The 57,671-nt window shown below is 69.8% G+C and carries 46 protein-coding genes and 1 pseudogene (1 of these 47 only partly in view); 26 read left to right on the plus strand and 21 right to left on the minus strand.

Annotated features, from left to right (window positions below; all coding sequences use genetic code 11):
• Together ACZ3IC_RS01255 and ACZ3IC_RS01260 are read right to left on the minus strand one after the other, a co-directional pair.
• A partial coding sequence (locus ACZ3IC_RS01255; protein WP_467411392.1) for a tectonin domain-containing protein occupies positions 1-369 on the minus strand: 369 nt, incomplete at its 3' end.
• A gap of 514 nt (positions 370-883) precedes the next feature.
• Positions 884-2,650 carry a dolichyl-phosphate-mannose--protein mannosyltransferase gene (locus tag ACZ3IC_RS01260; RefSeq protein ID WP_467411394.1) on the minus strand — a complete coding sequence of 589 codons (1,767 nt, stop codon included), beginning with the start codon at positions 2,648-2,650 and terminating at the stop codon, positions 884-886.
• A 53-nt stretch (positions 2,651-2,703) separates the two neighbouring features.
• Between ACZ3IC_RS01260 and rsmI the strand changes: the two genes are divergently transcribed.
• From rsmI to ACZ3IC_RS01290, 6 genes are all read left to right on the plus strand, one after another.
• Positions 2,704-3,600, plus strand: coding sequence for a 16S rRNA (cytidine(1402)-2'-O)-methyltransferase (rsmI, locus tag ACZ3IC_RS01265; RefSeq protein WP_467411395.1), 897 nt, complete (start codon positions 2,704-2,706; stop codon positions 3,598-3,600).
• A gap of 158 nt (positions 3,601-3,758) precedes the next feature.
• Entirely contained in the window at positions 3,759-4,148 is a 390-nt protein-coding gene (locus ACZ3IC_RS01270) for a hypothetical protein (RefSeq protein WP_467411397.1), read from the plus strand.
• 33 nt (positions 4,149-4,181) lie between these two features.
• Positions 4,182-5,048, plus strand: a complete 867-nt coding sequence (locus ACZ3IC_RS01275) for a TatD family hydrolase (RefSeq protein WP_467411399.1) — start codon at positions 4,182-4,184, stop codon at positions 5,046-5,048.
• A gap of 131 nt (positions 5,049-5,179) precedes the next feature.
• Positions 5,180-5,752 carry a ubiquitin-like domain-containing protein gene (locus ACZ3IC_RS01280; protein ID WP_467411401.1) on the plus strand — a complete coding sequence of 191 codons (573 nt, stop codon included), beginning with the start codon at positions 5,180-5,182 and terminating at the stop codon, positions 5,750-5,752.
• Positions 5,753-5,934: 182 nt separating this feature from the next.
• Complete coding sequence (rsmA, locus tag ACZ3IC_RS01285; protein WP_467411404.1) at positions 5,935-6,840, plus strand: 16S rRNA (adenine(1518)-N(6)/adenine(1519)-N(6))-dimethyltransferase RsmA; 906 nt, start codon at positions 5,935-5,937, stop codon at positions 6,838-6,840.
• A complete protein-coding gene (locus tag ACZ3IC_RS01290) occupies positions 6,837-7,730 on the plus strand; it encodes a 4-(cytidine 5'-diphospho)-2-C-methyl-D-erythritol kinase (RefSeq protein WP_467411405.1) in 894 nt (297 codons plus the stop codon). The genes rsmA and ACZ3IC_RS01290 overlap by 4 nt, the downstream gene beginning before the upstream one ends.
• Before the next feature lie 93 nt (positions 7,731-7,823).
• On the opposite strand, the gene ACZ3IC_RS01295 is transcribed toward ACZ3IC_RS01290, so the two are convergent.
• Positions 7,824-8,465 carry a lipoprotein gene (locus tag ACZ3IC_RS01295; protein ID WP_467411407.1) on the minus strand — a complete coding sequence of 214 codons (642 nt, stop codon included), beginning with the start codon at positions 8,463-8,465 and terminating at the stop codon, positions 7,824-7,826.
• Positions 8,466-8,646: 181 nt separating this feature from the next.
• Between ACZ3IC_RS01295 and ACZ3IC_RS01300 the strand changes: the two genes are divergently transcribed.
• The 4 genes from ACZ3IC_RS01300 (at position 8,647) to ACZ3IC_RS01315 (ending at position 15,845) form a co-directional block, all read left to right on the plus strand.
• Entirely contained in the window at positions 8,647-10,464 is a 1,818-nt protein-coding gene (locus ACZ3IC_RS01300; protein ID WP_467411409.1) for an ABC-F family ATP-binding cassette domain-containing protein, read from the plus strand.
• A gap of 563 nt (positions 10,465-11,027) precedes the next feature.
• Positions 11,028-12,875, plus strand: a complete 1,848-nt coding sequence (locus ACZ3IC_RS01305; protein ID WP_467411411.1) for an outer membrane protein assembly factor BamB family protein — start codon at positions 11,028-11,030, stop codon at positions 12,873-12,875.
• A 129-nt stretch (positions 12,876-13,004) separates the two neighbouring features.
• A complete protein-coding gene (locus tag ACZ3IC_RS01310) occupies positions 13,005-14,930 on the plus strand; it encodes an outer membrane protein assembly factor BamB family protein (protein ID WP_467411412.1) in 1,926 nt (641 codons plus the stop codon).
• A 216-nt stretch (positions 14,931-15,146) separates the two neighbouring features.
• On the plus strand, positions 15,147-15,845 hold the full coding sequence (locus ACZ3IC_RS01315) for a helix-turn-helix transcriptional regulator (protein WP_467411414.1): 699 nt from the start codon (positions 15,147-15,149) through the stop codon (positions 15,843-15,845).
• Between the two features lie 55 nt (positions 15,846-15,900).
• Here the strand turns inward: ACZ3IC_RS01315 and ACZ3IC_RS01320 are convergent.
• Positions 15,901-16,097 (minus strand): annotated as a pseudogene (locus ACZ3IC_RS01320) (hypothetical protein); the annotation flags it as partial.
• 184 nt (positions 16,098-16,281) lie between these two features.
• Here ACZ3IC_RS01320 and galT point away from each other — a divergent pair.
• The 4 genes from galT (at position 16,282) to ACZ3IC_RS01340 (ending at position 20,585) form a co-directional block, all read left to right on the plus strand.
• Positions 16,282-17,325: a galactose-1-phosphate uridylyltransferase gene (gene galT / locus ACZ3IC_RS01325; RefSeq protein WP_467411416.1), complete on the plus strand. Its 1,044-nt coding sequence runs from the start codon at positions 16,282-16,284 to the stop codon at positions 17,323-17,325.
• On the plus strand, positions 17,322-18,302 hold the full coding sequence (gene galE, locus ACZ3IC_RS01330) for a UDP-glucose 4-epimerase GalE (protein WP_467411418.1): 981 nt from the start codon (positions 17,322-17,324) through the stop codon (positions 18,300-18,302). The genes galT and galE overlap by 4 nt, the downstream gene beginning before the upstream one ends.
• Complete coding sequence (gene galK, locus ACZ3IC_RS01335; protein WP_467411419.1) at positions 18,299-19,465, plus strand: galactokinase; 1,167 nt, start codon at positions 18,299-18,301, stop codon at positions 19,463-19,465. The genes galE and galK overlap by 4 nt, the downstream gene beginning before the upstream one ends.
• A gap of 328 nt (positions 19,466-19,793) precedes the next feature.
• Positions 19,794-20,585: a LuxR C-terminal-related transcriptional regulator gene (locus tag ACZ3IC_RS01340; protein ID WP_467412078.1), complete on the plus strand. Its 792-nt coding sequence runs from the start codon at positions 19,794-19,796 to the stop codon at positions 20,583-20,585.
• Here ACZ3IC_RS01340 and ACZ3IC_RS01345 read toward each other — a convergent pair.
• Positions 20,544-21,041 carry a MarR family winged helix-turn-helix transcriptional regulator gene (locus ACZ3IC_RS01345; protein WP_467411422.1) on the minus strand — a complete coding sequence of 166 codons (498 nt, stop codon included), beginning with the start codon at positions 21,039-21,041 and terminating at the stop codon, positions 20,544-20,546. The genes ACZ3IC_RS01340 and ACZ3IC_RS01345 overlap by 42 nt on opposite strands.
• An 88-nt stretch (positions 21,042-21,129) precedes the next feature.
• Between ACZ3IC_RS01345 and ACZ3IC_RS01350 the strand changes: the two genes are divergently transcribed.
• Positions 21,130-21,927 (plus strand): trans-aconitate 2-methyltransferase, encoded by a 798-nt coding sequence (locus ACZ3IC_RS01350; RefSeq protein ID WP_467411423.1) that lies wholly within the window; start codon positions 21,130-21,132, stop codon positions 21,925-21,927.
• 109 nt (positions 21,928-22,036) lie between these two features.
• Here ACZ3IC_RS01350 and ACZ3IC_RS01355 read toward each other — a convergent pair whose 3' ends face one another.
• Complete coding sequence (locus ACZ3IC_RS01355; RefSeq protein ID WP_467412079.1) at positions 22,037-22,639, minus strand: Uma2 family endonuclease; 603 nt, start codon at positions 22,637-22,639, stop codon at positions 22,037-22,039.
• A gap of 215 nt (positions 22,640-22,854) precedes the next feature.
• On the opposite strand from ACZ3IC_RS01355, the gene ACZ3IC_RS01360 reads away from it, so the two are divergent.
• A complete protein-coding gene (locus tag ACZ3IC_RS01360; protein WP_467411425.1) occupies positions 22,855-23,154 on the plus strand; it encodes a helix-turn-helix domain-containing protein in 300 nt (99 codons plus the stop codon).
• Positions 23,155-23,262: 108 nt separating this feature from the next.
• Here the strand turns inward: ACZ3IC_RS01360 and ACZ3IC_RS01365 are convergent, their stop codons facing one another.
• Complete coding sequence (locus ACZ3IC_RS01365) at positions 23,263-23,949, minus strand: TetR family transcriptional regulator (protein WP_467411427.1); 687 nt, start codon at positions 23,947-23,949, stop codon at positions 23,263-23,265.
• Positions 23,946-24,947, minus strand: a complete 1,002-nt coding sequence (locus ACZ3IC_RS01370; protein WP_467411429.1) for an acyl-CoA desaturase — start codon at positions 24,945-24,947, stop codon at positions 23,946-23,948. Before ACZ3IC_RS01370 ends, ACZ3IC_RS01365 begins: the two co-directional genes overlap by 4 nt.
• A gap of 339 nt (positions 24,948-25,286) precedes the next feature.
• Here ACZ3IC_RS01370 and ppc point away from each other — a divergent pair, with 339 nt between their 5' ends.
• Positions 25,287-28,016, plus strand: coding sequence for a phosphoenolpyruvate carboxylase (gene ppc, locus ACZ3IC_RS01375; protein WP_467411431.1), 2,730 nt, complete (start codon positions 25,287-25,289; stop codon positions 28,014-28,016).
• Positions 28,017-28,102: 86 nt separating this feature from the next.
• Here ppc and ACZ3IC_RS01380 read toward each other — a convergent pair whose 3' ends face one another.
• The 6 genes from ACZ3IC_RS01380 to ACZ3IC_RS01405 form a co-directional block, all read right to left on the minus strand.
• Entirely contained in the window at positions 28,103-28,573 is a 471-nt protein-coding gene (locus ACZ3IC_RS01380; protein ID WP_467411433.1) for a hypothetical protein, read from the minus strand.
• 75 nt (positions 28,574-28,648) lie between these two features.
• Positions 28,649-29,242 carry an aminoacyl-tRNA hydrolase gene (gene pth, locus ACZ3IC_RS01385; RefSeq protein WP_114244947.1) on the minus strand — a complete coding sequence of 198 codons (594 nt, stop codon included), beginning with the start codon at positions 29,240-29,242 and terminating at the stop codon, positions 28,649-28,651.
• Between the two features lie 116 nt (positions 29,243-29,358).
• On the minus strand, positions 29,359-29,943 hold the full coding sequence (locus ACZ3IC_RS01390) for a 50S ribosomal protein L25/general stress protein Ctc (RefSeq protein ID WP_467411435.1): 585 nt from the start codon (positions 29,941-29,943) through the stop codon (positions 29,359-29,361).
• Positions 29,944-30,136: 193 nt separating this feature from the next.
• A complete protein-coding gene (locus ACZ3IC_RS01395; RefSeq protein WP_467411437.1) occupies positions 30,137-31,111 on the minus strand; it encodes a ribose-phosphate diphosphokinase in 975 nt (324 codons plus the stop codon).
• A 120-nt stretch (positions 31,112-31,231) separates the two neighbouring features.
• Positions 31,232-32,680: a bifunctional UDP-N-acetylglucosamine diphosphorylase/glucosamine-1-phosphate N-acetyltransferase GlmU gene (gene glmU, locus ACZ3IC_RS01400; protein ID WP_467411439.1), complete on the minus strand. Its 1,449-nt coding sequence runs from the start codon at positions 32,678-32,680 to the stop codon at positions 31,232-31,234.
• A gap of 209 nt (positions 32,681-32,889) precedes the next feature.
• Positions 32,890-33,033 (minus strand): hypothetical protein, encoded by a 144-nt coding sequence (locus ACZ3IC_RS01405; RefSeq protein ID WP_467411441.1) that lies wholly within the window; start codon positions 33,031-33,033, stop codon positions 32,890-32,892.
• Positions 33,034-33,187: 154 nt separating this feature from the next.
• On the opposite strand from ACZ3IC_RS01405, the gene ACZ3IC_RS01410 reads away from it, so the two are divergent.
• Complete coding sequence (locus ACZ3IC_RS01410; protein WP_467411442.1) at positions 33,188-34,501, plus strand: sensor histidine kinase; 1,314 nt, start codon at positions 33,188-33,190, stop codon at positions 34,499-34,501.
• Between the two features lie 146 nt (positions 34,502-34,647).
• Here ACZ3IC_RS01410 and ACZ3IC_RS01415 read toward each other — a convergent pair whose 3' ends face one another.
• A complete protein-coding gene (locus ACZ3IC_RS01415) occupies positions 34,648-35,181 on the minus strand; it encodes an SUKH-3 domain-containing protein (RefSeq protein ID WP_467411443.1) in 534 nt (177 codons plus the stop codon).
• A 10-nt stretch (positions 35,182-35,191) separates the two neighbouring features.
• Positions 35,192-35,716, minus strand: a complete 525-nt coding sequence (locus tag ACZ3IC_RS01420) for a YwqJ-related putative deaminase (protein ID WP_467411445.1) — start codon at positions 35,714-35,716, stop codon at positions 35,192-35,194.
• Between the two features lie 302 nt (positions 35,717-36,018).
• Here ACZ3IC_RS01420 and ACZ3IC_RS01425 point away from each other — a divergent pair, with 302 nt between their 5' ends.
• The 3 genes from ACZ3IC_RS01425 (at position 36,019) to ACZ3IC_RS01435 (ending at position 40,856) form a co-directional block, all read left to right on the plus strand.
• Positions 36,019-36,996: an SMI1/KNR4 family protein gene (locus tag ACZ3IC_RS01425; protein WP_467411447.1), complete on the plus strand. Its 978-nt coding sequence runs from the start codon at positions 36,019-36,021 to the stop codon at positions 36,994-36,996.
• A gap of 5 nt (positions 36,997-37,001) precedes the next feature.
• Entirely contained in the window at positions 37,002-39,782 is a 2,781-nt protein-coding gene (locus tag ACZ3IC_RS01430) for an SUKH-4 family immunity protein (protein WP_467411450.1), read from the plus strand.
• Between the two features lie 180 nt (positions 39,783-39,962).
• A complete protein-coding gene (locus tag ACZ3IC_RS01435; protein ID WP_467411451.1) occupies positions 39,963-40,856 on the plus strand; it encodes a cellulose-binding protein in 894 nt (297 codons plus the stop codon).
• A gap of 235 nt (positions 40,857-41,091) precedes the next feature.
• On the opposite strand, the gene ACZ3IC_RS01440 is transcribed toward ACZ3IC_RS01435, so the two are convergent.
• Both ACZ3IC_RS01440 and ACZ3IC_RS01445 read right to left on the minus strand, forming a co-directional pair.
• Positions 41,092-41,238: a DUF397 domain-containing protein gene (locus tag ACZ3IC_RS01440; protein ID WP_467411453.1), complete on the minus strand. Its 147-nt coding sequence runs from the start codon at positions 41,236-41,238 to the stop codon at positions 41,092-41,094.
• Positions 41,195-42,109: a helix-turn-helix domain-containing protein gene (locus ACZ3IC_RS01445; protein ID WP_467412082.1), complete on the minus strand. Its 915-nt coding sequence runs from the start codon at positions 42,107-42,109 to the stop codon at positions 41,195-41,197. Before ACZ3IC_RS01445 ends, ACZ3IC_RS01440 begins: the two co-directional genes overlap by 44 nt.
• A gap of 293 nt (positions 42,110-42,402) precedes the next feature.
• Here ACZ3IC_RS01445 and ACZ3IC_RS01450 point away from each other — a divergent pair, with 293 nt between their 5' ends.
• Positions 42,403-42,807: an ATP-binding protein gene (locus ACZ3IC_RS01450; protein WP_467411454.1), complete on the plus strand. Its 405-nt coding sequence runs from the start codon at positions 42,403-42,405 to the stop codon at positions 42,805-42,807.
• Positions 42,808-43,132: 325 nt separating this feature from the next.
• Here ACZ3IC_RS01450 and ACZ3IC_RS01455 read toward each other — a convergent pair whose 3' ends face one another.
• Positions 43,133-44,083, minus strand: coding sequence for a LysR family transcriptional regulator (locus ACZ3IC_RS01455; RefSeq protein WP_467411457.1), 951 nt, complete (start codon positions 44,081-44,083; stop codon positions 43,133-43,135).
• A gap of 241 nt (positions 44,084-44,324) precedes the next feature.
• Between ACZ3IC_RS01455 and dnaE the strand changes: the two genes are divergently transcribed.
• Entirely contained in the window at positions 44,325-47,921 is a 3,597-nt protein-coding gene (gene dnaE, locus ACZ3IC_RS01460; RefSeq protein WP_467411458.1) for a DNA polymerase III subunit alpha, read from the plus strand.
• A 17-nt stretch (positions 47,922-47,938) separates the two neighbouring features.
• Here the strand turns inward: dnaE and ACZ3IC_RS01465 are convergent, their stop codons facing one another.
• Together ACZ3IC_RS01465 and ACZ3IC_RS01470 are read right to left on the minus strand one after the other, a co-directional pair.
• Positions 47,939-49,558, minus strand: a complete 1,620-nt coding sequence (locus ACZ3IC_RS01465) for a sodium/solute symporter (RefSeq protein WP_467411461.1) — start codon at positions 49,556-49,558, stop codon at positions 47,939-47,941.
• Entirely contained in the window at positions 49,555-50,019 is a 465-nt protein-coding gene (locus ACZ3IC_RS01470) for a DUF485 domain-containing protein (RefSeq protein ID WP_467411462.1), read from the minus strand. Before ACZ3IC_RS01470 ends, ACZ3IC_RS01465 begins: the two co-directional genes overlap by 4 nt.
• 723 nt (positions 50,020-50,742) lie before the next feature.
• On the opposite strand from ACZ3IC_RS01470, the gene ACZ3IC_RS01475 reads away from it, so the two are divergent.
• From ACZ3IC_RS01475 to mfd, 3 genes are all read left to right on the plus strand, one after another.
• A complete protein-coding gene (locus ACZ3IC_RS01475) occupies positions 50,743-51,531 on the plus strand; it encodes an ABC transporter ATP-binding protein (RefSeq protein ID WP_467411465.1) in 789 nt (262 codons plus the stop codon).
• The gene (locus ACZ3IC_RS01480) at positions 51,528-54,122 is read left to right on the plus strand and encodes an ABC transporter permease (RefSeq protein ID WP_467411467.1); all 2,595 of its coding nucleotides are present in this window, start codon (positions 51,528-51,530) and stop codon (positions 54,120-54,122) included. Before ACZ3IC_RS01475 ends, ACZ3IC_RS01480 begins: the two co-directional genes overlap by 4 nt.
• 412 nt (positions 54,123-54,534) lie before the next feature.
• Positions 54,535-57,671, plus strand: the 5' portion of a protein-coding gene (gene mfd, locus ACZ3IC_RS01485; protein ID WP_467411468.1) for a transcription-repair coupling factor. The gene runs 394 nt beyond the window's last position; only the first 3,137 of its 3,531 coding nucleotides appear in the window; it begins with the start codon at positions 54,535-54,537; the stop codon falls past the right edge of the window.

The raw sequence follows: 57,671 nt of genomic DNA on the forward strand, positions 1-57,671 counted from the left end.
GGGGATGCCTACCCACGGGTTGGAGTCGTGGCCCGTGTACCGGTACATCTGGCCCAGGGAGTTCACACCCCAGACGTGAGTCCTGGACCCGACCGAAATGCGGGTCAGGCCGCCCGAGACGGCGACCCAGTCCGTGGAACCCTGGTCCCCGGTGTACCGGTAGATACCGCCTGCTTCATTGACGTGCCACACGGTGCCGTCGGCTGCTACGCCGATGTCGACGGCCTTGCCGGGGATGCCTACCCACGGGTTGGAGTCGTGGCCCGTGTACCGGTACATCTGGCCCAGGGAGTTCACACCCCAGACGTGAGTCCTGGACCCGACCGAGATCGAAGTGAGACCACCGGAGACGTTCTTCCAGTCAGCCATGTTCCTGTCCCCTTACCTCGAACGTTGCGAGGGGAATCTTGCTGCTCAGAGGGGCTACCCAAACGACCTGATATGCCGATTGACTGCAGAGATAATCCAAAAATCGCCGTTTAGTTATCTTCGCCCCCTCTGACTGCTAGGCGGGTGGTCCATTCGCCCCACCGCGAGGAGGCTGAATCTGCTGTAACCCACAAGGGAACAAGAGTGGCGCCCGGACTCTGCTCTGCCAGATGATCCAAACGAAGCGGCCTAGAACAGATCCGCCCGGAAGGGCGATAGAAGGAGCGGCCAAGCCGCACATTCTTTGGGTGTGTCATCAGCCTGCCGGCGGAGTGTCAGGAGGGACGGGCCCCGGGGGTGTCAGGCGGTGTCACGGGGCAGTGTCAGGCAGGTCGCCGCGTCGAGGGCCGGGCCGTCTGTGGGCCGCCGAGGGCGGCCAACGGTCACCGATGATGGCCAATAACCACCAAGAGGCCGCAATCATCGACTGCGGCCTCCTGGTGCTCCGGCCCAGCTAGATCCAGGTGTCCAGCCACATCCGGTTCCGCCAGGACTCGTCGGGAATGGGCGTTCCCGTGTAGATGGGCCAGAAATAGATGAAGTTCCAGATGATCAGCAACACCAGCACGCCCGCCGCGATCGCCCCCAGCATCCGCCGTCGTTCCCCCGAGGGATCGCCGGTCACCAGGCCGAGTTCCTGTTTGGGCCCGGTCTGCGCCGCCGGACCCAGCATCGCGCCGATCATCATCGTCACCGCCAGACACAGGAACGGCACGAACACGACCGCGTAGAACAGGAAGATCGTCCGCTCCTGGTAGAAGAACCAGGGCAGCCAGCCCGCCGCCACACCGCAGGCGATCGCCCCCGCCCGCCAGTCACGCCGGAAGAACCAGCGCCACAGCACGTACACCAGGGCGAAGCACGCCGCCCACCACAGCAGCGGCGTCCCGATGGCGAGCACCTCGCGGGAGCATTTGCCGGTCTCCGACGCCGCACAGCCCGGCTGCTCCTCCCAGAAGTACGAGACGGGCCGCCCGAGCACGATCCAGCTCCAGGGATTGGACTCGTAGGTGTGGCCGGACGTCAGACTCACATGGAATTCGTAGACCTGGTACTCGTAATGCCACAGGCTGCGCAGCCAGTCCGGCAACCACGTCCAGTTGCCGCCGCTGCCGTCGGTTTCCGCCCAGTTCCGGTAGTAGCCCTTGTCGGTGACGATCCAGCCGGTCCAGGAGGCGATATACGTGAGGATCGCGACCGGGACCGTCGAGACGAACGCCGGCAGCAGATCCCGTTTGATTACCGCCCTGTACGGCCGAACCGCACCCGCGGTGCGTCGCGCGCCCACGTCCCAGAGCACCGTCATCACACCGAAGGCGGCCAGGATGTACAGGCCGTTCCACTTGGTGGCGAAGGCCAGCCCCAGCATCAGGCCGGCGGTGAGCCGCCAGGGGCGCCAGCCCAGCCGCAGATTTTCCGCGACTCCGGCATCCGGGCGCAGTACCCCCTCCTCGTCGACCGGCAGCGCGGCGGCGAGTCTGCGCCGCGCCCAGTCGCGGTCGATCAGCAGGGCGCCGAACGCCGCCAGCACGAAGAACATCAGCACCGTGTCGAGCAGCGCGGCGCGGCTCATCACGAAGTGCAGACCGTCGACGGCGAGCAGTGTGCCGGCCAGGCACCCCAGGAACGTCGAGCGGAACATCCGCCGCCCGATCCGGCACAGCATCAGCACCGACAGCGTGCCGAGCACCGCCACCATGAACCGCCAGCCGAACGGTGTGAGACCGAAGAGCCACTCACCGATCCCGATGATCCACTTGCCGACCGGTGGGTGCACCACATAGCCCGGATCCGTCGGAACCTGCACCTTCGACGGATCTTCGAGGATCTGCTTGTCGATGTCCTTGGGCCAGTCCCCCTCGTACCCCTGGTTGATCAGCGCCCAGGCATCCTTGGCGTAGTACGTCTCGTCGAATATCAGCGCGTGCGGGCTGTCCAGGTTCCAGAACCGCAGCACCCCGGCGATCAGCGCCACCAGCAGCGGACCGCCCCAGGCGGACCACCGCACCAGGCGCTCGGCCATGAGCGGGGAGATCCCGAGCACCGCCCACAACTGGGCGCCGGGCCGGGTGTACGGCGGAACCAGCCGTTCACGCAGCCCGATGCCGGGCCGGGGCGAATGGCCGAAGCGGCGCAGCCGCTGCTGCCAGGAGGCCGGTTCTTCGCCGTGCGGTTCTTCGGCGTCTTGGCCCTGCGGGGCCCCGGGCGCGGTACTCGTCACCGCGCCATCGTAGGGAACGCATCTGTGCGAGCGCTGCCGCCCGTGCTGGGAGGATGACTCATGTGACTGGAACGACTGGAACGCTGGTACTCGCAGGAACCCCCATCGGCGATGTGGCGGACGCCCCGCCACGCCTCGCCGCCGAACTGGAGACGGCCGATGTCGTCGCCGCCGAGGACACCCGACGGCTGCGCCGTCTCACCCAGGCGCTCGGCATCCACACCACGGGGCGGGTCGTCTCCTACTTCGAGGGCAACGAGTCGGCCCGTACGCCCGAACTCGTCGAGGCGCTGACCGGCGGCGCCCGTGTTTTGCTGGTCACGGACGCCGGGATGCCGTCCGTCTCCGACCCGGGCTACCGGCTCGTGGCCGCAGCCGTGGAGAAGGACATCAAGGTCACCGCGGTCCCCGGACCGTCCGCGGTGCTCACCGCTCTGGCCCTGTCCGCGCTGCCCGTCGACCGCTTCTGCTTCGAGGGCTTCCTGCCGCGCAAGGCGGGCGAACGGCTCGGCAGACTGCGCGAGGTCGCCGATGAGCGCCGCACCATGGTCTTCTTCGAGGCCCCGCACCGGCTCGACGACACCCTCGCCGCGATGGCCGAGGTCTTCGGCGCCGACCGCCGGGCGGCCGTGTGCCGGGAGCTGACCAAGACGTACGAGGAGGTGAAGCGCGGTCCGCTGGGCGAATTGGCGGTCTGGGCGGCCGAAGGGGTACGCGGCGAGATCACCGTCGTCGTCGAGGGTGCCGCCGACTCCGGTCCTGGGGAACTGGACGCCGAGGAGCTGGTACGCAGGGTGCGCGTGCGCGAGGAGGCGGGGGAGCGGCGCAAGGAAGCCATCGCCGCTGTCGCCGCGGATGCGGGGCTGCCCAAGCGTGAAGTCTTCGACGCGGTCGTCGCGGCAAAGAATGCGGCGCGAACCGGTCCGGCGGAGGGCAAAGGACTACCGTAAAAGGCAAAATACGAGCCGTTTAAGGGGCTTTTCTCTCATGAGAAGGCCAAAGTCGCTCCAATATTCGACAGGGCCTGATGCGCTCCCGCCGGTAAGGGCGTCCACTTGACCAGGGACGCATTCTGCGGAGTGCTTTTCCGGCGGACTGAGGAGCGGGCATGAGCGAGATCGCAGCAACCACCGCGCATGAGGCATATGCATTCGCCTGCATGAGGTGCGGACACGGTTGGGAGCAGGCCTACGAAATAGAGCACCACGTCGACGGTTCCAACAACGACTTCGTCATCTACAAGGCGGACGGGGAACGGGTGCCCTCACCCCTTTCCAGGCCGACCTGCGCGAACTGCGAGGGGCACGTGGTCCGGATCATGCGGGCCGGCCGGGTCTCGACCGTCCAGCGGCTGCTCCACACCCCCCGGCCGAAGCGGCCGGCGATCGAGGACATCGACGCCCGGGAGGGCGAGGCCGTGGCCACCACCGTCGCACCCACGGGGGTGGGGCACCACTGGCACCTGTCCGACCTGCTGCACCCCTTCCACCGCAAGTAAGGCGCCCGGCGCGGTCCTCGTACGATCGTCGTCATGAGTCGTACCGAAGCCCCGCCGCTGCCCGAACCCCTCCGGGTACCGGTCGCCGATTCGCACACCCACCTCGACATGCAGGACGCAACTGTCGAGGAGAGCCTGGCCAGGGCCGCGGCGGTCAATGTGACCACCGTGATCCAGGTGGGCTGCGACGTGGCCGGTTCGCGCTGGGCCGCCGAGACGGCCGCCGCGCACGCGAACGTGCACGCGGCGGTCGCCCTCCACCCCAACGAGGCGCCGCGCATCGTGCACGGTGATCCGGACGGCTGGTCGCGGCAGGGGGCGCGTGAGGGGGGTGGCCGGGCGGCGCTGCACGAGGCCCTCGCGGAGATCGACGCCCTGGCCGCACTCGACCACGTACGCGGAGTCGGCGAGAGCGGTCTCGACTGTTTCCGTACCGGCCCCGAGGGCATGGCCGCGCAGGAGGAGTCCTTCCGGGCCCACATCGAGATCGCCAAACGACACGGCAAGGCGCTGGTCATCCACGACCGCGAGGCGCACGCGGATGTGCTGCGCATCCTCGCCGACGAGGGCGCCCCCGAGCGGACCGTCTTCCACTGCTACTCCGGCGACGCCGACATGGCCCGGATCTGTGCGGACGCCGGGTACTTCATGTCCTTCGCGGGCAATGTCACCTTCAAGAACGCCCAGCCGCTGCGCGACGCACTGGCCGTCGCGCCGATGGAACTGGTCCTGATCGAGACGGACGCACCGTTCCTCACCCCAGCCCCGTACCGCGGACGGCCCAATGCGCCGTATCTCATTCCGGTCACGCTGCGCGCCATGGCGGAGGTGAAGGGCGTGGACGAGGACACCTTGGCGTCGACCATCTCCGAGAACACCGCTCGCGCATTCGACTACTGACCGGTACAAGCCGATGCGGGCCGACTCCGTGGCTACGGTGGGTAGTTGAGCAGTTTTGAAGAGTCATCGATGTTCCGCTATCGTCCCGGGCGCCATCAGGCGAGCCGGCCGATCGGATCCTCTGGAGCGTCGTGATCAATTCGAAGGGCAGTCACCGTGCGGCACGCGGCAGGCGGCGTACAGCGGTGGCGATGCCGCCCGCCCGCGTTCCGGTCGCCGCCCGTGCGTCCGTCCCGCCGGTCGCCGCCCGTGCGTCCATCCCGCCGGCTGCCGCCCGTGCGTCCGTCCCGCTCCATGAGCAGCTGACGCTCGCCGCCTGGGCGGTCCGCGCCCGGACCGTCGTCGATACGCCCCTGCTGCCCGGCCGACCGGTCGGCCCCGGCGCCACCGGGGGCCGGGCGGCGGCGCGCCGGGCCGCTCGGCGGCGCAAGGCCCCCGCCCGCTCCGAGAGCTTGCGCCGCCTCGTCCCGCAGGCCCTGGTCGTCGCGTTCCTGGCCGGTGGCACCACGGCGTTCGTGGTCTGCGACAAGGCGGTGACGCTCGACGTCGACGGCACGCCCCGCACCCTGCACACCTTCGCGGACGGCGTCGGCGAACTCCTCGTCGATGAGGGCGTCACCGTCGCCGCCCACGACACCATCACCCCTGCCCCCGGCAGCTCACTCGCCGACGGCGACGAGGTCGTCGTCCGGCCGCGGAGGTAGCGGGGCGGGCGGGCCGACACGTCGCACGCGGACCCGGACGCCTCCCGGGGAGGCCCCGGCGGCCGGGTGGACCCGCTGGGCGTACCTGCCGGGTGGACCTGCCGGGTGGACCCGCCGGGCGGAGAAGCCGTACGCGCAATGGGCGCGGACCTCCGGCCGCATGGCGGCCGTAGGCTTAGCGGGTGAGCACCACTGAGCCCGATGCCCTCCTGGGCCCCGCAGACATTCGCGAGCTGGCCGCCAAGCTGGGCGTACGCCCGACCAAGCAGCGCGGTCAGAACTTCGTCATCGACGCCAATACGGTCCGCAGGATCGTGCGGACGGCGGAAGTCCGCCCCGACGATGTCGTCGTCGAGGTCGGCCCGGGGCTCGGCTCGTTGACCCTGGCGCTGCTGGAGGCGGCGGACCGGGTCGTCGCCGTCGAGATCGACGACGTGCTGGCGGGCGCCCTGCCGGCCACGGTCGCCGCCCGGATGCCGGGGCGCGCCGACCGGTTCGCCCTGGTGCACTCCGACGCGATGCTGGTCCGGGAACTGCCGGGCCCGGCGCCGACCGCGCTGGTCGCGAACCTTCCGTACAACGTCGCCGTGCCGGTCCTGCTGACCATGCTGGAGCGCTTCCCGTCCATCGAGCGGACTCTTGTCATGGTCCAGGCCGAGGTCGCCGACCGGCTGGCCGCCAGGCCGGGCAACAAGGTCTACGGCGTGCCGTCGGTGAAGGCCAATTGGTACGCGGACGTGAAGCGCGCCGGGTCCATCGGCCGCAATGTCTTCTGGCCCGCCCCGAACGTCGACTCCGGTCTGGTGTCGCTGGTCCGGCGCACCGAGCCGATCACGACGAGCGCGAGCAGGACCGAAGTCTTCGCGGTCGTCGACGCGGCCTTCGCCCAGCGCCGCAAGACGCTGCGGGCGGCCCTGGCCGGCTGGGCGGGCTCCGCGCCCGCCGCGGAAGCGGCCCTGGTCGCGGCCGGAATCTCGCCGCAGGCCCGCGGTGAGGCGCTGACGGTCGAGGAGTTCGCCGCCATTGCCGAGAACAAGCCCTCCGAGAACAAGCCCTCCGGGAACGAGCCTTCAGGGAGTGGCGAGTGAGCGTCACCGTCCGCGTACCCGCCAAGGTCAACGTCCAGCTCGCGGTCGGCGCCCCGCGCCCCGACGGCTTCCATGACCTGGCCAATGTCTTCCTCGCCGTCGGCCTGTACGACGAGGTCACCGTCACCCCCGCCGACGAACTGCGCATCACCTGCTCGGGCCCGGACGCCGCCCAGGTCCCGCTGGACGCGACGAACCTCGCCGCCCGCGCGGCGATCGCACTGGCCGAGCGGCACGGCATCGCACCCGATGTGCACATCCACATCGCCAAGGACATCCCCGTCGCGGGCGGCATGGCGGGCGGCAGTGCCGACGGTGCGGCCGCCCTGCTGGCCTGCGACACTCTCTGGTCCACCGGCGCCACCCGGGAGGAGCTCCTGGCCATCTGCGCGGAGCTGGGCAGCGACGTCCCGTTCAGCCTGGTCGGCGGCGCGGCCCTCGGTGTCGGACGCGGCGAGCGGCTGACGCCGATCGATGTCGGTGGAACCTTCCACTGGGTCTTCGCGGTCGCCGACGGCGGGCTGTCCACCCCGGCCGTCTACGGCGAGTTCGACCGGCTCACGGCCGGTACGGACGTCCCGGACCCCACCGCGTCCGCCGCGCTCCTGGACGCGCTGCGCAGCGGCGACACCACGGCTCTCGCGAGCGCGCTGAGCAACGACCTCCAGCCTGCCGCGCTCTCCCTGCGCCCCTCCCTGGCCGACACCCTCGCCGCGGGCACCGCGGCCGGTGCTGCGGCCGCCCTGGTCTCGGGCTCCGGGCCGACCACCGCGTTCCTGGCGGGGGACGCGGAGTCGGCACGGAAGGTGGCCGAGGCGCTCGTCACCTCGGGGACGTGCAGGAACGCACGGGCCGCGGTGTCGCCGGCCCCGGGCGCCACAGTCCTGTGAACCGGGTCGGCCGGGCGGCCCCGTTGCCCGCCCTGCCGAGCCGCACCGTCGCCCGCCCGGCTCCGTGTCCGCCCGAGCCGCACCGTCGCCCGGTCAGCCCAGCCGTACGCTCTTCTTCGCCAGCTCGTACGCCGGGAGCATCGCCTCGTGCTCCTCGGTGTCCATCCCGCCCAGATGGACCACGACCGGCCCCTGCGGGGTGGCGACGGCGAAGGCCCGCTCCTTCTTGGGCTCGTCCAGCAGCTCGCTGTCGACCGTGTAGCCGGCCTCGGCCGCGGCCAGGTCACCCGCCCTGGTTTCGCCGTACGTGACCTTTCCGGCGCCTTGCTCGTCGGCGATGAACGCCTCCAGGACCTGGCGCGGGGTGCGGTCGGACTTCTCGCCCTGCCACACCCGCAGATAGCCGATGTTCCCCGCCGGCTTCGCGTCGATCTCGCAGACCATGGTGACCGGGCCCTGCACGCCCAGCGCGGCACCGAGTTCGGAGTCCGGATCGATGTCGACGGCCTTCGGCTTCCAGGACGCCGCGAGGTCGAAGGCGACGGGCAGCGGGCAGGCCGAGCCGGAGCCGCCGACCGTGCCCCCCTTGGCGGCGGTCCCCCCGGCCGCCCCGGCCTTCTGCGATGTCCTATCTCCGGCCGGCTTCTCGTCCGCGGCCCCCGCGTCCTGCGACGCCGACGAACAACCTGCCAGCACGACCGCCGCCAGCAGCGCCGCCGGAACCGCGCTTCGCAAGCGCTTTCCGGAAGCGCTCCGCACGGTGTCACGCACCATTGAAATACCCATGAAGTCCCCACCGCTGAGATGTTCGAAGATGTTCCGACCGGGGCCCCGCCCCTTGATCGATCGCCGCACGTTACCGCGGCCGCGAGCCGACTACCCTGGGACGTCGATCGATCCCCCAGGCAGGAGTGAAATGGCCGTCAATCTGGTCAATGTCGAGCAGGTCAGCAAGGTGTACGGCACCCGTGCCCTGCTCGATGGCGTGTCCCTCGGTGTGTCCGAGGGGGACCGGATCGGTGTCGTGGGCCGTAACGGCGACGGCAAGACAACCCTCATCCGGATGCTCGCCAGGCTGGAGGAGGCGGACAGCGGCCGCGTCACTCACAGCGGCGGGCTGCGCCTCGGGGTCCTCACCCAGCACGATTCGCTCGACCCGGAGGCGACCATCCGCCACGAGGTGATCGGCGACCTCGCCGACCACGAGTGGGCGGGCAGCGCCAAGATCCGCGATGTGCTCACCGGGCTCTTCGGCGGGCTCGCCCTGCCGGGCTTCGAGCACGGCCTGGACACCGTCATCGCCCCGCTCTCCGGCGGCGAGCGGCGTCGGATCGCGCTGGCCAAGCTGCTCATCGCCGAGCAGGACCTGATCGTTCTCGACGAGCCGACCAACCACCTCGATGTCGAGGGCATCTCCTGGCTGGCCGGCCATCTGCGGGCACGCCGCTCGGCGCTCGTCTGTGTCACCCACGACCGCTGGTTCCTCGACCAGGTCTGTACGCGCATGTGGGACGTCCAGCGCGGCACGGTCCACGAGTACGAGGGCGGCTACAGCGACTACGTCTTCGCACGGGCCGAGCGGGAGCGGATCGCCGCGACCGAGGAGTCCAAGCGGCAGAATCTGATGCGCAAGGAGCTGGCCTGGCTGCGTCGCGGCGCCCCCGCCCGTACCTCCAAGCCGCGCTACCGCATCGAGGCGGCCAATGAACTGATCGCCGATGTGCCGCCGCCGCGCGACACCAGCGAGCTGATGAAGTTCGCCAACGCCCGGCTCGGCAAGACCGTCTTCGACCTGGAGGACGTGACCGTCCAGGCAGGCCCCAAGACACTGCTCACCCACCTCACCTGGCAGCTCGGCCCCGGCGACCGGATCGGCCTGGTCGGGGTCAACGGCGCGGGCAAGACCTCGCTGCTGCGGGCGCTCGCCGAGGCGGCCCGTACGCAGGGCGACGCGCAGCCCGCCGCCGGGAAGGTCGTCGTCGGCAAGACCGTCAGGCTGGCCTACCTCTCCCAGGAGGTCCATGAGCTCAACCCGAACCTGCGGGTGCTCGAAGCGGTTCAGCAGGTACGGGACCGGGTCGACCTCGGCAAGGGCCGGGAGATGACCGCCGGCCAGCTCTGCGAGCAGTTCGGCTTCTCGAAGGAGAAGCAGTGGACCCCGGTCGGCGACCTCTCGGGCGGTGAGCGGCGCCGGCTCCAGATCCTGCGGCTGCTGATGGACGAGCCGAACGTCCTCTTCCTCGACGAGCCCACCAACGACCTCGACATCGAGACCCTGACCCAGCTGGAGGACCTCCTCGACGGCTGGCCCGGATCGATGATCGTGATCTCCCACGACCGGTTCTTCATCGAGCGGACCACGGACCGGGTGATGGCGCTGCTCGGCGACCGCACGCTGCGGATGCTGCCGCGCGGGATCGACGAGTACCTGGAGCGCAGGCAGCGGATGGAGGAGGCGGCGACCCCCTCCGCCGCACCCGTGGCGGCCAAGGAGAAGGCCGCGCCGGCCTCCACCGTCTCCCCGCAGGCCGCACGTGCGGCGAAGAAGGAACTGCAGAAGGTGGAGCGGCAGCTCGACAAGATGTCGACGCGGGAGACCGCGCTGCACGCACAGATCGCGGACAACGCCACGGACTTCGAGAAGGTGGCGAAGCTGGACGCGGAGCTGCGCGAACTGGTCGCGGAGCGCGATGAGTTGGAGATGCGCTGGCTGGAACTGGCCGAGGACGCCTGATCGCTGCGGTGCCTTCGGTGTGACCGGTGTGACCGGTGGGGCCTGTGGGGTGGGTGATGGAAAGAAAGCTCGCCCGGCACAGGTAGAGACGCCGGACCGGTCCGCACGAAGGGGGACGTGCCGATGACCCAGCCGCCCGGTCGGCAACCGCCGCAGGGAGGCTTCGGGGCTCCGTACGATCCGCCGCCGGGGCCGTTCGGCGTTCAGCAGCCCGGTCCGTACGGCTACCAGCCGCAGCTGCAGCCCGGTCCGTGCAACGCGCCCACGCAGCCCGGAGGCCCCGCAGGGACCGGCGGCGGGGGCTTCGGCGGCTGACGGGCCGAGGCGTAACGGGGGCATCACGGGGCGGTTCTCCCTTGGGAACGAGGGGTGGACCGCCCCGGTGTTCGAGGTGTTGCGGGTGGTACAAAGAAGCCCCGCTCGACTGTCGTAACACTGCGGGATTCATGCCCGATTCGCTCCTTTCTGCGGAGTTCGGTGGGTCTTGTTGGCCCCTTCGAGTCCTGCGGAATCGCGGGGGAGAACGGAACGGGCACCGGACCGCACGAAGGGGGGACGTGCTGATGACCCAGCCGCCCAGCCAGCAACCGCCGCAGGGAGGCTTCGGCGCACCGCAGGAGCCGCCGCAGGGGAGTCCTCAGCCGCCGCCCCAGGGTCCGCCGCCGAGCGGTCCGCCGCAGACCCCGCCGCCCGCGCAGCCGCCGACGGCACCGCAGACGCCGCCCGCCCAGCCCGGCTACGGCTACGCGCAGACACCCGGTCAGGCGCCCGGCTACGGCTACCCGCAACAGCCCGGTCCGTACAACCAGCAGCCCGGACCGTACGGTCAGCAGCAGCCCGGCCCGTACAACCAGCAGCCGGGTCCGTACGGTCAGCAGCCCGGTCCGTACGGTCAGCCGTCGCAGCCCGGTTACGGCTACCCGCAGCAGCAGTACCCCGGCGCACCGGCCCCGGGCGGCCCCGGTGGTGGCAGCCCCTTCACGCGCAAGCCCGCGCTGGTCATCGGCGCCGCGGCCGCCGCGCTCCTGGTGATCGGCGGCGGCATATTCATCGCCACGAGCGGTAGCGACGACGACAAGAAGCCCGTCGCGGGGAAGAGCGGCGACGCCAAGCCGAGCAGCTCGCCCTCCGTCAACGAGGGCAACGGCAACGATGACGGCCGCGAGACCAACGACGACCTCAACGCCGGGCGCAAGGAGGGCGAGGCGAAGGTTCTCTGGCTGCAGAAGAACGACATCGACCTGCCGCGCAACGGCTCGGACGTGTACGGCCCCTGGGTCGTCGGTGACACCGTCGTCAAGGGCATGTACCGCTCGGTCTCCGGCTACTCCGTGGCCGACGGTAAACAGAAGTGGACGCTGAAGCTGCCCGCCGACCTGTGCGCGGCGCCCTCGCAGCCCACCACCGACGGCAAGATAGTCATCGGTGTCGAGAACGGCACCACCGACATGGCGGACTGCGCGGACCTCCAGATGATCGACCTCAAGACCGGCAAGGCTGGTTGGAAGAAGTCGATCAAGCAGAACGGCACCTGGGACATGCTGTCGGACATCTCGCTCGCCATCAGCGGCGACACCGTCACGGTCGGGCGCACCGGCAACTCCAACGCCTACCGGGTCAGCGATGGCAAGGACCTGTTCGGCAATCAGCCGGGCAACTGCCAGCCGTTCGCCTTCGCCGGCGGCCCCAAGTTGATCGCCGCCTCCAGCTGCCGCACCGATGACATCGAGAATCCGCAGCATCAGATCCAGGAGCTCGACCCGGTCACCGGGAAGCCCAGGTGGACGTACCAGCCCAAGCGCGGATGGGAGATCGACCGGGTCTACTCGGTGAGCCCGCTGGTGGTCTCCCTGAAGAAGGACAAGGAGTGGAGCATCCTCTCGCTGAAGGAGAACGGCTCGTTCCGCTCCGGACTCGTCAGCGACAAGGGTGACAAGTTCGCGCCGGACTGCGGCAGCGCCTTCGCCATCTTCGGCAAGTCCCTGGACGGTTGCACCGGTGTCGCCGCCGACGCCAACACGTTCTACATGGCGACCTCGCCCGACTCCAGCGGCACCGCCCGTACGAACAAGGTCGTGGCGTTCGACCTGAACACCGGCAAGCCCAAGTGGAAGGCCGCGGCGCCGGCCGGCCGCACGGTGAAGCCGCTGGGCATGGAGGGCGGCAATGTGCTGCTCCACGTGGAGGCCGGGTACGAGCAGGGCGGCGGGATCGCCACCCTCGCACCGACCGGTGGCACCCTGCAGATGCTGCTGAAGCATCCCGCGTCGACGGCCGAGATCGAACGTTCCTTCTTCGACTCGAAGGTCGTGTACACGGGCGGCCGTTCGTTCATCGTGAGCGGACGGGTCAGTGCGCGCAACGACCAGGAAGAGCTGGATACGAAGACCATGATGGTTTTCGGCAACTGACGGCTCACCAAGGCTTTCGACGAACACAGCCGCCGGCTCCCGACGGCTCACGACCGGCAGCGGCCGGAGCACCCCCGACCGCTGCCGGCCCCGACCCACCGACTCCCTTTTCCCAGAGGTACGTACGCCATGACGCAGCCCCCCCAGCCGCCCAACGAGCCGCCCCAGGGCGAATTCGGCGCCCCGCAGGACCCCCCGGCCGGTGGGTTCGGCGCACCGCAGGACCCCCCGCCGGGTGGGTTCGGCGCACCGACCCCGCCGCCCGCCGACCCGTTCGGCAAGCAGCCGGCCACCCCGCCCGCAGGCGGATTCGGCGCCCCGCAGGCCGCGCCCGCAGGTGCCCCGCAGACTCCGTCGCCCGCGGGCCCGCCCCAACATCCGGGTCCGGGTTACGGCTATCCGCAGGGCGGGCCCCCGCAGCCCGGTTACGGTTACCCGCAGGCGCCCGTGCCCGGACAGCCGCAGCAGGGTTATGGATTCCCGCAGGGCCTGCCGCCCGGCCAGCCGCCGCAGCAGGGCTACGGCTACCCGACCGCCTCGATGCAGCAGCCGTACCCGCCGCAGCAGAACGGGAACGGGAACGGGAACGGCGGTAAGAAGTTCACCACCCAGATGCAGATCATCGTTGCCGCGTCGGTCGCCGTGGTGCTGATCGTCGCCGGTGGCGTCTGGTTCTCCTCCAGCGGCGGTGACGACGGCAAGAAGGACCAGGCGTCCCCGTCCAGCGGCGGCACCGCCGAGGGCAAGGGCGGCGGCCAGAGCGGCATTGTCGGTGGCGGCGGCAAGGAGAAGGCACCGGCGGACCCCAAGTCCAAGGTCGCCTTCCAGCTGCCGGAGCCGAAGGTCAACGACGTCACCCAGGTCGACGGTTCCTGGCTGACCGACAAGGCGTACGTGAAGACCGGCGTCAACGAGATCGTCGGCTACGACGTGGTCAAGGGCACCAAGCTGTGGTCCATCCCGTTGGAGGGCCAGCTCTGCGCCGCGTCCCGGCACATGTCCAAGGACTACAAGACGGCCATCGCCTTCGAGGCCGGCAAGCCGACCAAGGCCAAGAGGTACCAGCCGTGCAACCAGGTCGGCGCGATAGACCTGAACACCGGCAAGCTGATGTGGAGCAAGTCGGTGGCCGCCGCCACCAGCGGTGACCAGCCAATCAGGTACAGCGAGATCACGCTCAGCGGCACCACGGTTGCCGCGGCCGGCACCGAGGGCGGCGCGGCGTTCGACCTGAACACCGGAGCCGAGCGCTGGAAGCCCAAGGTCTCCACCGACGGTTGCTACGACGCGGGTTACGCCGGTGGGGAGGCGCTCGCCGTCGTCCGCAAGTGCGGTGCGTACGACGACCCGCAGCTCGTCATCCAGGCGCTGAATCCGACCACCGGAGCCCCGCTCTCCTCGTACAAGATGCCGCCCGGTGTCGATTACGCGAGCATCGTCTCCACCAAGCCGCTGGTCGTCGCCGCCGACGTCGGCGACACCGCCGGTGACGGCAGCGGCATCTCGGACTTCTTCTCGATCGACGCCTCCACCGGCAAGCTGCTCACCAGGATCGCGGTGGACGGCGAGAAGTACGCTGCGCGCTGCGCCTCCACCGAGGTCGAGAACTGCCGTCGGCTGGCCGTCGGCAACAACCGCATCTACGTGCCGACCGAGGACCACGAGGGCACCGGCGACTACGGCGACACCAACGAGATCGTCTCCTTCGACCTCACCACGGGCAAGCCGACCGGTGACCGGGCCGATGCGGGCGAGCGCTACACGATGTTCCCCCTCCGCATGGACGGCGGCAACATCATCGCGTACAAGACGCCCCCGTACGACAAGGGCGGCCAGATCGTCTCCATCGACGGCGCCACCTTCAAGCAGACCCTGCTGATGGAGAACCCGAGCGAGGAGTCCGTCCGCGACGCCGAGAGCAGCTTCTCCGGGGACTACTCCGAGATGCTCTACTCCGCCGGCCGGCTGTACATCTCCCAGACGATGCTCAGCAAGCCGACCGGTAGCTCGCTGGACAACAGGGACTACCTCGCCGTCTCCTTCGGCACCAGCTGATCCCTCACGCGGTACCCGTGCCCCGGCCCTGCCGGTCGATCAATCGACCGGCAGGGCCGATCGTTTTCCGCCTGCCGAGCAGCCCTGAATGGCACATAATCCGACACTCCGGGGATCTTCTGCCGGGTAAGGGGTCCGGAACGTCGAACAAGCGTGTAACTTGCCGGGTCAGAGCGGGCCGGGGGGCCTGGTGCCGGTGCTACGGGGGTGTGCTCGATGGGCGTGCGGCTCATGGTGGTCGATGATCACCGACTGCTCGCCGAGGCGCTCGCCTCGGCGATGAAACTGCGGGGCCACCGGGTGCTTGCGGCGGCCGCACCGACCAGGGGGGCGGCGGAACTGGTGGTCAGCAGGGCACCGGAGGTCTGCCTGTTCGGCACTGCGGCACCTGCCGCACCCGGTGCCTTCGACCCGATCGTACGGATCCGGCGGGAGCGCCCGCAGGTGGCCGTGGTGGTGCTCGGCCCGGTGCCCAGCCCGCGCGGCATCGCGGCGGCCTTCGCGGCGGGTGCCGCGGGATATGTCCGGCACGACGAGCGCATGGAGGGCGTCGAACGGGCGATAGTCAAGGCGCGCGCCGGAGAGGCTGCGGTGGCGCCGCAACTGCTCCAGGGTGCCTTCGCCGAGCTGCTCAATCCGGCCGCGGCGCCGGACGACGAGGGACAGCGGCTGCTCCAGATGCTCACCCCGCGCGAGATCGAGGTCCTGGTGCGGGTCGCCGAGGGCGAGGACACCCGGCTGATCGCGGCAGGGATGCGGATCGCCTCGAGCACCGCGCGTACGCATGTACAGCGTGTGCTGATGAAGCTGGGCGTCGGCTCCCGGCTGGAGGCCGCGGCACTCGCGGCCCGCACGGGTCTGCTGGACCGGGCGGCGCCGCCGCTCGACAAGCAGGGGCCCGACGGCATCGGGTGATCCTGTCGGGCCCCTGTCGAATGCGGTACGTCAGTCGTCGGCCGGGTCCGGTACGTCAGCCGGTTCCTGCGGCCGGGCGCGGCTTCGGCCAGGCCAGGAAGAACAGCCCGAGGGTCGGCATGACCGGGCCCGTCCACAGGTTGATGTGGACGCACTGGGCCTTCCTCAGGTCCGCGTCCAACGGGTTGATCCGGCGATGGTGACGATCACGCCGTAGACCACGAAGAGGCCGCCGTTGATCCGCCGGATGTCGAGTTGATCCGCCGGATGCCGAGGAGACGGGCCGCGGTCGCGGACTCCAGGATCGTGTGGTCGCGCCCGTTCGTGGGGAGCCGAAGCCCTTGGGCCAGGTGGTGCATGCAGGGGCACTCGCGGCGTCATTGACGGACCTGTTGGATTGTGGTTCATTGCGTTTGGTTATGTTTGGAGGAACCTGATGAAGAAGACGGTCACGACGCTCGCCGACGGCCGGGAGTTGCTCTACTACGACAGCCGTGACGATGCCGTACGCGATGCCATCGACCGGCGGCCCCTGGACCCCGTCTCGACCTCGTCCGAGATACGCCGCGATCCGTTCCTCGGTGACAGTGTCGCCATCGCCTCGCACCGCCAGGGCCGCATCTACCACCCGCCGGCCGACGAGTGTCCGCTCTGCCCCTCGCGGGACGGCCGGCAGAGCGAGATCCCCGAGGCGGACTACGACGTCGCCGTCTTCGAGAACCGCTTCCCCTCCCTCGCCGGTGACTCCGGCCGCTGCGAGGTCGTCTGCTTCACCTCCGACCACGACGCGTCGTTCGCCGACCTCACCGAGGACCAAGCAGCCCTGGTCCTGGAGGCATGGACCGACCGCACCGCCGAACTCGCCGATCTCCCGCAGGTCAAGCAGGTGTTCTGCTTCGAGAACCGGGGCGCCGAGATCGGCGTCACGCTCGGTCATCCGCACGGGCAGATCTACGGATATCCCTTCGTCACCCCGCGCACCGAACTGATGCTCCGCTCGATTCAGGCCCACCACACCGAGACGGGCCGCAACCTCTTCGACGATGTCGTGGCCCGCGAGGAGAGGGACGGCTCGCGAATCGTCATCAGCGGGAAGCACTGGGTCGCCTTCGTGCCGTACGCGGCGCACTGGCCGTACGAGGTCCACCTCCATCCCCGCCGCCGCGTCCCCGACCTGCGGGAACTCGACGAGGCCGCACGCGCGGAATTCCCATACGTCTATCTGGAACTCTTGAAGCGATTCGACCGGATCTTCGGCCCCGGCGAGCCGCCGACCCCGTACATCTCAGCCTGGCACCAGGCCCCGTTCCAGGTCCCCGGGCGGGAGGACTTCGGGCTCCATCTGGAGCTTTTCACCATCCGACGCACCTCCGGCAAGCTGAAGTTCCTCGCGGGTTCCGAATCCGGCATGAACGTGTTCATCAACGATGTGCCGCCGGAGACCGCGGCCCAGCGACTGCGAGAGGTAGCGAGCGAGTGAGCAAGTCCCAGAAGAAGTACCTGGTCACGGGTGGCGCGGGTTATGTCGGCAGCGTGGTCGCCCAGCATCTGCTGGAGGCCGGTCACGCGGTCACCGTCCTCGACGACCTCTCGACCGGGTTCCGGGAGGGCGTCCCGGCCGGGGCCGAGTTCATCGAGGGCCGCATCCAGGACGCGGCGAAGTGGCTGGACCCCTCCTACGACGGGGTGCTGCACTTCGCCGCGTACTCACAGGTCGGCGAGTCCGTCACGGACCCGGAGAAGTACTGGGTGAACAACGTCGGCGGCTCCGTCGCCCTGCTCGCCGCGATGCGGAACGCCGGGGTGCGCACCCTGGTCTTCTCCTCCACCGCCGCCACCTACGGCGAACCGGTCACCACCTGCGTCACCGAGTCCGACGCGACCGCGCCCACCAACCCCTACGGCGCCACCAAGCTCGCCGTCGACCACATGATCACCGGCGAGGCGGCCGCGCACGGACTGGCCGCGGTCTCGCTGCGCTACTTCAATGTCGCCGGGGCGTACGGCAGTTGCGGTGAGCGGCACAGTCCCGAGTCGCACCTCATCCCGCTGGTCCTCCAGGTCGCCCTCGGGCAGCGCGAATCGATCTCCGTGTACGGCGACGACTACCCGACCCCCGACGGCACCTGCGTCCGCGACTACATCCATGTCGCCGACCTTGCCGAGGCCCACCTGCTGGCCCTGGACGCGGCCACCGCGGGCGAGCACCTGATCTGCAACCTCGGCAACGGCAACGGCTTCTCGGTGCGCGAGGTCATCGAGACCGTCCGCGAGGTCACCGGCCACCCGATCCCCGAGACCGCGGCCCCGCGCCGCGCCGGTGACCCCGCCGTGCTGGTCGCCTCCGCCGCCACCGCCAGGGAGCGGCTCGGCTGGACGCCGTCGCGCGCCGACCTGACCAAAATCGTCTCCGACGCCTGGACGTTCGCCCGTCGAGAGGAGTCCACCACCCCATGACCGCGAACAGTGAGCCGGCCTCCGCCTTCACGGAGCTGTACGGGAGCGCCCCCGAAGGAGTCTGGGCGGCCCCCGGCCGGGTCAACCTGATCGGCGAGTACACCGACTTCAACGACGGCTTCGTGATGCCGCTCGCGCTTCCGCACACCGCGCGCGCCGCCGTCGCCCGCCGCGCCGACGGCGAGCTGCGGCTCCACTCGGCCGATGTACCGGGCGGTGTCGTCGGACTCCGGGTCGACGAGTTGGGCCCGCACCAGGGGCACGGCTGGGCGGCGTACCCCGCCGGAGTCGTCTGGGCGCTGCGCGAGGCCGGTCACCCGGTCACCGGGGCGGACATCCAGCTGACCTCCACCGTCCCCACCGGAGCCGGGCTCTCCTCCTCCGCGGCCCTCGAAGTCGTCACCGCGCTCGCGCTGAACGACCTCTTCGAACTCGGGCTCTCCGCCCCGGAGCTGGCGGTCATCGGCCGGCGCGCCGAGAACGCGTTCGTCGGCGTGCCGTGCGGGGTCATGGACCAGATGGCCTCCGCCTGCTGCACCGAGGGCCACGCCCTGTATCTCGACACCCGTGACCTCACCCAGCGCCAAATCCCCTTCGACCTGGCCGCCCACGGACTGCGGCTGCTGGTCGTCGACACCCGGGTCACGCACGCACTCGGCGACGGCGCGTACGCCGAACGGCGGGCCGGCTGCGAGGCGGGGGCCGCCGCGCTCGGTCTGCGGACGCTGCGCGAGGTGCCGTACGAGGGTCTCGGCGCGGCCCTGGACGCTCTGGCCGAGGCCGGGGTCGACGAGTCCGTGGTGCGCTACGTACGCCATGTCGTCAGCGAGAACGAGCGGGTGAAGCAGGTCATCGCGCTGCTCGACGCGGGCGATGTGCGTGCCGCGGGCCCGGCCCTCGACGCCGGGCACGTCTCGCTCCGCGACGATCTGCGGGTCTCCTGCCCGGAGCTGGACCTGGCGGTGTCGACGGCGGGCGAGGCCGGGGCGCTCGGTGCGCGGATGACCGGCGGCGGCTTCGGCGGCTCCGCGATCGTGCTGGTGGACGAGGCGCAGACGGAGACGGTCGCCAAGTCCGTGCTGGAGGCGTTCACTTCGGCGGGGTACGCGGCTCCGCGGATCTTCCCCGCGGTTCCTTCGGCGGGCGCCCGACGCCTCGCCTGAGGTTCTCCCGCCCCGGGACGGAACACGGGCCGCACCCGAGGCAACCGACCGGCACCGGCCACCGAACGGCCGGTGCCGGACAGTTCTGCGATTCGCCTTGCGCACCGGCCGCCCGGCCGTACCCTGATGCACAGCACCGGTGGGGGCCGGTGCTGATTCAGGGGTACGAGACAGTCGGGTACGGCGCCCGGGGCGGGTGGCAGTCAACGCACGGCGGCGGCCGTGGGACTGCGAACCAACTCCCCGATCCGGGCGGCCGTACCCGCGCCGTTGCGTCCCTTCGGCGGGCCTGGGGTGGCCCAGCAACAGAGGCAGCATGGGGGTGCCTGTGGTTCGTATCCGGGTTCTCGTGGTGGACGACCACCGCATTTTCGCCGAGTCGCTGGCGGCGGCGCTCGCGGCCGAGCCGGACGTCGATGTGGCGGCGGCGGGCAGTGGCCCCGCCGCGCTGCGGTGTCTGGAACGGGCGGCCGCGGAGGGGCGAGGCTACGACGTGATGCTGATCGATGCCGAACTGGGCATCCTGACCGCGGCGAGGGGGCGCCGGGCACCCGTCCCGGTCACCCGCGGCGGGGAGGGCGGTCCGGTGGACGGCATCTCGCTGGTGGCCGGGGTCCGCTCGGGCCGGCCCTCCGTGCACACGGTGGTGCTCGCCGAGAAGGACGACCCGCTCCGGGCCGCGCTGGCCCTGCAGGCCGGGGCCTCGGGCTGGGTCGCCAAGGACTGCTCGCTGCAACGCTTGCTCACGGTCATCCGGGGGGTGCTGCGCGGCGAGACCCACCTGCCCCCGGCCCTGCTCACGGGCGTGCTGCGGGAGTTGACCGCGGCCCGCAAGCACCGCACCGAGGGTGAGCAGCTGGTCGCGTCGCTGACGCCGCGCGAGCGAGAGGTGCTGCGTTGCATGGTGGCGGGTCTGGGGCGCAAGGCGGTGGCGGAGCGGCTCTTCCTCTCCCCGCACACGGTGCGTACGCATATGCAGAACGTGCTGGGGAAGCTGGGCGTGCACTCGACGCTGGCCGCGGTCGCGCTGGCACGGCGGGCGGGTGTCGGGCCGGTCGATCTCGAACCGGCCCGCCTCCTAGCCGGGGATGTTGTCGAACGGGGCGGTCAACTGGCGTAGCAGTCCGGCCAGTTCGCCGCGCTGGTGAGTGGAGAGTTCGCGCAGGATGGCGCGCTCCTGGGCGAGCAGACCGGCCAGCGACTGGTCGGCTCTGTCGCGCCCCTCGGCGGTGAGCCGGACCAGGACGCCGCGGCGGTCGCTGGGGTCGGGGAGCCGCTCGACGAGGTTCTTCTTGGTGAGCCGGTCGATGCGGTTGGTCATCGTGCCCGAGGTGACCAGGGTCTGGGTGAGCAGCTGGCCGGGGGACAGCTGGTAAGGATCACCTGCGCGGCGCAGTGACGTCAGTACGTCGAACTCCCACGGCTCCAGATTGTGCTCGGCGAAGGCGATCCGGCGGGCCCGGTCCAGATGGCGGGCCAGGCGGGAGACGCGGCTGAGTACCTCGAGTGGTTCCACGTCGAGGTCGGGGCGCTCACGGCGCCATGCAGCAACCAGTCGGTCGACCTCGTCCTCCATGTGGATCAGTGTAGAGGGTCTGTCGACATGAAGTCTCTTGAACTCAAGTGTCTTGACATCAAGATATTTTTCCCGTGATCCTCTCTCTATGACCGCACCCATCTGGGATCCGCAGCAGTACCTGCGCCACGCGGACCACCGCACCCGACCCTTCCGCGACCTCCTGGTCCACATCGCCGAGCCTCCGGCCGCCCCCGCACCCCGTGTCGCCGACCTCGGCTGCGGAGCGGGAAACGTCACCACGCTCCTGGCCGACCGCTGGCCGAAGGCCCGGATCACCGGCTACGACAACTCCCCGCAGATGCTGGACCGGGCGCGGGCGCACGCCGGCCCCCTCCTGGACTTCGCCGAGGCCGACGCCAGGACCTGGACCCCCGCGGAGCCGTACGACCTGATCGTCTCCAACGCCCTGCTCCAGTGGGTCCCGGACCACGCCGCCCGCTTCCCCCTCTGGCTGGACTCGATCACCCCCGGCGGCACGTTCGCCTTCCAGGTCCCCGGCAACTTCGACCAGCCCAGCCATGTCCTGATGCGGGAACTCACCGAGTCCCCGCGCTGGCGCGACCGTCTGGCCGGCGAGCTGCGCCACGCCGACGCGGTGCTCAGCCCTGCCGCCTACCTCGACGCGCTGACGGCCCCCGGCATCACGGCGGACGTCTGGGAGACCACGTATCTGCATCTGCTGCACGGCGAGGACCCGGTACTCGACTGGGTGAAGGGCACCGGCCTGCGCCCCGTCCTGACAGCCCTCGCGGACGACCCCGAGGCCCGCGAAGCGTTCCTCGCCGAATACCGCGACCGGCTCCGCACCGCCTACCCCAAGGGCCCGCACGGCACGGTGTTCCCGTTCCGCCGCATCTTCGCCGTGGCCCGCAAGGAGAACTGATGATCGCCGCTGTCGACCACGTCCAACGTTTCTGGCGGGTGGACGGGGGAGCCGCAGTGGGGTTTTCGCACGGTGCGGCCGGTCGGGCAGAGCCGTCTGTGCCCGGCGGTCAGAGCTGATTGAGCGCGTCCCGCGTGATGTCGATGTCGATCGGGAACGGGACGCCCGTCTTGAGGCGGTCGTGGTGGATTCCGGTCAGGGCGTACGTCTTGGACACCGGGTCCAGCTCGTAGACCCGCACCACCGGGTGCCGGTCGGTGCCGGCCATCTCGACCAGCCAGAAGTTCGGGATACCGGCTGCGGCGTACTTCTGCGGTTTGGCGTCGCGGTCGCGGGCCTCGGAGTCGGGGGAGACGACCTCGACGGCGAGAAGGACGTCCTCGGCCTGGAAACGGGTCTGCTCAAGATCGGTGGCGGCGTCGGCGCGGACGACGGACACGTCGGGTTCGGGGCCGTTGCGCCGGTCCAGTACTACGGTCATCTCGCGCTCGGCCTTCAGGTTGCCCGGGATTGTGCCGCGCAGGCCGTTCATCAGCAGGTCGATCATCTTGGCGTGGAAACGCCGCTGTGGACTCACAAAAACCAGGCTCCCGTCGATCAGCTCCGTGTGCGGCGGGAGATCGGGCAAGGTGAACAGGTCGTCCACCGTGTATCCGTCCTGGGGCGGCACCGGCCAGCGGCTGCTGTGCCCGGCGATCGGCTCGGCGGTCATGATTCCTCCCATGGACGGGATTCTGGGCCTGCTCCCTCACGGTAGCGGTCGGAATCGAGCCGCGTCATCACAAGGAGTGACGCTGGGCCGGTGTCGACCTCGGCCCGGACGAGGAGACCGCCGCCCGCGCGCCGCTGCCCCCAGCGGGAGGCCGGCGCGTCGACGATCAGCAGCCTGCGTTCGCCTTCGATCCGTGGAGATCCAGCATTCTGCTGGTGGCGGGAGACAAACGCGGTCGTTGGAATGAGTGGTACGAGGAAGCGATCCCGCTGGCTGAGCAGCAGGAGCTTTTGGCCGAGGTTCTCGGGTACCGGCTGGCTGAGATCCGACGGGCGCGTGGCCTCACACAGGAGCAGGTCGCCGAGAGGATGGAGGTCACCAAGGGGCGTGTTTCCCAGATCGAACAGGGCAAGATCTCCGGACAGGAAGTACTCGCCCGGTACGCCGCAGCCCTTGGCGGGCAGCTGCATCAGGCGATCTACTTCGACAACGGTGACATCGCCGCCATTGCGTGAGCCCTCGCGGCCGCGATCATCTCGGCCTTGAAGGTCCCACTGAGCTCCGGTTGCCCCGTTCGAACTGATCCGGCCGACCGCTCGGGCCGACCCATGCGCGCCGACCCCTCAGCTCTTGCGGTGCCCCATCAGCCGCGGCTTCGACTCCAGGTTCTCCAGACCGTGCCAGGCCAGGTTCACCAGATGGGCCGCGACCTCCGCCTTCTCCGGCTTGCGGGCGTTGACCCACCACTGGCCGGTCAGGGCGACCATGCCGACCAGTGCCTGCGCGTACAGCGGGGCCAGCTTCGGGTTGAAGCCGCGGGCCTTGAACTCCAGGCCCAGGATGTCCTCCACCTGGGTGGCGATGTCGCTGATGAGGGAGGCGAAGGTGCCCGTCGACTGGGCGACGGGGGAGTCGCGGACCAGGATGCGGAAGCCGTCCGTGTACGTCTCGATGTAGTCGAGCAGGGCGAACGCGGCCTGTTCGAGGAGTTCGCGGGGGTGGCCCGCGGTCAGGGCGCCGGTGACCATGTCGAGGAGCTGACGCATCTCGCGGTCGACCACGACGGCGTACAGGCCTTCCTTGCCGCCGAAGTGCTCATAGACGACCGGTTTGGAGACGCCCGCGCGGGATGCGATCTCCTCGACCGAGGTGCCCTCGAACCCCTTGTCGGCGAAGAGGGTGCGGCCGATGTCCAACAGCTGCTCGCGGCGTTCCTTGCCGGTCATCCTCACCCGGCGGGTGCGCCGGGTGGAGGAGGGACGGGTTTTCTCGCTGCTGGTTCTGGAGTCGGTCGCCACATCGTCAATCATGCCGCGTCGGCGCGCGCGGGGTCGCGCCGGGAGCCGATACGGCGGGAATCGATCCGGGCGGAGTCCGGCCAGCGGACGTCGGCCGCCCAGCCCAGTTTCTCGAACCAGCGGATCAGCCGGGCGCTGGAATCGATCTGGCCCTTCAGCACGCCGTGGCGCGCGCTCGTCGGGTCCGCGTGGTGCAGGTTGTGCCAGGACTCGCCGCAGGACAGGACCGCGAGCCACCACACGTTGCCGGACCGGTCACGGGACTTGAAGGGGCGCTTGCCCACCGCGTGGCAGATCGAGTTGATCGACCAGGTGACGTGGTGCAACAGGGCCACCCGCACCAGAGAGCCCCAGAAGAAGGCGGTCGCAGCGCCCCACCACGACATCGTCACCAGGCCGCCGACCAGCGGGGGCAGCGCCAGGGAAGCGATCGTGAAGGTGGGGAAGTGGCGGGAGATCCCGCGGATCGCCGGGTCCTTGATCAGGTCGGGGGCGTACTTCTGCTGCGAAGTCTGCTCCTCGTCGAACATCCAGCCGATGTGCGCCCACCACAGGCCCTTCATCAGGGCGGGGAAGGTCTCGCCGAAACGCCACGGCGAGTGCGGGTCCCCCTCCCCGTCGGAGAAGCGGTGGTGCTTGCGGTGGTCGGCCACCCAGCGCACCAGCGGGCCCTCCACGGCCAGCGAACCCGCCACGGCCAGGGCGATGCGGAGCGGGCGCTTCGCCTTGAAGGAGCCATGGGTGAAGTAGCGGTGGAAGCCGATGGTGATGCCGTGGCAGCCGATGAAGTACATCGCCACGAGCAGACCCACGTCGAGCCAGCTCACGCCACGGCCCCAGGCCAGCGGCACCGCGGCGACCAGTGCCACGAACGGCACCACGATGAACAGCAGAAGCGCGATCTGCTCGATCGACCGTTTGTTGTCCCCGCCGAGCGTGGCGGGGGGAAGGTCCTGACCGTCGGCCGCCGCCGACTGGGCGTCGTCGATCACGGCGGGGCTGGTGTGCATGGGGAGTCCCCCGGGGATGAGGAGTACGACGGACAGCTCTGGTTACGCACCCGTAACCTACGGCTACGTAAGTATGGCAGCGCCGGAGGCTCGCAGCACGGGAGCGCGACGGGCCCCATCAAGGGGAAACCCGATCGGGGCGCGAGCGACGCCGACGGAGTGGACACCTATCCTGGTGGGGTCGGACAGCGCGGTCCGCACTCTGCATCCCGGGGTGGCATCAGCACCGCTGTCATCGTCGGGCCCCGGAGATCCCGTTTCCGCCCGTCTCCCACCGCCACCCTTGTTGGGAGTCGCTACGCGACGCACCTCCTCATTCACTGCAAGGAGCCGCACACTGTGAGCAGTGCCGACCAGACCCCCGCCGCCAGCCCCGAGCTGCGCGCCGACATCCGCCGCCTCGGTGATCTGCTGGGCGAGACCCTCGTACGCCAGGAGGGCCAGGAGCTCCTCGACCTCGTCGAGCGGGTCCGCGCCCTGACCCGCACCGACGGCGAGGCCGCCGCCGAGCTTCTGGGTGACACGGACCTGGAGACCGCCGCGCAGCTCGTGCGCGCCTTCTCCACCTACTTCCACCTCGCCAACGTCACCGAGCAGGTCCACCGCGCCCACGAGATGCGTGACCGGCGCGCCGCCGAGGGCGGACTCCTTGCCCGTACCGCCGACCGGCTGAAGGACGCGGACCCGGTCCACCTGCGCGAGACCGTCAAGAACCTCAACGTACGGCCCGTCTTCACCGCGCACCCGACCGAGGCCGCGCGGCGCTCCGTGCTGAACAAGCTCCGCCGCATCGCCGAGCTGCTGGAGACGCCCGTCATCGATGCCGACCGGCGCCGCCAGGATCTGCGGCTCGCCGAGAACATCGACCTCATCTGGCAGACCGACGAACTGCGCGTGGTCCGGCCCGAGCCGGCCGACGAGGCCCGCAACGCCATCTACTACCTCGACGAGCTGCACGCCAATGCTGTCGGGGACGTACTCGAAGACCTGGCGGCCGAGCTGGAGCGGGTCGGCGTCGAGCTGCCCGCGGGCACCCGCCCCCTCACCTTCGGTACCTGGATCGGCGGCGACCGCGACGGCAACCCCAACGTGACACCCGACGTCACCCGGGAAGTGCTGATCCTCCAGCACGAGCACGGCATCACCGACGCGCTGGAGCTCGTCGACCACCTGCGCGCACAGCTCTCCAACTCCATCCGCTACACCGGCGCCACCGACGAGCTGCTGACCTCCCTCCAGGCCGACCTGGAGCGCCTCCCCGAGATCAGCCCGCGCTACAAGCGGCTGAACGCCGAGGAGCCCTACCGCCTCAAGGCCACCTGCATCCGGCAGAAGCTCCTCAACACCCGCGAGCGCCTCGCCGGCGGCATCCCGCACCGCCCCGGCTGCGACTACCTCGGCACCGCCGAACTCATCGCCGACCTGGAGCTCATCCAGACCTCGCTGCGCGAGCACCGCGGCGGCCTGTTCGCCGACGGGCGGATGGACCGCACGATCCGTACGCTCGCCGCGTTCGGACTGCAGCTCGCCACCATGGACGTACGCGAGCACGCGGACGCCCACCACCACGCCCTCGGCCAGCTCTTCGACCGGCTCGGCGAGGAGTCCTGGCGCTACGCCGACATGCCGCGCGACTACCGGCAGAAGCTGCTCGCCAAGGAGCTGCGCTCGCGCCGCCCGCTCGCCCCGACCCCGGCCCCGCTGGACGCCGCGGGCGAGAAGACCCTCGGCGTCTTCCACACCATCAAGGAAGCCTTCGAGCGGTTCGGCCCCGAGGTCATCGAGTCCTACATCATCTCGATGTGCCAGGGCGCCGACGACGTCTTCGCCGCCGCCGTCCTGGCCCGTGAGGCCGGCCTGATCGATCTGCACGGCGGCTGGGCCAAGATCGGCATCGTGCCGCTCCTGGAGACCACCGACGAGCTGCGCGCCGCCGACGTCATCCTCGACGAGATGCTCGCCGACCCGTCGTACCGCCGTCTCGTCTCGCTGCGCGGCGATGTGCAGGAGGTCATGCTCGGGTACTCCGACTCCTCCAAGTTCGGCGGCATCACCACCTCGCAGTGGGAGATCCACCGGGCGCAGCGCCGGCTGCGTGACGTGGCGCACCGCTACGGCGTACGGCTGCGGCTCTTCCACGGCCGCGGCGGCACCGTCGGCCGCGGCGGCGGCCCCTCGCACGACGCGATCCTCGCGCAGCCGTGGGGCACCCTCGAAGGCGAGATCAAGGTGACCGAGCAGGGCGAGGTCATCTCCGACAAGTACCTCATCCCGGCGCTCGCCCGGGAGAACCTGGAGCTGACCGTCGCGGCCACCCTCCAGGCCTCCGCGCTGCACACCGCGCCCCGCCAGTCCGACGAGGCCCTGGCCCGCTGGGACGCGGCGATGGACACCGTCTCCGACGCCGCGCACGCCGCGTACCGCAGGCTCGTCGAGGACCCGGACCTGCCCGCGTACTTCTTCGCCTCCACCCCGGTAGACCAGCTCGCCGAGCTGCATCTGGGGTCGCGTCCGTCGCGGCGCCCGGACTCCGGCGCCGGACTGGACGGGCTGCGGGCCATCCCGTGGGTCTTCGGCTGGACCCAGTCACGGCAGATCGTGCCCGGCTGGTACGGCGTCGGCTCCGGGCTCAAGGCGCTGCGCGAGGCCGGTCTGGACACCGTTCTGGACGAGATGCACGAGCAGTGGCACTTCTTCCGGAACTTCATCTCGAACGTGGAGATGACGCTCGCCAAGACCGATCTGCGGATCGCCCGCCACTATGTCGACACGCTCGTCCCGGACGAGCTGAAGCATGTCTTCGCGGACATCGAGGCCGAGCACGCGCTCACCGTTCAGGAGGTTCTGAGGGTCACCGGCGGCTCCGAACTGCTCGGCACCAGCCCGGTGCTCCAGCAGACCTTCGCCATCCGGGACGCCTACCTGGACCCGATCTCCTATCTCCAGGTCTCGCTGCTGGCCCGTCAGCGCGAGGCGGCGGCACGCGGCGAGGAAGCGGACCCGCTGCTCGCCAGGGCCCTGCTGCTCACCGTGAACGGTGTCGCCGCGGGTCTGCGCAACACCGGCTGAGAGCCGGTCGGAGGTCACCCGACAGGCTCTGAGCCCGGAGGTCACCCGACAGGCTCTGAGCCGTCCGGGCGCGGGTGCGGCCCTGCTCAGAGGGCGAAGAACGTCGCCACCAGCAGGGTCCCGCCCGCGATCCCGGTGCCCCAGGCGATCCGGGACAGCCGCAGACCACCGCCGATGACCAGGGCGGCCAGCACCAGCGAACCGCCCAGCGGCACCCAGGCATGCAGGAAGCCGGCAGTCCCGGTGCGTACGACATCGTCCGTGCCGGGCTTCACGACGACGGGGAAGCGGTCGCCCCTCCGCGCCGCGACGGACCTCTCGATCGTCACCCGGGAGCGCGGGGCAGCCTGTTCGGACGGTGCGAACGGTCCGGTGCAGACATCGGCTCCGCAGCCTGTGACGGTCATCGTGCCGTGTTCGCGGCCCTTGGCCAGAACGATGTGGTGCGCCGAGTCCCAGGAGGACTGCACGCCCGCGACGAGCAGCAGCAGGACGACACAGCCCATGGCGGCGTTGCGGGCGTGGACCAGGGCGCGGTGGGAGGAGCTCCGCTTCATGTGGAGCGATCCTTGGGCAGAGCAGCGCTCTTGGTCAACTTGTGGCCGGAACTCGCCGGGGTACTGGCCAGAATGTCAGGAGTTGTACGCGCTCTGCGCGCGTTCCAGACCCTCCGCGAGCAGGCACTCCACCGAGTCGGCGGCCCGGTCCACGAGGTAGGCGAGCTCCTTGCGCTCGGTGGACGAGAAGTCCTTCAGTACGAAGTCCGCGACCTGCATCCGGCCCGGCGGCCGGCCGATCCCGAACCGGACCCGGTGGTAGTCGGCGCCCATCGACTTGGTCATCGACTTGAGCCCGTTGTGCCCGTTGTCGCCGCCGCCCAGCTTCAGCCGCAGCGTCCCGTAGTCGATGTCCAGCTCGTCGTGGATCGCCACGATGTGGTCGGTCGGCACCTTGTAGAAGTCGCGCAGCGCGGTGACGGGACCGCCGGAGAGGTTCATGTACGACATGGGCTTGGCCAGGATCACCCGGCGGTTCTCCGGTCCGGGCGGACCCATGCGGCCCTCGACGACCTGAGCCTGGGCCTTCTGCGCCCGCTTGAACTTCCCGCCGATCCGCTCGGCGAGGAGGTCGGCGACCATGAAACCGACGTTGTGCCGGTTCGCCGCGTACTCGGGACCGGGGTTGCCGAGGCCCACGATGAGCCAGGGTTCGGTGGCGTCGGACATCTGCGCTCGGTCTCCTCGCGTACGGATGGTTCCGGATGGCCGGGTTACAGGGAAACGGGGCGGCGGGCCCTGGATGAGGAACCGCCGCCCCGTCAGTGAAGCAGGGAGGGCGAGGCTCAGCCCTCGGCGCCCTCGGCCTCGGCCTCGGCGGTCGGCTCCTCGGCCTGCGCGGAGACGACCTGGAGCACGACGGCGTCCTCGTCGCCGGCCAGCACGGCGCCCTTGGGCAGCGGGATGTCCTTGGCGAGGATGGAGTCGCCGGCGTCCAGGCCCGCGATGGAGACCGTGACGGACTCGGGGATGTGGGTGGCCTCGGCCTCGACGAGCAGGGTGTTCTGCACGTACTCGAGCAGGTTGCCGCCCGGGGCCAGGTCGCCCTCGACGTGCACGGCGATCTCGACGTTGACCTTCTCGCCGCGCTTGACGGTCAGCAGGTCGACGTGCTCGATGTTGCCCTTGAGGGCGTTGCGCTGCACGGCCTTGGGGATGACCAGGGCGTCCTTGCCGTCGATCTCCAGACCGATCAGGACGTTGGCGGTCTTGAGCGCCATCATCAGGTCGTGGCCCGGCAGGGTGATGTGAACCGGCTCGGCACCGTGGCCGTAGACGACCGCGGGAACCAGGTTGGCGCGGCGGGTGCGGCGGGCGGCGCCCTTGCCGAACTCGGTACGGACCTGGACGGCGAGCTTGACCTCAGCCATGACTGCACTCCTCGTATGGTGACGAAATCTGGACGGTCACCCGGCCCACGACAGGCCTGCTACGAAGAGCGCGTCGATAACGGACCGCCGTACATGAGTACGGCCTCCCTCGCCGAGCAACTCAGTGAGTCTACCCGGCGGGGAGGCCGCACCCAAAGTGGATCTTCCGAGCCGTGCTGCCTACCGCTCTTTTCTACTGCTCTTCGAAGAGGCTGGTGACCGAGCCGTCCTCGAAGACCTCACGCACCGCGCGGGCGATCGTCGGGGCGATCGAGAGCACTGTGATCTTGTCGAGCTCCAGCTCGCCCGGGGTCGGCAGGGTGTCCGTGAAGACGAACTCACTGACCTTGGAGTTCTTCAGACGGTCCGCGGCCGGACCGGAGAGCACACCGTGCGTGGCCGTCACTATGACGTCCTCCGCGCCGTGCGCGAACAGCGCGTCGGCGGCGGCGCAGATGGTGCCGCCGGTGTCGATCATGTCGTCGACCAGGACACAGACTCGGCCGTTGACGTTGCCGACGACCTCGTGGACGGTCACCTGGTTGGCGACGTCCTTGTCACGGCGCTTGTGGACGATCGCCAGCGGGGCGTCCAGGCGGTCGCACCAGCGGTCGGCGACGCGCACGCGGCCGGCGTCCGGGGAGACGATCGTCAGCTTCGAGCGGTCGACCTTGGCGCCGACGTAGTCGGCGAGTATCGGCAGCGCGAAGAGGTGGTCGACCGGGCCGTCGAAGAAGCCCTGGATCTGGTCGGTGTGCAGGTCGACGGTGAGGATGCGGTCGGCACCCGCCGCCTTCATCAGGTCGGCGATCAGGCGGGCCGAGATCGGCTCGCGGCCACGGTGCTTCTTGTCCTGGCGGGCGTAGCCGTAGAACGGCACGATCACCGTGATGGAACGGGCCGAGGCGCGCTTCAGCGCGTCCAGCATGATGAGCTGCTCCATGATCCACTTGTTGATCGGAGCGGTGTGGCTCTGGATCAGGAAGCAGTCGGCGCCGCGGGCGGACTCCTGGAAGCGGACGTAGATCTCACCGTTGGCGAAATCGAAGGCCTTCGTCGGCACGAGGCCGACACCCAGTTGGTGCGCAACCTCCTCGGCCAGCTCGGGGTGGGCGCGGCCGGAGAAGAGCATCAGTTTCTTCTCGCCGGTCGTCTTGATCCCGGTCACAGCACAGTCTCCTCAGACGTGTTCCTGGCGCTGCACGCATGTGTCCCGATGTGCAACGAGCCAGCCGAAATGGGGTGAGCATCTATCACGGTACGCCGTGTGTGGCGCGCCTGTTTCCGGTCAGCTTTCGCCATGGTGCTCCGGGGCGGCGGCCTGAGCGGCCTGCGCGGCGGCGCTCCCCGGACGCTTGCGCGCCACCCAGCCTTCGATATTCCTTTGCTGGCCGCGGGCGACGGCCAGCGAGCCGGGCGGTACATCCTTGGTGATGACCGAGCCGGCCGCGGTGTAGACGCCGTCCCCGACCGTGACAGGCGCCACAAACATATTGTCCGATCCGGTACGGCAGTGGGAGCCGATCGTGGTGTGGTGCTTGGCCACACCGTCGTAGTTCACGAAGACGCTGGCGGCACCGATGTTGGTGTGATCGCCGATCGTCGCGTCGCCGACGTAGCTCAGGTGCGGGACCTTGGTGCCCTCGCCGATCGTGGCGTTCTTCATCTCCACGTACGTACCGGCCTTGGCCTTCGGCCCGAGCTTGGTGCCCGGCCGCAGATAGGCGTACGGGCCGACTGTCGCGCCCTCACCGACCTCGGCCCGGTCCGCGACCGTGTTGTCCACGCGTGCGCCCGCGCGCACGACGGTGTCCGTGAGCCGGGAGTTGGGGCCGACCTCGGCGTCCTCGGCGAGATGCGTGGTGCCGAGCAGCTGGGTGCCCGGGTGCACGATCGCGTCCCGCTCGTAGGTGACGGTCGCGTCGATCAGCGTGGACGCCGGGTCCACGACGGTCACACCGGCCAGCATGGCCCGCTCCAGCAGCCGCTGGTTCAGCAGACGCCGGGCCTCGGCCAGCTGGACCCGGTTGTTGATGCCGAGGATCTCGCGGTGGTCGCCGGCGACCGAGGCGCCGACCCGGTGTCCGGCCTCGCGCAGGATGGAGAGCACATCGGTGAGGTATTCCTCACCCTGGCTGTTGTCGGTACGGACCTTGCCGAGGGCGTCCGTGAGCAGTCGGCCGTCGAAGGCGAAGACCCCGGAGTTGATCTCCCGGATCGCGCGCTGGGCGTCGGTGGCGTCCTTGTGCTCGACGATCTCGGTGACCGCACCGTCGGCCGGGTCGCGGACGATCCGGCCGTAGCCGGTGGAGTCCGGGACCTCGGCGGTCAGCACCGTGACGGCGTTCGATTCGGCCGTGTGGGTGGCGGCGAGCGCGGTGAGCGTTTCGCCGGAGAGCAGCGGGGTGTCGCCGCAGACGACGATCACGGTGCCCTCGACGGTCCCGCCGAGCTCGTCGAGACCGACGCGCACGGCGTTTCCGGTGCCCCTCTGCTGCGCCTGGTAGGCGGTCCGCAGCCGGTCGTCGACGGCGGCGAGGTGCGCGGTGACCTGCTCGCTCTCGTGGCCCACGACCACGACGAGATGCTCTGGGTCCAGTTCGCGGGAGGCGGCGACGACATGTCCGACGAGCGAGCGCCCGGAGATCTCGTGCAGAACCTTGGGTGTCTTCGACTTCATGCGGGTGCCCTCACCCGCTGCGAGGACGACGACGGCTGCCGGGCGTTCGGAGCTCACGGAAATGCCCTTCGGCTTCGGGTGGTGGACACCCGAAGGATACCGGGGGGGTATGGGGCGGACATGCGTGCGGGCCCCGACCTGTGAGGTCGGGGCCCGCGGACGAAAGCTCCCCCATCAGGATTTGAACCTGAACAGACGGTACCAAAAACCGTAGTGCTGCCTGATTACACCATGGGGGACAGAACCAGACCGAACCGGACATCGCGTCAGGTTGCTGGGCCAGCACCCAACACTATGCCGTACCAAGCGCCTTCTACGCGACGGTAGAAGCCGACGCTCTTGGTGACGTAGATGATCACACAGCCGTGGTACGCCCCGGTAGTGTCCTTGCGGATGGCGATCTCCGTCATGTGCCGAGCGTCGTCCGGAAGGCGAACGTCCGGTGCGAGAGTCCGCTCGATCCACCATTTCACGTGGTGGCGATCATTCCGACTCCGTTCGAACGCGCCACGTGCTGTCCAGGTCGCCCGAAAATGAGGTGCGCCCGCCCGTAGGCTGGACGGCATGACCGCAACGGGGGCATATCGGGAAGCCGCGGGTACGACCACCCGCGGCTACTGGTGGTGGGAACGGCGGCGCAGTGTCGCCCTGGATGTGGGGCTCGCGCTCCTGTCGGCGCTGGAATGCGCACTGGAAGGAGTGGCGTTCGCCGGGGACACCGGGCTGCCGGTGCCGGTCGGCGTGGTGTTCGGGCTGCTCGCGGGGGCCGTACTGCTGGTGCGGCGGCGCTGGCCGATCGCCGTGGTGCTGGTGGCGATCGCGATGACGCCCGCCGAGATGGGCTTCCTGATGGGCCTGATCGGCCTCTACACGCTGGCTGCCTCCGACGTGCCGCGGAGAATCACCGCGGTGCTGACGGGGATGTCCTTCATAGGGATGTTCATCGTCACGCACGTACGGCTGCGGCAGAGCGTCTCCCAGCAGGCCGACTTCGGGCCCGGTGACTGGTACGTACCGCTGATGTCGCTGTTCATGTCGCTCGGGCTCACCGCACCGCCCGTGCTGTTCGGTCTCTACATAGGGGCCCGGCGGCGGCTGATGGAGAGCCTGCGGGAGCGGGCGGACTCGCTGGAGCGGGAGCTGTCGCTGCTCGCCGACCGGGCCGAGGAGCGGGCCGAGTGGGCGCGCACGGAGGAGCGCACCAGGATCGCCCGCGAGATGCACGACGTGGTCGCCCACCGGGTCAGCCTGATGGTCGTGCACGCCGCCGCGCTCCAGGCCGTCGCGCCGAAGGACCCGGCGAAGGCGGTACGGAACGCCGCCCTGGTCGGCGACATGGGCCGCCAGGCGCTGACCGAGCTCCGCGAGATGCTCGGGGTGCTGCGGAGCGGGGAGCCCACCGCGCCCCGGTCCGCCGACGTGCCGCTCGCCTCGGTCGGCCAGGCCGCTGCGGCCGCGGCCGCGGCCGCCACGGAGGACGGGCCCCGGCTGTACGAGGTGGAGGCCCTGGTCGGGGAGTCCAGGGCGGCCGGCATGACCGTGGAGCTCTCGGTGGACGGCGAGGCCCGCCCGTACGCCCCCGAGGTCGAGCAGACCGCGTACCGGGTGGTGCAGGAAGCCCTGACGAACGTGCACAAGCACGCGGCGGGCGCGAAGACGTGGGTGCGGCTTGCGCACCGGGGCTCGGAAGTCGCGATGCAGGTGGAGAACGGCCCGACGGACGCCGCCGCGGCGGACGCGGGACTGCCGAGCGGGGGCAACGGGCTGGTCGGCATGCGGGAGCGGGTGCTGGGGCTCGGCGGCGTCTTCGTCTCCGGGCCGACGGATGCGGGGGGCTTCCGGGTGTCGGCGGTGCTGCCGGACCGGGGGGCGGCCTGACTTTGCGGGCCGGGCCCGCGAAGTTCGCCGGCCCTCTGGGTAACGGTTCCGGACAAATCTGGACAATGGTTTGGGGCAAAGCGGTCACCGGGGCGACTCCGGTGCCTTCGCCCCTCAAAGCCTGTCGGAGGTCACCCGACAGGCTCTCAGCCGGACGTCAGCCGCTCCGGCTGGATGCCGCCGATCAGCGTCGCCAACGCCTGGTCGATGTCCGGGCCGAGGTACCAGTCCCCGGTGTGATCGATGCTGTACACCCGCCCCGCCGTGTCGATGGCGAGGACCGCCTGCCCGTCCCCCTCCTCGCCCAGCGGGCTGACCTCGGTCTCCAGAGCCCGGCCGAGGTCACCGAGCGTGCGGGCGAGATGCAGCCCGCTCATCGGGTCGATGCGCACCCGGGCCGGTGCGATCTGCCGGCCCGGCGCGGACGCCGTGATGTGCAGCCCGCCGAACTCCGCCCACGCCTCCACGGCCGCCGGGAAGACCGCGTGCTGATGACCGGCGGGCGACGCGTGCGAGCGCAGCGCGTCGGCCCACTCCTCGGCCTGCCGTATGTCCCAGCGGCCGGGCTGCCAGCCCGCGGCACGCAGGGTGGCGTCGACGGCGACGGGGAAGCGGGTCGTGGCATGGCGGTCGCGGTCCGCGGGGCCCGCCTGTTCGGGTAGGTCGGTTCGGTCGTGCATCGGCGCGCGGTCAGCCCTTCTCGGCGGTGGTCGCCGTTCCGGCGGTCGTGAGGTCGACGGGACGTACGCCGAAATGGGCGAGCATCGCCGTACAGGAGCGGCACGGCGGCGCGTAACTGCCGTGCATCGGGTCGCCGTCCTCACGGATGCGCCGTGTGGTGAGCCGGGAGTGCTTCAGGGCGCGGCGGGCCTCGCTGTTGGTCAGCGGCTTGCGCTGGGCCCGCTTGGAACGGCCGGCCTCCGCCGCGGTGAGCTGCCGGGAGAGCAGTATCGCCTCGGGGCAGCGGCCGGTGAAGCGTTCGCGCTGGCCGCTGGTGAGGGTGTCGAGGAAGTCCTGGACCAGTGGGTGCAGTACGGGCGGCTGGTCGCCCTTGCCCGCCGTGCAGGTGAGCGTCTCACCGCGCACGGACAGCGCCGCGGCCACCGCGGGCAGGATGCCGTCGCGGCGGTGGTGCAGCCGGGGTGCGCGGCTGGTCCCGGTGCTGCTCCAGTTGAGGCGCGGATCCCCGGGTGTGACTGTTTGTGCGGTGTGCATGGTGCTTTCCCTCCCGTGCCCGCAGCGGTAGCTGCGCGGTGTGCACGCCCCCGAGTTGCGGTGACAGCCTGCCAAATGTCCCGGCTGGTGGGGAAGCTGGGGCGGTGAAACGTGGCTCCGTGTCGCCCGGCCGTGGCAGGAGCGTCGCTCTTCCGTCACGCCGTTGTGACGGTTCGTGACGGAAGAGAAGAGGGGTGGCGCAGGGGCGAGACCCGCTCTTGTGCCACCGCATAGGCTGTGCCCGGACCGCCCCCTTGGGCAGGTCGGTCCTCACCAGTCAGACGCAGCAGGGGGCAACCGCCATGACGACAGGTCGGCTCGGGCAGCAAGCCGCGCCACCGAACGCGGCCTACGCCGGGCAACTCGTGCATTTCCCGGACCCGGTCCGGGCGTCCCGCCACCCCAGAGGTGTGCGCATGGACGAGAACGGCAGCCCGGACTTCGCGCCGTACGCGCGTGCCGCCGCCGAGATCGCCGAGCCCCCGCAGGGCTTCGGCGTCGATGAGTTGCGGCTCACCGACTACGTCTCGGCCAACGCGGCCCTGGCGGCGAGCGGCCACGAACTGTGGGACACGATTCCCGCGGTCGCCACACCGCACGGCTGGACCTGGCACCACGTCTGCGGCGGGCGGCGCATGGAGCTGATCCCGGTCGAGGTCAAGGCGCTGCTCAGGCACCACGGCGGCCTCGCCGCCACCGCGGTCGACCAGAACAAGCGCGGCACCCGCCCGCTGCAGGAGGCCCGGCCCGCGCACTTCCGGCTGCCCAAGGGCGCCGTGGCGGTGAGCGAGCAGCAGGTTCTGGGCATCGAGGAGGACCTCGGCTACCGGCTGCCCGGCGCCTATCGTTCCTTCCTCAAGGCGGCGGGCGGCTCGGCCCCGGTCGGCACGGCGCTCGACGCGGAGCTGGGTCTCCTGGTCGACCAGCCGTTCTTCACGGTGCGCGAGGAGGCCGCCGTGAACGACCTGGTGTACGTCAACAAGTGCCTGCGGGACCACCTCACCAAGGACTACCTGGGCGTCGGCTTCGTCCAGGGCGGCATCCTCGCGGTGAAGGTGAAGGGCAACGATGTCGGCTCGGTCTGGTTCTGCGCGTACGACGACGCCCGGGACCAGGACGGCTGGAACGTGCAGGAGCGGGTGGACCGGCTGCTGCTGCCGTGCGGCGGCGACTTCGACGCCTTCCTGCAGCGTCTGGCGGGCAATGCGCCGGAGCTGGAGACCGTGGCGAACCTGATGGTGGACGGCGGCTTCGCGCGGGCCGTCCCGGTGGAGGGGTGAGCGCGATGGTGACCTTTGCGCAGGCGCAGGAGCGCGCGGACGAGTGGATCAACGACGACGTGCCCGCGTACCAGCACCGCGAGGTGCGGGTACGGGAGTTCGAGCTGGGCTTCGTGGTGTGGGGCGAGGACCGCGCCGAGGGTCCGGTTTCGGACGGCGGCCGGCAGCGGCTGGTGATTGCCAGGGACAGCGGTGAGGCCACCCTGTGGCCGGGACTGCCGGTGGGCGAGGTGATCCGGCGGTACGAGGAGGAGTACGGCATACATGATGCGGCACCGGCCGCTCAGGAGCCGCCGCAGCGTATCGACCTCAACCAGACGTCGTTCCTGTTGAGCCCTCCGGAGTGGCTCCAGGAAGCGGCCGACAAACTGGGCATCCCGGACCGCCGGGCGGACCGGGGCGGGGACGCGGCCCCTTCGGCTCCGTCGGCCCCTTCGGCCCCTTCGATTTCGTCGGCCTCTTCAGTTCCGTCGGCTCCGTCGGCCCCTTCGGTTCCGTCGGCTCCGTCGGCCCCACCGGTCTCTTCGGACACCCCGCCTCCCGCCGCCCCTGCTGCTCCCGTGCCCACAGGTGCGCGGGGCGGGCAGGTCGCGTACGAGCCCACCGCCAACGACGGCGTTCCGGCATCTGCACCGGATGTGCCCGCCGGGGCCACTCCCTGGGCCGGGACCGACACCAACGCGGGTTCCGACGACAGGGCGGTGCCCCTGCCGCCCACGGTGTTCGCACCGCCGCTTTCGGGCGACGACGACGGCACCCCGCCGCCGGTCGTACCGGCCAATGCGCCGACTGCCCTGATGTCCGGCGGCAGCCGGCTGCCCCGGACGGCGATCGTCCCCGGCCTGGACCCGCAGGAAACCGGTACGCCCGTACCCGGTACGCCCGCACCCGGAACACCTGCTCCGGGTGTGCCGGGCGCCCCGGGTGCCCCCGGTGCCCATGACATCGCGGACGCGGCCACCAGCAAGGCCGTCATGCCGCCGCGCGGTACGCGCGGGGGCGGCTCGACGATCCCGCCGCCGCCCGGTGCCCCCGGCATCCCGGGCGTCAGGCCGGGCGCGCCCGTGCCGCCGCCCTCGGGACCGGGCGCGCCCGGCGCTCCGGCGGGCGGGTACCTGCCGACGCAGCTCGCCCCCCAGCTGGGCCCGCCCGGCGCCCCGCAGCCTCCAGGGCCCCCCGGGCCTCCGGCTCCTCCTGGTTCGACGCCGCCTCCCGGGCCCCCCGGCCCGCCCGGTGCGCCGATGCCGCCGCCCGGTTCGACGCCGCCGCCCGGTGGTGGGGTGCATCACGCCGCGACGATGTTCGCCGACCCGAGCATGGGTGGCCCGGGTGCGCCGAAGCCGCCTGGCCCGCCCGGCCCGCCCGGCACTCCTGGCGTGCCCCAGCCGCCTGCGTCTCCCGGCCTGCCCGGTGCGCCGATGCCGCCGCCCGGTTCGACGCCGCCGCCCGGTGGTGGGGTGCATCACGCCGCGACGATGTTCGCCGACCCGAGCATGGGCGGCCCGGGTGCGCCGAAGCCGCCTGGCCCGCCCGGCCCGCCCGGCACTCCTGGCGTGCCCCAGCCGCCCGCGTCTCCCGGCCTGCCCGGTGCGCCGATGCCGCCGCCCGGTTCGACGCCGCCGCCCGGTGGCGGGGTGCACCACGCCGCGACGATGCTCGCGGGCCCCGGCCAGGTCGGGCCGTCCGCGCCGCAGCCTCCCGGCCCTCCCGGTCCGCCGGGAATGCCGCAGGGTGGCGCCCCCGGTCCCGTACCGCCGAATCCGCACACCCCGCAGCCCCCGGCGTACGGATACCCGCAGGCGCCGACCGGTCAGCCGACCGTCGGCCCCGGCTACCAGGCTGTGCTGCGCTACCGCGCGCCCGACGGCAGCGAGCAGCAGCTGATCCGTCGCTCGGCGCCCGGCACCCCGCACCCCGAGTGGCAGATGCTGCACGAGCTGCGGGCCATGAACGTGCCGCCGCAGCAGGTCATCGAGCTGCACACCGAGCTGGAGTCCTGCGAGCTGCCCGGTGGCTACTGCGCACGGATGATCCGTGAGACCTGGCCGCAGGTGCGGATCACCAGCGTCGCCCCGTACGGCACCGATCACGCCAGCCGTCAGCAGGGCATGCAGCATCTGCTCACCCATCAGGGTGAGCTGCACCAGGTGGCGGACGGGCCGGCGCGCCCGGCGCCGGTGCGGGCCCCGCTGCCGCAGATGCCGCCCGCGCCGCCGGTGCCGCCGGAGGCCATCGCCCAGGAGATGGTGCAGGCCTTCGGGCCGCAGGGCATCCTCCGCTTCGACCAGCGCGCGGTGTCCCGCCAGGGTGTGCCCGAGACCGTGGCCCGGACACTGGTGTGGGCGGGGCTGCCCGCCGACTTCGGGCCGTTCTTCTGGGCGCAGCCGGGACAGCCGGTGGTGCCGACGCTGGCCGAGCTCGCCGCGCAGCGGCAGGTGCAGGCCGCCCCCGACGCGGGGTCGTACCTCGTCATGGGGTCCGACTTCGGGCGGGCGATCTGTGTGCAGTACGGCACGGCGAACATCGTGGCCGTGCCGGTCGAGGCAGGACCTGGCGGGCAGTCGGTGCCGCCGCAGTTCGTGAACACCGGGCTGCCGGAGTTCCAGCGCTCGATGGCGCTGCTCGGCCGGATGTGGCGGCTGCGCTACGGGCTCAACCCGGAGCAGGCGGGCCGCTGGACGGTCGACTTCCAGGCTCAGCTGGTGGCGCTGGACGCGGCGGCGCTGGCGTCGCCGGAGAGCTGGTGGTCCGTACTCCTTGAGCAGATGTGGGACGGGCTGATCTGATCCGGCAGGTTCGAAGGACGGCGCCCGGCTCCCGAGAAGGGGTCGGGCGCCGTCCTTGTAACGGTCTGTGATGCCCGTCGCTTCCGTCCGGAAAACAGCCAGTCGATTCCGACTTCTGCGGCAATTGCCGCATCCTTGGCGTATTGCTGGTCTTCGGAGAGTCGGAAAGAGGCTTCAAGGATGAGTTCTGCACCGGTGTCCGCGCATGGCTTCGTCGGGGTACGGGGGCGCGGCTACCGTCCGGAGCAGGTGGACCGCACCGTGGCCGGGCTGTCGGCGGAGCGGGACGAGGCGTGGGAGCGGGTGTCCCGGCTGACCGCGTTGGTGGAGGAGCTGTCGGCCGAGTCGGTCCGGCTGGGCGAGGCCGTCGCCGAGCTCGCCCCGCAGAACTATGAATCGCTCAGCCAGCGAGCCCAGCAGATCATGGCGCTCGCCGAGAACGAGGTCCAGGCCGTCCAGGGCGCCGCGCAGAAGGAGGCGCAGGCGCTGCGGGACGCGGCGGACGAGGCGGGCCGGGGGCTCCGCGAGTCGGCGCGCGCGGACTGCGAGGTGATGCTGGCGGTCGCCGAGAAGTACGTCGACGAGACGCTGACCACGGCCCGGTGCACCGCCGACGCGACCGTCGCCGAGGCCCGCAAGGAGGCCGCGGAGGTGCGCGAGCAGGCGGAGTCCGCGATGGCGGAGACGCGCCGCAGCACCGCGAGTGTCCTTGCGCACCAGGAACAGGAGCACAGCGACCGGTGGAAGGCGGCCGAACACGAACTGGCCGAGGCGCTGGCCGCGCAGGCCGCGTACCACGACGAGCTGACCGAGCGGGCTGAGATCCGCCTGGCTGAGGCGCGGCGAGCGCTGGCGGAGACCGAGGAGGCCGCACGGCACGGCCAAGAGGACGCCGAGGCGCAGGGCGCGGAGCTGATCGCGGCGGCCAGGGTCCGCGAGGAGCGGGTGGTCCGGGAGACGGAGCGGATCCTGCGGGAGCACGAGGAAGGCCGCGAGGAGGTCCAGGCGCACATGGCGCACGTACGGAACTCACTCGCGGCGCTCACCGGGCGGGTGGCCCCGGCGCAGGACTGATCAGTGCACTGTCACAGGTATTCGCGTAGGTGGAAGGGAATCTGCAGGTACGAGGACGTCTCCGTGGGCGTCAGGAAGCCGTCCGTGGATCTGTCGACCATGTCCACCTCCCGTGGCATCGGCCCGCATCGTTGCATATCGCCCCGCCCGTCGCTCGCAGGCGGCGTATCCGATGTCCGCCCACGCGCCGACCCTCGGATGCGGCAGCGTGTCGGCCGGTTTGAGGGTCGGCCGACTACCGGCCGGTCTGGAAGCGGCGGTCTCTCTTCAACTCGGCTATGAACGAGGTCCAAGAGGGCTCGGCGAAGGACAGCGCCGGGCCGTGGACCGCCTTGCTGTCACGGACGGGGACGACTCCGGGGAATCCGTCCGCCACTTCCACGCAGTTGCCTCCCTCCTGATTGCTGTAGCTGCTTTTGCGCCAGGCGGCGTCGGTCAGATCGGGACGGGACACTCGCGTCATGGTGGTTGTCCTCCATCGCGGATCGGATCATGTCGAGCGACATGAGAGGGGGCAGAGCTGCTGCCCGGAGCTGATCGTAGGTCACCGCGAAGCGCCTGACCTCCTCCGGATCCTCGATCAACTGGCCGTGATGCGCGCCTTCCGTGTAGCTGACCTCCGTGCCGTCGGGAAGGACTAGCACGGTCAGGGAGCCGCCCATGGCGGCGTGCTCTCCCTGGGCGAACGGCAGTACCTGCAGGGTGATGTTGGGTTCCTCGGCCGCGGCCAGCAGGTGGGCCAGTTGGGCGTGCATGACTGCCGGGCCGCCGACCGGGCGTCGTAGTACCGCCTCGTCGAGCACCACCCACAGCTCGGGACGATCGGCGGACCACAGGCGCTTCTGGCGGTCCATTCGTGCCGACAGCCGCTCTTCCAGATGTTCCTCACTCTTGAGTGTGCGCCCGACACTCAACACCGCCCGTGCGTACGCCTTGGTCTGCAGCAGGCCCGGCACCACGTGTGCGGCGTACTCCCTGATCGCCGCCGCCCGCGCCGCGAGGGCCATGAACGTCTGTGCCCAGTCCGGGAACGCCTCCCGGTGGACGAACGGCCAGAGGTCGACCAACAGGTCGTCCGCCACCAGCGCGGTGTCCAGGGCCTGTGCCAGCGTCTGGGTCGGCTTGGCTCCGGACGACCGCTCGATCTGGGTGATCCGGGTGCTGACGACGTGTGTCATCCTGCCCAGCTCCGCCTGGGTCAGCCCGGCCGCCGTACGGAGTTTGCGTACGCGTGATCCGAACAGGGCGGCCATCGATTCCTGGGGGTCGATCGCTTTGGCCACGGCTTCACTTCCTCTGTTTACGGCCGGGAAGGTAATGCTTCGTCACCTTCTGAGCCTAGGTGCGCCGGTCGACTCTTGACTGCGGAACGTAGCGAATTCCGCACTCTGTGGAATGCGTGAGGAACGAAAAACGGATGGGCCGCACCATGCTCAAGGCAATGACTGTGCCGGATGACGGGTCGAAGCGAGAGTCGAACGGCGCTTCGCATACGGAAGGAAGCGAGGCAACGACGCCCCAGGCCGCCCAACGGCACTTCTTTTCAATGCAGTTCACGTCCACCGCACGCGGTGCACGGCTCGCCCGGCACGCGACGCTGAGGCACCTCGGTCAGTGGGGGTTCTCCCCGGCGTCGGAGGTCTCCTGCACCGTCGCCCTGGTGGTGGCCGAGCTCGCAGCCAATGCGGTGCGCCATGGCCGGGTCCCTGGCCGGAACTTCCTCCTGAGCGTGACGTACGAGACGGGAGCTTGCCTGATCCGTGTCGAGGTCTCCGATGCCTGCCCGGAGCTGCCGCCGGTCGACCCGTCCATGTCGGCCGATGATGAGGAGTCGGGGCGGGGTCTGGTCCTCGTCGGTGCGCTTGCTGCCCGATGGGGGGCGGCTCCCCGCACTCCCGTCGGGAAGACGGTGTGGGCGGAGTGGTTTGCCGAGCCAACTAGTGCTGAGTAGTGCCTAGTTGTTGCGGGCCATGACGTTGTTGACGTGGCGTCGGGGTCCTGGCCGCGATGTCGCTGTTCGGTCGCGGCGTGACGTACCGACGTGGCCCAGGTTTGTGAAGTGCTGCGACGACGCGAACCGTCCCTGCCGCATAGTTCGCTGCCGGGGTTGACCGTGATCCCCTTCAGAAACGGCAGTGTTGCTGCACGACGCGGTCAAGGATCGGTCGCAGCGTGGAGCAGGGGGACCGAGCCGGCGAGTGCGGGTAGGAGCCCTGCCTCTCTTCGCCGTGGGGAGGGCGGATCCGGTCTCGCTTCCGCCGCTTCATGCGGGTAGGTCATGCGGTTCCCGGCTGGGCTGGCTGGGCCCATTTCGGTGTCCAGATGCCGCTGCTGGGGCGTCCGGGGTAAGTGGCAGCGAGATGACTGCGTAGGGCGTCCAGGGCGGGGTGTGGATTGTCCGTGCGCCAGACCAGGGAGTGGGGGTAGACGGGAGTCGGGTCCTTCAGGGGGATACGGCGTAGGTCGTGGCCGGCGGGCCAGACGAGGGGAGTCTGCTCGCTGATGAAGGTGGCCAGCGTCGATGAGGTCGCAATGGTGTCAAGCAGGGGCTCGATACCGAAGTTTGGGCCAATCGAGTCGATGGTGATGCCGAACGCAGCGGCGAGTTCGTCGTAGTAGGCGGCCCACTCAGTGCCGGGCATGTTGCCGGGCATCCAGATCCGGTGCCCGGCAAGCTGGTCGGGAGTGACCGCGGGGGCATTGGCGAACTCGTGCGCCGGTCCGGTGAACAGGTGGAGCGGTTCGTCGAAGACGGGCGCGGCCTCGATGCCGAGTGGAATGTGGCGGCCCGGCATGCTCACTGCGCGGAAGGTGGCGTCGATCGAGCCGGACCGGACTGCGGCGATGGCTTCGTCTGAATCGTACAGAGTCACGACATCCAGCTCGGTCTCAGGAAATGCTTGATGGAAGCCACGCAGCAGACCCGCCAGTGAGAGGCGGCGACCGATCACGTCGACGCGCAACGCCCGACGCCCCGGCCTCACGGAAGCAATGGCCCGTTCCGCTGCTTGAAGCAGAGCCCGGGCATGCGACAGAAACGCCTGGCCGTCGATGGTGAGCCGGGCCCCGCGGGCGTCCCGGCTGAACAGTTGGACACCAAGTTCCCTCTCCAGTGCGGCAATGCGCTTGGAGACCGCCTGGGGAGTGATCGACAAGGTGGTCGCGGCTTCTTGGAATTGTCCGGTGTCCACGATGGCGAAGAAGGTGCGCACGGCGGTGATGTCCATGTCGGCCATCTTATTCAGACAACCTATCGTTGATTGATCACATGGAAATGGTTGTTTGATTCCTGCATGTCTCGCTCGCTTTGATGGATACACCCAACCAATGGTTGGCAAGTGGTCGAGTCGAGGCCGGTACTGCCGGCGGTCCGGTAGTTCCCGGCACCCACGGCTGGCCATCGACCAGGCTGCCATCACGTCCGTGGCTGGGATGGGGCTTCCTACTCACCCCGGAGATGACCCACACGTGCCGGATTCCTTCGTTCACCTGCACAATCACACCGAGTACTCGATGCTGGACGGCGCGCAGAAGCTGAAGCCGATGTTCGGCGAAGTGGCACGGCAGGGGATGCCCGCGATCGCCATGAGTGATCACGGCAACATGTTCGGGGCCTACGAGTTCACGCAGGTCGCCAAAGGCTTCGAGGCGATCACGCCGATCATCGGCATCGAGGCGTACATGGCGCCTTCTTCGCGGTTCGTCCGGAAGCAGGAGTTCTGGGGGCCGGGCGGTCGCCGGGCCCTGAGCGAGGACGGTGAGGGGGCGAAGGACGTCTCCGGCGGCGGTCGTTTCGCGCACATGACCATGTGGGCGCGGAACGCCCAGGGCTTGCGGAATCTGTTCTGGCTCAGCACCCAGGCCAGCTATGAGGGGCAGTTCCCTTCCGGTAAGCCGCGTATGGACCGGGAGCTGATCTCCCAGCGGCCGGGCGGCATCATCGCCACCACGGGCTGCCCGTCCGGCGAGGTCCAGACCCGCCTGCGGCTGGACCAGTACGACGAGGCGAGGGCCACCGCGGCGGCCTACCAGGAAATCTTCGGCCGCGAGAACTACTTCCTGGAGCTGATGGACCACGGCCTGGACATCGAGCGTGACGTCCGTGAGGGTCTGCTGCGGCTGGCCGAGGACCTGAGCATCCCCCTCCTGGCCACCAATGATGCGCACTACGTCACCGAGGACCAGGCCGATGCCCACGACAGCTTGTTGTGTATCGGCGTCGGCAAGAACAAGGACGACCCCGGTCGCTTCCGTTTCAACGGCTCTGGCTACTACCTCAAGAGCGCCGCAGAGATGCGCAGCCTGTTCTCGGAGCTCCCGGAAGCCTGCGACAACACGCTGCTGATCGCCGAGCGCATCGAGTCCTACGACGAGGTCTTCGACTACGTGGACGAGATGCCGCAGTTCCCCGACGTGCCCGAGGGTGAGACTCAGGAGTCGTGGCTACGCAAGGAAGCCCTCAAGGGTTTGGCGATGCGCTACGGGGACCCGATTCCCCAGCACATGCTGGAGCGTTTCGAGACCGAGATGAAGGTCATCGGGCCCATGGGGTTCAGTTCCTACTTCCTCGTCGTGGCGGACATCTGCCGCCACGCGCGCACCAACAAGATTCCGCTCGGGCCTGGCCGAGGCTCGTGCACCGGTTCGATCGTTGCCTACGCGACCCGTATCACCGAGCTGTGCCCTCTGGAGCACGGCCTTCTCTTCGAGCGGTTCCTGAACCCCGAACGCATCAACCCGCCGGACGTCGACCTTGATTTCGACGACCGCCAGCGTGACCAGATGGTCCAGTACGTCACGGAAAAGTACGGCGGCGAGTACACCGCCATGGTGAACACGTTCGGCAAGATCAAGGCCAAGAACGCGATCAAGGACTCGTCGCGCATTCTCGGCTTTCCCTACAGCCATGGGGAGCGGATCACCAAGGCACTCCCGCCGGACCAGAACGGCAAGTCTGCCCCGCTGGCCGCCCTCTTCGATCCCTCCCACGAGCGGTACGGCGAGGCCGGCGAGATCCGGCAGATGTACGAGAGCGACCAGGACGTGAAGAGGGTCATCGACACCGCCCGTGGAGTGGAGGGACTCACCAGGGGCACCGGGGTGCACGCGGCGGCTGTGATCCTTTCCAAGACCAGGCTCACCGACCGGATCCCACTGCACATGCGGGCCGCGGACGGCGTGAAGATCACCGGCTTCGACTATCCGTCCTGCGAGGCCATGGGCCTGATCAAGATGGACTTCCTGGGGCTGCGTAACCTCGGTGTGATCGACCAGGCGATCGAGAACATCCGTGAGAACCGGGGCATCAGCCTGGCCACGGTCGATCCGCTGGACGGCGATGCGTCCACGCATGTCATCCCCCTGGACGACGCCAAGACCTACCGGCTGCTGGCCGACGGCAACACCTTCGGCGTCTTCCAGCTCGACGGCGGCGGCATGCGGGTGCTGCTCAAGCAAATGGAGCCGACCCGCTTCGAGGACATCGCCGCAGTCAACGCTCTCTACCGGCCCGGCCCGATGGCGGCGAACGCCCACACCAACTACGCGTTCCGCAAGACCGGTCGCCAGGAGATCACCCCGATCCACCCCGAACTACGGGACGCGCTGGAACCGATCCTCGGCAACACCTTCCATCTGCTCGTCTACCAGGAGCAGATCATGGCCATCGCCCGGGAGCTCGCGGGATACACCCTCGGAGGCGCGGACCTGTTGCGCCGCGCGATGGGAAAAAAGAAGCCGGAGGTCCTGGCCGCGGAATGGGAGAAGTTCCACGACGGCATGCGCGGCAACGGTTACAGCGAGGAAGCCATCAAAGCCCTGTGGGATGTCATGCTCCCTTTCTCCGGCTACGCGTTCAACAAGTCCCACACCGCCGGCTACGGCCTGGTCTCGTACTGGACCGCTTACCTCAAGGCCAACTACCCCGCCGAGTACATGGCTGCCCTGCTCACGTCCGTCGGCGACGACAAGAACAAGGCTGCGGTCTACCTCGCCGACGCCCGCAAGAACCGCGTCCGCGTACTCCAGCCCGATGTGAACGAGTCCGTCGCCGAGTTCACCGCTGTCGGCGACGATGTCAGGTTCGGGCTGCGGTCCGTCCGCAACGTCGGCGACAACATCATCGAGGCCATCGTCGACGCGCGCCGCCAGAAGGGGAAGTTCACCTCCTTCCCCGACTTCCTCGACAAGGTCGCCTTGCCCGGGCTGAACAAACGCGCTGTGGACTCACTGATCAAGGCCGGTGCCTTCGACTCCCTGCAGCATTCACGCAAGGGTCTCTCCGCCATTCACGAGGACGCCATCGACGCGATCATCCCCGTGAAGAAGGCGGCTGGCTTCGGGCAGGACGACCTCTTTGCAGGTCTCACCGACACAGCAGGCAACGAACCGGTCTTGGGCCTCGACTTCGCCATTGACGAAGCAGAGTGGCCACGCCGGCAACTCCTGGCGACCGAGCGCGAAATGCTTGGCCTCTACGTCTCGGCACACCCGCTGGACGGCGCCGAGCACATCCTCTCCCGAGCCCGAGACTGCTCCATCGCCGAACTGCTCACCTCCGGCCGCACCACCGGCGACGTACAGCTCTCCGGACTGATCACCGGCGTCCAGCTCAAGATGACCAAGCAAGGAAAGCACTGGGCCATCGTGAACCTCGCGGACCGCGACGCCACCATCGAAGCCCTCTTCTTTCCGGCTGCCTACCAGCTCGTTCAGCACGCACTGGTCGAGGACAACGTGATCTCCGTCAAAGGCAAGATCGAAGACCGAGACGGAACGATGAACATGTTCGGCCGCGAACTCTCCGTCCTCGATATCTCCTCGGCCGCAAACGGCGGCATGCCACCTGTGAAGCTGGCGCTCCCCTTGCACCGCGTCACCGAGCAGACCGTCAAGGAACTCAAGCACATCCTCGCCGCCCACCCAGGCAACAGCCCTGTACACCTCAGCGTCCGCGGTCCACACAAGACCACCGTCTACGCCCTCCAGGCGACTGTCGACCCCACGACTATCGCCTCCGAGATCAAAGGCACCTTCGGAGCCGACTCCTGGCAGGGCGTTGCATAAGCCCCTCACCCCCGTTCTCAGGGGCGCATCGCCGGTGGGGCGCCCGCCAGGATGCGTGGTTCCTCGGTCTCGTACCGTTGGAGCTCCTCGGCCTCCTCGCGCGGTCCGAACACCGTGCCCAGCCATCCCGCCAGGAACCCGGCCGGGATGGAGACGAGCCCGGTCGTGGTGAACGGGTACCAGTTGAAGTCGGACTCGGGGAAGACCGAAGAGGGTGAGCCCGAGACCAGATTGGTGCCGGTGATCAGCACCATGACCGTGACGGTGCCCACGATCAGGGTGCAGAGCAGTCCGGTACGGGTGAAGCGCCGCCAGAACATGCTGTAGACGAGCGCCGGGGCCAGCGCCGACGCACCGACGCAGAACGAGAGCGTCGCCATCGCCTGCACGTTCCAGTGCCTGGTTACGACGGCGAGTGTGGTGGCGAGCAGCCCGACGACGACCGCCGCGGCCTGTGCCGTACGCATTTCGGACAGGCCCGCCAGCGGCTTCCTGTCCGGGTCGCGCACCCCGTGCAGGCCGTGGGCGAAGAGATCGTGCGCGAGGGAGTTGGCGCAGGCCAGGATCATTCCGGCGACCGAGGCGAGCAGCGTCAGGAAGATCGCTGTCGTCATCGTCGTGACGATCAGCGCGCCCAGCTGGCCACCGCCGGCGACCACTCCGCTGACCTGGAGGATCGAGCTGTTCCCGGACGCCCCGACGGCGGTGATGCGGTCATGGCCGACAAGTGCCCCCGCACCGAATCCGATCACGACGAGCAGCAGACAGATCCCGGCGACTACGAACACCGCCCAGGAAAGCGAACGGCGGACGGACTGGGTGGAACGGGCGCTCGCCATGCGCATGGTGACGTGCGGCAGACAGGCGGCGCCGAGCACCACGGTCAGTTCGGAGCTGACCATGTCGAGTCCGCTGCCGTCGAACTGGATCCCCGGGCGCAGATACGCGGCCCCCTCGCCGCTGCCCTGCCGGGCGGCCGAGAGCAGGGCGCCGACGTCCCAGTCGAAGCGGTTCATGATCATTACGGAGATGGTGAACGCGGCGACGAAGAGGACCACCGTCTTCACGATCTGGATCAGCGAGGTGCCCTTCATCCCGCCGATCGCCGAGTAACCGATCATCAGGATGCCGAGCCCGATGATGCCGACGGTGCGGAATCCGGAGCTGTCGAATCCCAGGATGAAGGCGAGCAGGTCGCCGCTGCTGGCGAGTTGGACGACCATCATCGGAACGAGCGCGGCGAGGGTGGCCGCGCAGGCGGTGATGCGGACCGCGCGGCCGGGGGCGCGGCGCACGAGCAGGTCGCCCATGGTGAACCCGCCCACGTTGCGCAGTGGTTCGGCGAACAGGAACATCAGCAGGACGAGAGAGAGGGTGATGCTCAGGGCGAGGATCGTCCCGTCGTAGCCGGTGAGGGCGATGATGCCGGTGGTGCTGAGGACCGTGGCGGCGGAGAGATAGTCGCCCGCGAGGGCGAGGCCGCTCTGCAGGGGCGAGCGGGTGCGGGGGCCGGTGTAGAACTCGTCGAGGTCGTCGCGGTCCGGACCGGTCATCACGCAGAGCAGCAGGGCCACGGTGGCCACGGCGAGGAAGGCCACCAGGGACATCGACTGCGCAGAATTGTCGAATCCGTTCACTGGGCCGCTCCCGCTCTTCGGAGCCGGGCGGCCAGCGGGTCGACCGTGCGCCGGGCGGTCCGCTCGTACAGCACGATGGCGAACACCGTCACGGGGAGCTGGCAGAGTCCCAGCGTCAGGCCGAAGTTGAGGCCGCCGAACAGGGGACGGCCCATCAGGTCCCTGGCGAAGCCGGAGAGCAGCAGGAAGGCCACGAAGTAGCCGAGTGCGGTCAGGATCGCGGTTCGCCGCAGCAGCCGGTACGAGGTGCGCAGCCGCCGCAGATCGCCCTGGCGACTCGGGGCGGGCGCGGGTGCGGTGGGCGCGGCCGGCCGCTCCGGGGGCGGTGAGGGCTCCGGACTCGGCCAGGGCAGCAGATGATCGGGGTGATGCGGAGGCGGGGGCTGATGCCGCAGGGACGGCTTCGGCGGCCGTCCGGGCCAGGGGGAGTGCGGGGACGGGGTCGGGTTTCCGTACGACATCTGGGTGCTGCTCCTTGCAAGGCTCGGGTCCTGGGCCGGACGGCAAGGCAGGAGTGCGGGTGTGCTGTCGAAAGCGCGAACATTACTAGCGGGTATGGCAGGTGGGGGAGAGCTTGGCCTGAACTGCTCACGGTAATGGCTCAGTTGCATGAGTTCGTGTCCGGAGAAAGCTCTGTGGGGCCGCCCCCGGCAGCGCTCGCGCACCTGCGGGCCGGGGCCGTGTGCCCTTTGCCCCGCCCCGCTCGCGTGATGCGGACGTCCACGGGGCCGGGGCGTCGCTCCCGGCTTCCTCGGTGAGGACCGGGAGGGTGCCGCTGCTGGGGGGGGGCGTGATGACGCCCGCCGGTCCCGGTGCGTGCACCCGTGGGTCCAGTCCCCTGAGGCGGGCCTCCATCCGGGGGCCGGGACCCCTAGGAGTACACCTGAATCAACGGCATTGCCCCTAGGGGACGTTCCTCAGTTTTGCCCGGGGGTGGTTCCTCCCGGTGGAGGACGTGACGGCCCGGGCCCGTTCTTTAGCTTGTTCCTACACCGCGAAAGGCGGGGGATCCCCTCGCACATGCGGCTGACCACGGGGGCGGGGTGGGGAAAACCCCACCGGAGGACTGCGCTGTGCACCAGTGCGCCGGACCCCCTCGGAACACCAGACTTCACACGTACACCGCGACATTTCGAACGCCGACCGACAGCTGACCGTCGGCTGACCGACATAGGAGAAAGACCGTGACAACGGCTGTAACCATTCCCAGGCACGGGGGTACTGGAGGGCGTACGGCCGTAGCTGCGCGAGCGCGGCAGGTCGTCAAGGCGTACGGGGTGGGGGAGACCCGGGTCATCGCGCTCGACCATGTCGATGTGGACATCGCCCGCGGGCAGTTCACGGCGATCATGGGCCCTTCCGGCTCCGGCAAGTCGACCTTGATGCACTGCCTGGCCGGCCTGGACACCGTGACCTCGGGTCAGATCCACCTCGACGAGACCGAGATCACCGGGCTCAAGGACAAGAAGCTCACCCAGCTCCGCCGCGACCGGATCGGCTTCATCTTCCAGGCGTTCAACCTGCTCCCGACGCTCAACGCGCTGGAGAACATCACGCTGCCGATGGACATTGCGGGCCGTAAGCCCGACGCGGCCTGGCTGCGGCAGGTCGTGGAGACGGTCGGTCTCGCCGAGCGGCTGAAGCACCGACCCACCGAGCTCTCCGGCGGCCAGCAGCAGCGCGTCGCGGTGGCCCGGGCGCTCGCCGCCCGGCCGGAGATCATCTTCGGTGACGAGCCCACCGGGAACCTGGACTCGCGGGCCGGTGCCGAGGTGCTGAGCTTCCTGCGCAGGTCGGTCGACGAACTGGGCCAGACCATCGTCATGGTCACCCACGACCCGGTCGCCGCCTCCTACGCGGACCGGGTGCTCTACCTCGCCGACGGACGCATCGTCGACGAGATGCTGGACCCGACGGCCGATCAGGTCCTCGACCGCATGAAGGACTTCGACTCGCGCGGGCGGACGTCATGACCGTCTGGAAGACATCAAGGCGCAACTTCTTCGCACACAAGGGACGAATGGCGCTCTCCGCCGTCGCGGTCCTGCTGTCGGTGGCATTCGTGTGCGGCACGCTCGTCTTCACCGACACCATGAACACCACGTTCGACAAGCTCTTCGCCGTGACGTCGGCCGATGTCACCGTCAGCCCCGTCAGCCCCGACAGCCCCGAGGGCAACGACCGGCTCCCGGAGAACGGCAAGCCCGTCGCGCTCCCCGCCTCCGCCGTCGGGCAGGTCGCCGAGGCCGCCGGTGTGAAGGGCGCCGAGGGCGCGGTCATCAGCATGTCCGTCACCGTCGTCGACAGTCACAACAAGAACATGGGCTCGACGACGGGCGCCCCGACGATCGCGGGCAACTGGACCAAGAACGAACTCCGTTCGATGGAGATCACCTCCGGCCACGCGCCGCGCGGGCCGACCGAGGTGATGGTCGACGCCGACACCGCCGACAAGCACCATCTGAAGCTCGGTGACGAGCTGCGCACCATCTCCGCCACCGGCGACATCAGGGCGGAGATCAGCGGCATCGCCACCTTCAAGGTCACCAACCCCGGTGCGGCGGTCGTCTACTTCGACACCGCCACCGCGCAGACGAAGCTCCTCGGCAGGTCGGACGTCTTCAGCCTCATCTCCGTCACCGCCGAATCCGGCGTCAGCGACACGCAGTTGAAGCGGAACGTCGCCACGGCGCTCGGCGACACCTCCGCGTACAAGCTCCAGACCCAGAAGGAGGCCGCGGAGGCCAACAAGGACTCGATGGGTTCCTTCCTCGACGTCATGAAGTACGCGATGCTCGGCTTCGCCGGGATCGCCTTCCTCGTCGGCATCTTCCTGATCGTCAACACCTTCTCGATGCTGGTCGCCCAGCGCACCCGCGAGATCGGCCTGATGCGGGCCATCGGCTCCAGCCGCAAGCAGGTCAACCGGTCCGTGCTGATCGAGGCGCTGTTCCTCGGCGTCATCGGCTCCGTCCTCGGCGTCGGCGCCGGGGTCGGCCTCGCCGTCGGCCTGATGAAGCTCATGGGCGCCATGGGCATGGACCTGTCCACCAAGGACCTCACGGTCGCCTGGACGACCCCGTTGGTCGGCCTCGCGCTCGGCATCGTCGTCACCGTCGTCGCCGCGTACATCCCGGCCCGACGCGCCGGGAAGATCTCCCCGATGGCCGCCCTGCGCGACGCCGGAACCCCGGCGGACGGCCGCGCGGGCCGGGTCCGGGCCGCGATCGGCCTGGTCCTCACCCTCGCCGGCGGCGCCGCGCTCCTCGCCGCGACGCGGGCCGACGAGTCGAGCGAGGGCTCGCTCTTCCTCGGGGTGGGCGTCGTCCTCACCCTGATCGGCTTCATCGTGATCGGCCCGCTGCTGGCCGGCTTCGTGGTCCGGGTGCTGAGCGCGGTCATGCTGCGGATGTTCGGTCCCGTCGGCCGGCTCGCGGAGCGCAACGCCCTGCGCAACCCGCGCCGTACCGGAGCGACCGGCGCCGCCCTGATGATCGGCCTCGCCCTGGTGGCCTGCCTCTCGGTCGTCGGCTCCTCCATGGTCGCCTCGGCCACCGAGGAACTCGACAAGTCGGTCGGCACGGACTTCATCGTCCAGTCGTCCGGCGGCAGCTTCCAGCTGATCGTCCCGCAGGCCGAGCAGGCCCTGGAGAGCGTGCCGGACATCGAGCACCTCACCTCGTACAAGACCGTCGGCGCCGAGCTCACCGCCCCCGACGGCAGCGCCCGGGAAGTGGCCCTGGTCGCCGCGGACCCGACGTACAAGGACGACGTCCGCCGCGAGACCCTCTCCGGCAAGCTGGCCGACGCCTACGGCGACGACGCCATGTCGATCGGCGAGACGTATGCCACCGAGCACCACATCGAGGTTGGTGACCGGCTCACCGTCGCGTTCAAGGGCGGGAAGACGGCGAAGCTGAAGGTCGCCGCGATCACCTCGGACGACGTGAACATCGACAGGACCGCGATGTACCTCAACATCACGACCGCCGCGCGGTACGTCCCGGCCGACACTCTGCCGGACAACATGATCATGTTCGCGAAGGCAGTGGACGGCAAGGAGAAGGAGGCGTACGCCGCCCTCAAGGACGCCCTCGCCGCGTACCCGCAGTACGAGGTGAGGAATCAGGCCGACTACAAGGAGCAGCTGCAGGACCAGATCGGCCAGCTCCTGAACATCGTCTACGGCCTGCTGGCACTCGCGATCATCGTCGCGGTGCTCGGCGTGGTGAACACCCTGGCCCTGTCGGTGGTCGAACGGACCCGGGAGATCGGCCTGATGCGCGCCATCGGCCTCTCCCGCCGCCAGCTGCGCCGGATGATTCGCCTGGAGTCGGTGGTCATCGCGGTCTTCGGCGCCCTGCTCGGTCTCGGCCTCGGCATGGGCTGGGGCACGGCGGCCCAGAAACTGCTGGCACTGGAGGGCATGGGCGTCCTGGAGATCCCGTGGCCGACGATCCTCGCGGTCTTCGTCGGCTCGGCCTTCGTCGGCCTGCTCGCGGCGCTGGTCCCGGCGTTCCGGGCGGGCAGGATGAACGTCCTTAACGCGATCGCCACGGAATAGCGAGGGCGACGGCCGACGTAGCGCCCCGCCCGGCAAGGCCGACCGCGGCACTAGGATGACTTTTCCGGCCCCGGGGTGTCCCTCCAAACACCCCGGGGCCGGATGCGTGTCTGTACGACCCGGGGCGCGGCGCGGATTCGTGCCCGTACGACCCGGGGCGCGGCGCGGATTCGTGCCCGTACGACCCGGGGCGCGGACCGTGGCCGTGCGGGGCAGGGCTGCCGTCCCGGTCCGTGCCCGCGCGCACGGACCGGGCCGGATGCAACGCGCGGAGCCGGATAGCGGGCGCGGCTGTCACAGCGGAGTCGTACGCTGGAACCCCCGGCCCGTGAGACGTGTCGGGTCCTTCGTGTTGCCCCTGACAGCAGCCGGCTGTCAGACCTCGCCCTCGTTCCCCGGACGGAAGCCCTTCATGAGCCTGCACGGTCTGCTGGATGTCGTCGTACGTGACCCGGCACTCTCCGAAGCGGTGAAGGCCGCCACCGACGGCCACCGGATGCACGTCGACCTCGTCGGCCCGCCCGCCGCCCGCGCCTTCGCCGTGGCCGCGCTGGCCCGCGAGACGGGGCGGACCGTGCTCGCCGTCACCGCGACCGGCCGGGAGGCCGAGGATCTGGCGGCCGCGCTGCGCACCCTGCTGCCGCCGGACACGATCGCCGAGTTCCCGTCCTGGGAGACCCTGCCGCACGAGCGGCTCTCGCCCCGCTCCGACACCGTGGGCCGTCGCCTCGCCGTGCTGCGGCGCCTGGCGCACCCGAGCAAGGACGACCCGGAGACCGGCCCGGTCCAGGTCGTCGTCGCCCCGGTCCGCTCCGTGCTCCAGCCGCAGGTCAAGGGGCTCGGCGACCTGGAACCCGTAGCGTTGCGCATCGGCCAGAGCGCCGACCTCGGCAAGACGGTCGACGCGCTCGCGGCAGCCGCGTACTCCCGGGTCGAACTGGTCGAGAAGCGCGGCGAGTTCGCCGTGCGCGGCGGCATCCTGGATGTCTTCCCGCCTACCGAGGAGCACCCCCTTCGGGTGGAGTTCTGGGGCGACGACGTCGAGGAGATCCGCTACTTCAAGATCGCCGACCAGCGGTCGCTGGAGATCGCCGAGCACGGGCTGTGGGCGCCGCCCTGCCGTGAACTGCTGCTGACCGACGAGGTGCGCGAGCGTGCCGCCGCTCTTGCCGAGCTCCACCCGGAGCTGGGCGAACTGCTCGGCAAGATCGCCGAGGGCATCGCGGTGGAGGGCATGGAGTCCCTCGCCCCGGTCCTCGTCGACGACATGGAGCTGCTGCTCGACGTGCTGCCCGAGGGGTCGATGGCGCTGGTCTGCGATCCGGAGCGGGTCCGCACCAGGGCGGCCGACCTGGTCGCCACCAGCCAGGAGTTCCTCCAGGCGTCCTGGGCGGCCACCGCGGGCGGTGGCGAGGCCCCGATCGATGTCGGCGCTGCCTCCCTGTGGGGTATCGCGGACGTCCGCGACCGGGCCCGCGAGCTGGAGATGATGTGGTGGTCGGTCTCCCCGTTCGCCGCGGACGACGAGCTCGACGAGGACACCCTCAAGCTCACGATGCACGCCCCGGAGTCGTACCGCGGCGACACCGCCCGTGCGCTCGCCGACACCAAGGGCTGGCTCGCCGACGGCTGGCGCACGGTGTACGTCACCGAGGGCCAGGGGCTCGCCTCCCGTACCGTCGAGGTGCTGAGCGGCGAAGGCATCGCGGCCCGCCTGGACCCCGACCTGGCGGAGATCTCCCCGTCGCTGGTCCACGTCTCCTGCGGCGCGATCGACCAAGGCTTCGTCGACCCGGCGCTCAAACTCGCCGTCCTCACCGAGACGGACCTGACCGGCCAGCGCACCGCCACCAAGGACCTGGGCCGGATGCCGGCCCGCCGCCGCAAGACGATCGACCCGCTCACGCTGGAGACCGGCGACTACATCGTCCACGAACAGCACGGTGTGGGCCGCTACATCGAAATGGTGCAGCGCACCGTGCAGGGCGCCACCCGCGAGTACCTCCTCGTCGAGTACGCCCCCGCCAAGCGCGGCCAGCCCGGCGACCGCCTCTACATCCCCACCGACCAGCTGGAACAGGTCACCAAGTACGTCGGCGGCGAGGCGCCCACCCTGCACCGGCTCGGCGGCGCCGACTGGACGAAGACCAAGGCGCGCGCGAAGAAGGCCGTCAAGGAGATCGCCGCCGACCTGATCAAGCTCTACTCGGCCCGGATGGCGGCCCCCGGCCACACCTTCGGACCCGACACCCCCTGGCAGCGCGAACTGGAGGACGCCTTCCCGTACGCGGAGACGCCCGACCAGCTCTCCACCATCGCCGAGGTCAAGGAGGACATGGAGAAGTCCGTCCCGATGGACCGGCTGATCTGCGGCGACGTCGGCTACGGCAAGACGGAGATCGCGGTGCGGGCGGCCTTCAAGGCGGTCCAGGACGGCAAGCAGGTAGCCGTCCTCGTCCCCACGACCCTCCTGGTCCAGCAGCACCACGGCACGTTCACCGAGCGCTACTCCCAATTCCCGGTCAGCGTAAGGGCGCTGAGCCGCTTCCAGTCCGAATCGGAGTCCAAGGCAACCCTGGAAGGGCTCCGCGAGGGCTCCGTCGACCTGGTCATCGGCACCCACCGCCTCTTCTCCTCCGAGACGAAGTTCAAGGACCTGGGCCTGGTCATCGTCGACGAGGAACAGCGCTTCGGCGTCGAGCACAAGGAGCAGCTGAAGAAGCTCCGCGCCAACGTGGACGTCCTCACCATGTCCGCGACGCCCATCCCCCGTACGCTCGAAATGGCCGTGACGGGCATCCGCGAGATGTCGACGATCACCACGCCCCCCGAGGAGCGCCACCCGGTTCTCACCTTCGTCGGCCCGTACGAGGAGAAGCAGATCGGCGCGGCCATCCGCCGTGAACTGCTCCGCGAGGGCCAGGCGTTCTACATCCACAACCGCGTCGAGTCGATCGACCGCGCTGCTGCCCGCCTACGCGAGATCATCCCCGAGGCGAGGATCGCGACCGCCCACGGCCAGATGTCCGAACAGGCCCTGGAACAGGTGGTGGTGGACTTCTGGGAGAAGAAGTTCGACGTCCTGGTCTCCACCACGATCGTCGAGTCCGGCATCGACATCTCCAACGCCAACACCCTGATCGTGGAGCGCGGCGACAACTTCGGCCTCTCCCAGCTCCACCAGCTGCGCGGCCGCGTCGGCCGTGGCCGCGAGCGCGGTTACGCGTACTTCCTCTACCCCCCGGAGAAGCCGCTCACCGAGACGGCCCACGAGCGCCTGGCCACGATCGCCCAACACACCGAGATGGGCGCGGGCATGTACGTCGCGATGAAGGACCTCGAAATCCGCGGCGCCGGAAACCTCCTGGGCGGCGAACAGTCCGGCCACATCGCGGGCGTCGGCTTCGACCTGTACGTCCGCATGGTCGGTGAGGCGGTGGCCGACTACCGGGCCTCCCTCGAAGGCGGTGTCGAGGAGGAGCCGCCCCTGGAGGTCAAGATCGAGCTCCCGGTCGACGCACACGTCCCCCACGACTACGCCCCCGGCGA

Source organism: Streptomyces sp. NPDC002958, from assembly GCF_055563255.1.

What these genes read in the sequence shown, in the direction of transcription:
- rsmI (WP_467411395.1), top strand. Translation starts at nt 2,704, where the DNA reads ATGACTCATGTGACTGGAACGACTGGAACGCTGGTACTCGCAGGAACC.
- ACZ3IC_RS01270 (WP_467411397.1), top strand. Translation starts at nt 3,759, where the DNA reads ATGAGCGAGATCGCAGCAACCACCGCGCATGAGGCATATGCATTCGCC.
- ACZ3IC_RS01275 (WP_467411399.1), top strand. Translation starts at nt 4,182, where the DNA reads ATGAGTCGTACCGAAGCCCCGCCGCTGCCCGAACCCCTCCGGGTACCG.
- ACZ3IC_RS01300 (WP_467411409.1), top strand. Translation starts at nt 8,647, where the DNA reads ATGGCCGTCAATCTGGTCAATGTCGAGCAGGTCAGCAAGGTGTACGGC.
- ACZ3IC_RS01305 (WP_467411411.1), top strand. Translation starts at nt 11,028, where the DNA reads ATGACCCAGCCGCCCAGCCAGCAACCGCCGCAGGGAGGCTTCGGCGCA.
- ACZ3IC_RS01310 (WP_467411412.1), top strand. Translation starts at nt 13,005, where the DNA reads ATGACGCAGCCCCCCCAGCCGCCCAACGAGCCGCCCCAGGGCGAATTC.
- ACZ3IC_RS01315 (WP_467411414.1), top strand. Translation starts at nt 15,147, where the DNA reads ATGGGCGTGCGGCTCATGGTGGTCGATGATCACCGACTGCTCGCCGAG.
- galT (WP_467411416.1), top strand. Translation starts at nt 16,282, where the DNA reads ATGAAGAAGACGGTCACGACGCTCGCCGACGGCCGGGAGTTGCTCTAC.
- galK (WP_467411419.1), top strand. Translation starts at nt 18,299, where the DNA reads ATGACCGCGAACAGTGAGCCGGCCTCCGCCTTCACGGAGCTGTACGGG.
- ACZ3IC_RS01345 (WP_467411422.1), bottom strand. Translation starts at nt 21,041, where the DNA reads ATGGAGGACGAGGTCGACCGACTGGTTGCTGCATGGCGCCGTGAGCGC.
- ACZ3IC_RS01350 (WP_467411423.1), top strand. Translation starts at nt 21,130, where the DNA reads ATGACCGCACCCATCTGGGATCCGCAGCAGTACCTGCGCCACGCGGAC.
- ACZ3IC_RS01355 (WP_467412079.1), bottom strand. Translation starts at nt 22,639, where the DNA reads ATGACCGCCGAGCCGATCGCCGGGCACAGCAGCCGCTGGCCGGTGCCG.
- ACZ3IC_RS01365 (WP_467411427.1), bottom strand. Translation starts at nt 23,949, where the DNA reads ATGATTGACGATGTGGCGACCGACTCCAGAACCAGCAGCGAGAAAACC.
- ACZ3IC_RS01370 (WP_467411429.1), bottom strand. Translation starts at nt 24,947, where the DNA reads ATGCACACCAGCCCCGCCGTGATCGACGACGCCCAGTCGGCGGCGGCC.
- ACZ3IC_RS01380 (WP_467411433.1), bottom strand. Translation starts at nt 28,573, where the DNA reads ATGAAGCGGAGCTCCTCCCACCGCGCCCTGGTCCACGCCCGCAACGCC.
- pth (WP_114244947.1), bottom strand. Translation starts at nt 29,242, where the DNA reads ATGTCCGACGCCACCGAACCCTGGCTCATCGTGGGCCTCGGCAACCCC.
- ACZ3IC_RS01390 (WP_467411435.1), bottom strand. Translation starts at nt 29,943, where the DNA reads ATGGCTGAGGTCAAGCTCGCCGTCCAGGTCCGTACCGAGTTCGGCAAG.
- ACZ3IC_RS01405 (WP_467411441.1), bottom strand. Translation starts at nt 33,033, where the DNA reads ATGACGGAGATCGCCATCCGCAAGGACACTACCGGGGCGTACCACGGC.
- ACZ3IC_RS01410 (WP_467411442.1), top strand. Translation starts at nt 33,188, where the DNA reads ATGACCGCAACGGGGGCATATCGGGAAGCCGCGGGTACGACCACCCGC.
- ACZ3IC_RS01415 (WP_467411443.1), bottom strand. Translation starts at nt 35,181, where the DNA reads ATGCACGACCGAACCGACCTACCCGAACAGGCGGGCCCCGCGGACCGC.
- ACZ3IC_RS01420 (WP_467411445.1), bottom strand. Translation starts at nt 35,716, where the DNA reads ATGCACACCGCACAAACAGTCACACCCGGGGATCCGCGCCTCAACTGG.
- ACZ3IC_RS01425 (WP_467411447.1), top strand. Translation starts at nt 36,019, where the DNA reads ATGACGACAGGTCGGCTCGGGCAGCAAGCCGCGCCACCGAACGCGGCC.
- ACZ3IC_RS01430 (WP_467411450.1), top strand. Translation starts at nt 37,002, where the DNA reads ATGGTGACCTTTGCGCAGGCGCAGGAGCGCGCGGACGAGTGGATCAAC.
- ACZ3IC_RS01435 (WP_467411451.1), top strand. Translation starts at nt 39,963, where the DNA reads ATGAGTTCTGCACCGGTGTCCGCGCATGGCTTCGTCGGGGTACGGGGG.
- ACZ3IC_RS01445 (WP_467412082.1), bottom strand. Translation starts at nt 42,109, where the DNA reads ATGGCCGCCCTGTTCGGATCACGCGTACGCAAACTCCGTACGGCGGCC.
- ACZ3IC_RS01450 (WP_467411454.1), top strand. Translation starts at nt 42,403, where the DNA reads ATGCAGTTCACGTCCACCGCACGCGGTGCACGGCTCGCCCGGCACGCG.
- ACZ3IC_RS01455 (WP_467411457.1), bottom strand. Translation starts at nt 44,083, where the DNA reads ATGGACATCACCGCCGTGCGCACCTTCTTCGCCATCGTGGACACCGGA.
- ACZ3IC_RS01470 (WP_467411462.1), bottom strand. Translation starts at nt 50,019, where the DNA reads ATGTCGTACGGAAACCCGACCCCGTCCCCGCACTCCCCCTGGCCCGGA.
- ACZ3IC_RS01480 (WP_467411467.1), top strand. Translation starts at nt 51,528, where the DNA reads ATGACCGTCTGGAAGACATCAAGGCGCAACTTCTTCGCACACAAGGGA.